At 61.5% G+C, this 56244-nt stretch carries 53 protein-coding genes (2 of these 53 only partly in view); 25 read left to right on the forward strand and 28 right to left on the reverse strand.

Going from position 1 to position 56244, the window contains the following annotated elements; all coding sequences use genetic code 11:
* From ada to BW992_RS17840, 3 genes are all read right to left on the reverse strand, one after another.
* A protein-coding gene (gene ada / locus BW992_RS17830) for a bifunctional DNA-binding transcriptional regulator/O6-methylguanine-DNA methyltransferase Ada (protein WP_072430592.1) crosses the window boundary here: on the reverse strand, positions 1-375 show its 5' end (the start). 699 nt of this gene lie to the left of the window's left edge; only the first 375 of its 1074 coding nucleotides appear in the window; it begins with the start codon at positions 373-375; the stop codon falls past the left edge of the window.
* Positions 376-463: 88 nt separating this feature from the next.
* Positions 464-1144, reverse strand: coding sequence for a DNA oxidative demethylase AlkB (alkB, locus tag BW992_RS17835; RefSeq protein WP_371128584.1), 681 nt, complete (start codon positions 1142-1144; stop codon positions 464-466).
* Positions 1131-1862 (reverse strand): 2OG-Fe(II) oxygenase, encoded by a 732-nt coding sequence (locus tag BW992_RS17840; RefSeq protein ID WP_076406843.1) that lies wholly within the window; start codon positions 1860-1862, stop codon positions 1131-1133. Before BW992_RS17840 ends, alkB begins: the two co-directional genes overlap by 14 nt.
* Positions 1863-1897: 35 nt before the next feature.
* Between BW992_RS17840 and BW992_RS17845 the strand changes: the two genes are divergently transcribed.
* The 3 genes from BW992_RS17845 (at position 1898) to BW992_RS17855 (ending at position 4697) form a co-directional block, all read left to right on the forward strand.
* Complete coding sequence (locus BW992_RS17845; RefSeq protein WP_076406844.1) at positions 1898-2911, forward strand: hypothetical protein; 1014 nt, start codon at positions 1898-1900, stop codon at positions 2909-2911.
* A 44-nt stretch (positions 2912-2955) separates the two neighbouring features.
* Complete coding sequence (locus BW992_RS17850; RefSeq protein WP_072430589.1) at positions 2956-3273, forward strand: hypothetical protein; 318 nt, start codon at positions 2956-2958, stop codon at positions 3271-3273.
* Between the two features lie 170 nt (positions 3274-3443).
* The gene (locus BW992_RS17855) at positions 3444-4697 is read left to right on the forward strand and encodes a hypothetical protein (RefSeq protein WP_076406845.1); all 1254 of its coding nucleotides are present in this window, start codon (positions 3444-3446) and stop codon (positions 4695-4697) included.
* Positions 4698-4788: 91 nt separating this feature from the next.
* On the opposite strand, the gene BW992_RS27090 is transcribed toward BW992_RS17855, so the two are convergent.
* Both BW992_RS27090 and BW992_RS17860 read right to left on the reverse strand, forming a co-directional pair.
* Positions 4789-4959, reverse strand: a complete 171-nt coding sequence (locus tag BW992_RS27090) for a hypothetical protein (RefSeq protein ID WP_092182102.1) — start codon at positions 4957-4959, stop codon at positions 4789-4791.
* Positions 4960-4991: 32 nt separating this feature from the next.
* Positions 4992-5294, reverse strand: coding sequence for a DUF1883 domain-containing protein (locus BW992_RS17860; protein WP_072399040.1), 303 nt, complete (start codon positions 5292-5294; stop codon positions 4992-4994).
* 202 nt (positions 5295-5496) lie between these two features.
* Between BW992_RS17860 and BW992_RS17865 the strand changes: the two genes are divergently transcribed.
* Positions 5497-5847, forward strand: a complete 351-nt coding sequence (locus tag BW992_RS17865; RefSeq protein WP_072399039.1) for a hypothetical protein — start codon at positions 5497-5499, stop codon at positions 5845-5847.
* A 34-nt stretch (positions 5848-5881) separates the two neighbouring features.
* On the opposite strand, the gene BW992_RS17870 is transcribed toward BW992_RS17865, so the two are convergent.
* Complete coding sequence (locus BW992_RS17870; RefSeq protein ID WP_072399038.1) at positions 5882-6094, reverse strand: hypothetical protein; 213 nt, start codon at positions 6092-6094, stop codon at positions 5882-5884.
* 233 nt (positions 6095-6327) lie between these two features.
* Here BW992_RS17870 and galU point away from each other — a divergent pair, with 233 nt between their 5' ends.
* The 4 genes from galU (at position 6328) to ahpF (ending at position 11358) form a co-directional block, all read left to right on the forward strand.
* On the forward strand, positions 6328-7167 hold the full coding sequence (gene galU, locus BW992_RS17875) for a UTP--glucose-1-phosphate uridylyltransferase GalU (protein WP_072399037.1): 840 nt from the start codon (positions 6328-6330) through the stop codon (positions 7165-7167).
* 354 nt (positions 7168-7521) lie between these two features.
* Complete coding sequence (gorA, locus tag BW992_RS17880; protein ID WP_072399036.1) at positions 7522-8877, forward strand: glutathione-disulfide reductase; 1356 nt, start codon at positions 7522-7524, stop codon at positions 8875-8877.
* 230 nt (positions 8878-9107) lie between these two features.
* The gene (ahpC, locus tag BW992_RS17885) at positions 9108-9671 is read left to right on the forward strand and encodes an alkyl hydroperoxide reductase subunit C (protein ID WP_053157484.1); all 564 of its coding nucleotides are present in this window, start codon (positions 9108-9110) and stop codon (positions 9669-9671) included.
* Positions 9672-9795: 124 nt separating this feature from the next.
* Complete coding sequence (gene ahpF / locus BW992_RS17890; protein ID WP_076406846.1) at positions 9796-11358, forward strand: alkyl hydroperoxide reductase subunit F; 1563 nt, start codon at positions 9796-9798, stop codon at positions 11356-11358.
* Between the two features lie 177 nt (positions 11359-11535).
* Here ahpF and gloA read toward each other — a convergent pair whose 3' ends face one another.
* The gene (gene gloA, locus BW992_RS17895) at positions 11536-12057 is read right to left on the reverse strand and encodes a lactoylglutathione lyase (protein WP_076406847.1); all 522 of its coding nucleotides are present in this window, start codon (positions 12055-12057) and stop codon (positions 11536-11538) included.
* Between the two features lie 181 nt (positions 12058-12238).
* Between gloA and BW992_RS17900 the strand changes: the two genes are divergently transcribed.
* Positions 12239-12772 (forward strand): DUF4946 domain-containing protein, encoded by a 534-nt coding sequence (locus BW992_RS17900; RefSeq protein WP_076406848.1) that lies wholly within the window; start codon positions 12239-12241, stop codon positions 12770-12772.
* 90 nt (positions 12773-12862) lie between these two features.
* Here the strand turns inward: BW992_RS17900 and BW992_RS17905 are convergent, their stop codons facing one another.
* The gene (locus BW992_RS17905; protein WP_072399032.1) at positions 12863-13231 is read right to left on the reverse strand and encodes a histone-like nucleoid-structuring protein, MvaT/MvaU family; all 369 of its coding nucleotides are present in this window, start codon (positions 13229-13231) and stop codon (positions 12863-12865) included.
* Between the two features lie 461 nt (positions 13232-13692).
* Positions 13693-14556, reverse strand: a complete 864-nt coding sequence (locus BW992_RS17910) for a LysR family transcriptional regulator (protein WP_076406849.1) — start codon at positions 14554-14556, stop codon at positions 13693-13695.
* A gap of 83 nt (positions 14557-14639) precedes the next feature.
* Here BW992_RS17910 and BW992_RS17915 point away from each other — a divergent pair, with 83 nt between their 5' ends.
* Both BW992_RS17915 and hppD read left to right on the forward strand, forming a co-directional pair.
* Complete coding sequence (locus BW992_RS17915; RefSeq protein ID WP_072399030.1) at positions 14640-15584, forward strand: DMT family transporter; 945 nt, start codon at positions 14640-14642, stop codon at positions 15582-15584.
* Between the two features lie 248 nt (positions 15585-15832).
* A complete protein-coding gene (gene hppD / locus BW992_RS17920) occupies positions 15833-16909 on the forward strand; it encodes a 4-hydroxyphenylpyruvate dioxygenase (RefSeq protein ID WP_072399029.1) in 1077 nt (358 codons plus the stop codon).
* Between the two features lie 89 nt (positions 16910-16998).
* On the opposite strand, the gene rarD is transcribed toward hppD, so the two are convergent.
* The 3 genes from rarD to BW992_RS17935 form a co-directional block, all read right to left on the reverse strand.
* Positions 16999-17883: an EamA family transporter RarD gene (rarD, locus tag BW992_RS17925; RefSeq protein WP_076406850.1), complete on the reverse strand. Its 885-nt coding sequence runs from the start codon at positions 17881-17883 to the stop codon at positions 16999-17001.
* A gap of 162 nt (positions 17884-18045) precedes the next feature.
* A complete protein-coding gene (locus BW992_RS17930; protein ID WP_072399027.1) occupies positions 18046-19059 on the reverse strand; it encodes an aldo/keto reductase in 1014 nt (337 codons plus the stop codon).
* 190 nt (positions 19060-19249) lie between these two features.
* Positions 19250-20560: an MFS transporter gene (locus tag BW992_RS17935; protein WP_072432293.1), complete on the reverse strand. Its 1311-nt coding sequence runs from the start codon at positions 20558-20560 to the stop codon at positions 19250-19252.
* A 160-nt stretch (positions 20561-20720) separates the two neighbouring features.
* Between BW992_RS17935 and BW992_RS17940 the strand changes: the two genes are divergently transcribed.
* The 6 genes from BW992_RS17940 (at position 20721) to BW992_RS17965 (ending at position 30059) form a co-directional block, all read left to right on the forward strand.
* Entirely contained in the window at positions 20721-21845 is a 1125-nt protein-coding gene (locus BW992_RS17940) for a sugar diacid recognition domain-containing protein (protein WP_076406851.1), read from the forward strand.
* 169 nt (positions 21846-22014) lie between these two features.
* The gene (locus BW992_RS17945; protein ID WP_076406852.1) at positions 22015-23151 is read left to right on the forward strand and encodes a glycerate kinase; all 1137 of its coding nucleotides are present in this window, start codon (positions 22015-22017) and stop codon (positions 23149-23151) included.
* A gap of 62 nt (positions 23152-23213) precedes the next feature.
* Complete coding sequence (locus BW992_RS17950) at positions 23214-24383, forward strand: pyridoxal phosphate-dependent aminotransferase (RefSeq protein WP_072399023.1); 1170 nt, start codon at positions 23214-23216, stop codon at positions 24381-24383.
* Between the two features lie 269 nt (positions 24384-24652).
* Positions 24653-25396 (forward strand): hypothetical protein, encoded by a 744-nt coding sequence (locus BW992_RS17955; RefSeq protein WP_148049153.1) that lies wholly within the window; start codon positions 24653-24655, stop codon positions 25394-25396.
* 117 nt (positions 25397-25513) lie between these two features.
* Positions 25514-27520 (forward strand): hypothetical protein, encoded by a 2007-nt coding sequence (locus tag BW992_RS17960; protein ID WP_076406853.1) that lies wholly within the window; start codon positions 25514-25516, stop codon positions 27518-27520.
* A gap of 316 nt (positions 27521-27836) precedes the next feature.
* Positions 27837-30059, forward strand: coding sequence for an autotransporter outer membrane beta-barrel domain-containing protein (locus tag BW992_RS17965; protein ID WP_231991062.1), 2223 nt, complete (start codon positions 27837-27839; stop codon positions 30057-30059).
* A 100-nt stretch (positions 30060-30159) separates the two neighbouring features.
* Here BW992_RS17965 and BW992_RS17970 read toward each other — a convergent pair whose 3' ends face one another.
* The 3 genes from BW992_RS17970 to BW992_RS17980 all read right to left on the reverse strand — a co-directional run bounded on the left by BW992_RS17970 (position 30160) and on the right by BW992_RS17980 (position 35044).
* The gene (locus BW992_RS17970) at positions 30160-30606 is read right to left on the reverse strand and encodes a hypothetical protein (RefSeq protein ID WP_072399020.1); all 447 of its coding nucleotides are present in this window, start codon (positions 30604-30606) and stop codon (positions 30160-30162) included.
* 134 nt (positions 30607-30740) lie between these two features.
* The gene (locus BW992_RS17975; protein WP_076406854.1) at positions 30741-33872 is read right to left on the reverse strand and encodes an efflux RND transporter permease subunit; all 3132 of its coding nucleotides are present in this window, start codon (positions 33870-33872) and stop codon (positions 30741-30743) included.
* Positions 33873-33886: 14 nt separating this feature from the next.
* Entirely contained in the window at positions 33887-35044 is a 1158-nt protein-coding gene (locus BW992_RS17980; RefSeq protein WP_076406855.1) for an efflux RND transporter periplasmic adaptor subunit, read from the reverse strand.
* A 265-nt stretch (positions 35045-35309) separates the two neighbouring features.
* On the opposite strand from BW992_RS17980, the gene BW992_RS17985 reads away from it, so the two are divergent.
* Both BW992_RS17985 and BW992_RS17990 read left to right on the forward strand, forming a co-directional pair.
* Positions 35310-36011: a response regulator transcription factor gene (locus BW992_RS17985; protein WP_072399017.1), complete on the forward strand. Its 702-nt coding sequence runs from the start codon at positions 35310-35312 to the stop codon at positions 36009-36011.
* 4 nt (positions 36012-36015) lie between these two features.
* Positions 36016-37320, forward strand: coding sequence for an ATP-binding protein (locus tag BW992_RS17990; protein WP_072399016.1), 1305 nt, complete (start codon positions 36016-36018; stop codon positions 37318-37320).
* A 57-nt stretch (positions 37321-37377) separates the two neighbouring features.
* Here the strand turns inward: BW992_RS17990 and BW992_RS17995 are convergent, their stop codons facing one another.
* A complete protein-coding gene (locus BW992_RS17995; protein WP_072399015.1) occupies positions 37378-38019 on the reverse strand; it encodes a DUF1345 domain-containing protein in 642 nt (213 codons plus the stop codon).
* Between the two features lie 12 nt (positions 38020-38031).
* Complete coding sequence (gene pncA / locus BW992_RS18000; protein ID WP_072399014.1) at positions 38032-38673, reverse strand: bifunctional nicotinamidase/pyrazinamidase; 642 nt, start codon at positions 38671-38673, stop codon at positions 38032-38034.
* A gap of 295 nt (positions 38674-38968) precedes the next feature.
* On the opposite strand from pncA, the gene BW992_RS18005 reads away from it, so the two are divergent.
* Positions 38969-41047, forward strand: coding sequence for a putative bifunctional diguanylate cyclase/phosphodiesterase (locus tag BW992_RS18005; RefSeq protein WP_083526399.1), 2079 nt, complete (start codon positions 38969-38971; stop codon positions 41045-41047).
* 7 nt (positions 41048-41054) lie between these two features.
* On the opposite strand, the gene BW992_RS18010 is transcribed toward BW992_RS18005, so the two are convergent.
* Complete coding sequence (locus BW992_RS18010; RefSeq protein WP_076406856.1) at positions 41055-42158, reverse strand: DNA alkylation repair protein; 1104 nt, start codon at positions 42156-42158, stop codon at positions 41055-41057.
* Between the two features lie 141 nt (positions 42159-42299).
* On the opposite strand from BW992_RS18010, the gene BW992_RS18015 reads away from it, so the two are divergent.
* On the forward strand, positions 42300-42608 hold the full coding sequence (locus tag BW992_RS18015; protein WP_072432301.1) for an RcnB family protein: 309 nt from the start codon (positions 42300-42302) through the stop codon (positions 42606-42608).
* A gap of 49 nt (positions 42609-42657) precedes the next feature.
* Here the strand turns inward: BW992_RS18015 and BW992_RS18020 are convergent, their stop codons facing one another.
* Entirely contained in the window at positions 42658-42981 is a 324-nt protein-coding gene (locus tag BW992_RS18020; RefSeq protein ID WP_072399011.1) for a protealysin inhibitor emfourin, read from the reverse strand.
* Positions 42981-44042 (reverse strand): M4 family metallopeptidase, encoded by a 1062-nt coding sequence (locus tag BW992_RS18025; protein WP_076406857.1) that lies wholly within the window; start codon positions 44040-44042, stop codon positions 42981-42983. Before BW992_RS18025 ends, BW992_RS18020 begins: the two co-directional genes overlap by 1 nt.
* Positions 44043-44196: 154 nt before the next feature.
* On the opposite strand from BW992_RS18025, the gene BW992_RS18030 reads away from it, so the two are divergent.
* A complete protein-coding gene (locus BW992_RS18030) occupies positions 44197-44538 on the forward strand; it encodes an FKBP-type peptidyl-prolyl cis-trans isomerase (RefSeq protein WP_072399009.1) in 342 nt (113 codons plus the stop codon).
* A 20-nt stretch (positions 44539-44558) separates the two neighbouring features.
* Here BW992_RS18030 and BW992_RS18035 read toward each other — a convergent pair whose 3' ends face one another.
* Positions 44559-45686 (reverse strand): cytochrome P450, encoded by a 1128-nt coding sequence (locus BW992_RS18035; protein ID WP_076406858.1) that lies wholly within the window; start codon positions 45684-45686, stop codon positions 44559-44561.
* An 82-nt stretch (positions 45687-45768) separates the two neighbouring features.
* Here BW992_RS18035 and BW992_RS18040 point away from each other — a divergent pair, with 82 nt between their 5' ends.
* The gene (locus BW992_RS18040; protein WP_076406859.1) at positions 45769-46518 is read left to right on the forward strand and encodes an ArsR/SmtB family transcription factor; all 750 of its coding nucleotides are present in this window, start codon (positions 45769-45771) and stop codon (positions 46516-46518) included.
* A 92-nt stretch (positions 46519-46610) separates the two neighbouring features.
* Here the strand turns inward: BW992_RS18040 and BW992_RS18045 are convergent, their stop codons facing one another.
* From BW992_RS18045 to BW992_RS18065, 5 genes are all read right to left on the reverse strand, one after another.
* Positions 46611-47630 (reverse strand): branched-chain amino acid aminotransferase, encoded by a 1020-nt coding sequence (locus BW992_RS18045; protein WP_072399006.1) that lies wholly within the window; start codon positions 47628-47630, stop codon positions 46611-46613.
* Between the two features lie 306 nt (positions 47631-47936).
* Entirely contained in the window at positions 47937-49322 is a 1386-nt protein-coding gene (gene lpdA, locus BW992_RS18050) for a dihydrolipoyl dehydrogenase (RefSeq protein ID WP_072432309.1), read from the reverse strand.
* Positions 49323-49333: 11 nt separating this feature from the next.
* Positions 49334-50608, reverse strand: a complete 1275-nt coding sequence (locus BW992_RS18055; RefSeq protein WP_076406860.1) for a dihydrolipoamide acetyltransferase family protein — start codon at positions 50606-50608, stop codon at positions 49334-49336.
* Complete coding sequence (locus BW992_RS18060) at positions 50609-51667, reverse strand: alpha-ketoacid dehydrogenase subunit beta (RefSeq protein ID WP_072399004.1); 1059 nt, start codon at positions 51665-51667, stop codon at positions 50609-50611.
* 1 nt (position 51668) lies between these two features.
* A complete protein-coding gene (locus BW992_RS18065) occupies positions 51669-52904 on the reverse strand; it encodes a 3-methyl-2-oxobutanoate dehydrogenase (2-methylpropanoyl-transferring) subunit alpha (protein ID WP_072399003.1) in 1236 nt (411 codons plus the stop codon).
* Between the two features lie 191 nt (positions 52905-53095).
* Here BW992_RS18065 and bkdR point away from each other — a divergent pair, with 191 nt between their 5' ends.
* The gene (gene bkdR / locus BW992_RS18070; protein ID WP_053157366.1) at positions 53096-53584 is read left to right on the forward strand and encodes a Bkd operon transcriptional regulator BkdR; all 489 of its coding nucleotides are present in this window, start codon (positions 53096-53098) and stop codon (positions 53582-53584) included.
* A 102-nt stretch (positions 53585-53686) separates the two neighbouring features.
* Here bkdR and BW992_RS18075 read toward each other — a convergent pair whose 3' ends face one another.
* The gene (locus BW992_RS18075; RefSeq protein WP_072399002.1) at positions 53687-54550 is read right to left on the reverse strand and encodes an MBL fold metallo-hydrolase; all 864 of its coding nucleotides are present in this window, start codon (positions 54548-54550) and stop codon (positions 53687-53689) included.
* A 137-nt stretch (positions 54551-54687) separates the two neighbouring features.
* Here BW992_RS18075 and BW992_RS18080 point away from each other — a divergent pair, with 137 nt between their 5' ends.
* Positions 54688-55488 carry a sulfite exporter TauE/SafE family protein gene (locus BW992_RS18080; RefSeq protein ID WP_072399001.1) on the forward strand — a complete coding sequence of 267 codons (801 nt, stop codon included), beginning with the start codon at positions 54688-54690 and terminating at the stop codon, positions 55486-55488.
* 41 nt (positions 55489-55529) lie between these two features.
* On the opposite strand, the gene BW992_RS18085 is transcribed toward BW992_RS18080, so the two are convergent.
* On the reverse strand, positions 55530-56244 hold the 3' portion of the coding sequence (locus BW992_RS18085) for an aldose 1-epimerase (RefSeq protein WP_072399000.1). 155 nt of this gene lie beyond the right edge of the window; the window shows 715 of its 870 coding nt (coding positions 156-870); its start codon lies beyond the right edge, outside the window — the gene reads right to left on this strand; its stop codon occupies positions 55530-55532.

The following is a 56244-nucleotide window of genomic DNA, read 5'->3' on the forward strand; positions in this document are numbered from 1 at the left end:
CTTGAAGACCCGATGAAAGTGAAAGGGGCTCAGGCCTGCGCCGTGTGCCAGTTCGTTCAGGCCAGGCAGTTCTTCGGCCTGCTCGATCTGTCGGCAGGCGGCCGCGACCCTGGCCGCTTGCTGGGCGGCAATCTGGGTCTGGTCCCTGGCCAGGCGCTTGCTGGGACGGTAACCGGCGGCCTGGGCCTGTTCCGGCGTGTCGAAGAATTCTACGTTACGTGGATTGGGCAGGCGCGACAGGCTGCTGGGGTGGCAATAGATGCCGGTGGTTTTCACGCCATAGACAAATTGCCCGTCGGCGCGCGGATCCCGGGCGAGCACGGCGGCCCAGCGTGGGTCCAGTTCAGGGGCGAGGGTATTGGAAGTGTCGTTCATGGTCGGTATGTCCATTGGCCCGTTTTGCCTACGGTAGCGAGCCTGTGATCGGGCGACACTCCGGGTCTTGCGGTTGAATTGCGCACCTTCATCCGGCGGTGCGGAACGTCAGGTTGATGCGCTGGGCGCCCAGGCGCGGATGCTCTCCAGCCTTGAGCGGCAATACGCCGTGGTAACGCAACCGGTCCACGCCACCCCAGACCACGATATCGCCATGGAACAGGGGGATGCGCAGGCTCCTGTCGCTGCGTTCGAACCCGCCGAACTGGAACATCGCCGGCAAGCCCAGGGACATCGAGACGATGGGGGCGGTCAGGGAGCGCTCGTTCTTGTCTTGATGCAACGACATCCGCGCGCCGGGCACGTAGCGGTTGATCAGGCAGGAGTCCGGCTCGAAATGTTCGAACCCTGCCTGCCGGGCGGCGGCCTGGGCCAGTTCGCGAAACGCCGCTGGCATGTCGGGCCAGGGGTGGCCGGTCTGTGGATCAGTGGCGCTGTAGCGGTAGCCGCTGCGGTCGGTGGTCCAGCCCAGGGCGCCACAACTGCTCAAGGCCACTGACATGGTAAAGCCGCCGGGCGTGACCATCTGCCGGAACGGCGCGGCCTGCAGGATCGCTTCCAGGGCCGGCAGCAAGCGGTCGAGCCAGGGCAGGGCAAAGCCACGCAGCACGAACGACTGCTCGCCGATCCGCTCGACCTGACCGGGTGTTGTCGGTGTCTGGCCGGCGAACAGGTCCAGCGTGATCGGGGTATCGTCATTGCGCATCATGAAAAATGATTCCCAAGGTGTGTCGCCTGCCGTCGTTCACGCGGCTGACGCCATGGCGCATGTTCACCCGATAATACCCGCGAACGCCCTTGATGGGCCGCTGATGCACGGCGAACACCACCGCATCGCCCTGTTTCAGATCGATGACCTGGGGGCGCGATTGCATGCGCGGGCGTTGTTCGGTCAGCACGAACTCGCCGCCGGTAAAGTCCTGGCCCGGTGCCGACAGCAGGATCGCCACCTGCAACGGGAACACCTGCTCGCCGTACAGGTCCTGGTGCAGGCAGTTGTAATCCTGCGGGCCGTATTGCAGCAACAGCGGGGTAGGTCGCAGCTGTCCGGCGGCATGGCAGCGCTGGATGAAATCGGCATGCCGGTCGGGGTATCGCGCTTCGATGCCCATGCAGGCATTCCAGCGGTTCGCCAGGGGCACCAGCCTCGGATACAACGCCTCACGCAGTTGCTGGACGAGGTCGGGCAACGGATAGCGGAAATACTGATATTCACCGCGTCCGAAACCGTGGCGGGCCATGATCACTTTTGAGCGAAAGCGCCCGGGTTCAGCATAGAGGCTGCTCAGCAATCGACATTGCGGGACGGATAACAGGTTGCGAATGATTGTGCTGCCGTCCTGGTCGAGACTGCGCTCAAGAGATGGCCAGTCAGCAATGCGCAGAGTGGGGGGCGGCGAGAAGTGGGGGATGGGGGAATCGAACATAATGATTAACCAGAGCGCAAAGGATTGTAAGTCTGGTGGACGATCTTAAGGCGGACACTCCGCAGCTTGCGGTTGAATCTGTGACCGCACCTGTCGTCTCTGACAGTATCCGGCGTGATTGCGCAGTGCTCAAATGTCCAGAGTCAGTGGTCATGATTCTTCATGACCTCCCCGTCCTGAGGCATAACATGATGAGCCGGAAAACCTTCATCCATCCACCAGGTATGCTCAGATTTACCTCTGACTTTCAATTGAAACTGTATGACCTGAGCATTGAAAATCCAACAGCGTCTCTGGAACGGCTTCGTGAGCCCACGATATTCTTGGGCAATAATCCCGCCTCGGTGGAAGAGGTGCGGGATGTGCCACCCTGGGGTACTTATTTGCCCGCAGAGAATATATATTCGGACGCTTACATTGAAATGCAGATAGAAACGGGCGATCTGCCGAAGACCGCACGGGTGAGCGTTCAATGGCGCGCAGTAGATGACCCTGGTGATAATGTTTCTACAACTCCTGTTGGAATCATCTGGCCTGAAAGGCTGCATATCGTTATTCCGAATGAAACGCTCCGTATCTTCGAGGGGCGTCAAGTCAACGTCAGCTATACGGTACATTTGGATAACGCAGACATCACATTCTTACCGTATCGCTTGGTGAATGTGACCAAGCGCCTTGTTTATTCTCATCCGGTTATCGAGGGCGTGACAGATGAAGGCCTGGATGTGTCTGCATATCCACATGGGCTGACAGTCAATCTTGCTGCTATAGAAAATGGCCAGCCTTATCAAAGGATCGGTTGTTCCTGGGGGATCTTTCGAATGGACGGCGATTTATTGATTCCTTTGTACGACCTACAGCAATCTATTCCGTACGAAGCCGGTACCAAGTATCAATACGCCATTCCGCCCGAGGCCTATACCGGGTTTCCCCATGATGCCTTTTGCATGTGTTTTTGCTCATTAAGGCTTGTTCCCTATCTATCCATATACGGATGGGGGCTCGGTGGGCGCACGTTTCCTCTTATCACAGGGAAGGGGTCTATGTAGGACTGATCGAAGGCTTGGTCAATTCTGTGAACTGTTTCTGGGTCATGCCGGTCGTTCTTCTGGCAGGCGTCACCTGGGGGCAGGGAGGTGTTCTCGAAGAAGCGGCGTACGATATCCTGATCGCCAATTATCGGCCTGAAGGCCATTTATCCGATATCTTGGGATGGCCTGATACGTGGTATCGGGCCAGGCGTGGCCATGTCGATGACAAGTATGGATATGTAAAAAATCTGGCTGGCACAACGGGGGTCGAACTTAAGAGTACCCATTACCCTGCCGTACAGCATGTTGCAGCCCGTGCAGATATGCCGGTAAACATTGACGTTGCCGCAGAGCAGGGGAGCAAAAGCGACGGTGCGTGACTAGATAGGACCCTCGTTTCATTCGGACTGATGGGTTCCGTTTCTCGTCAGCCGACCAGGCCGTTCGTCTTGTCCTCTGCTTACCTGTCAGTACTGACAGTAGCCAGCCCTCTTGCATCGGCGCTCTCATATCTCCACGCCCTGACGCGTCACTTATGAGGACCCCGATCATGCCCCCTTCATCGACACCCGCCGACCAGACCGTCCTTCTGGAGAAACCCGACCTGCCGCGCGCCACTCGCCCTGTGGTGGGGGGCGATTTCGGGGTGCCCAAGCATATCTATGACCAGGAGCCCGCAGGCTGCAAGGTCGCGGTGTTGCCTTATACAAACCAGACAGGCGGGGAGAACGTCTCGATCAACCTCAATGGCGAGACGAACATCGACAACCGGAACACGCTGGGCACCGACGACACGGTGGAGCTGTACATTCCCCATGGAAAACTACTAGCCAACGCAGTCAATCGACTGACCTACACCATAAGGCGCCTCAGCGGTGTCGTTGAAACCTCCGATCCTCCTGCGGAGATTCTGTATAACCAGATCCGCCCTGGTAACGAGGATCGCTCGCCCGGCGATGGTGCGCATTCCGAGCTGGAATTGATCCTGCCGGATGAAATCAAGAACGGCATAGGGCCGGGGTTCACCCGGGCGACGGTGTGCGTGAGTTACCCCTATTGCCGGGCGCACGACCGCATCCGGCTCAATTGCAACGGCAAGGATGTGATTCGTACCGTACTGGAAAGCGAGGCTCCTGCGCCGCCGGACCACGGCTCGGCAACGCCTACCACGATCTGCTTCGATGTCACCAGCGCCGACCTGGGCGAGGACCATCCCGAGTTCATGTTCTCCTTCACGGTCACCGACCAGTTGGGCAACTCGCCGGACCTTGACTCGCCCTTTTCGGCAGTACAGATCGTGGACGTGGACCAGGCCGGCCTTCGACTGCCGGTGCCGATCCCGCGGGAAATCGCCAGCGACGGAACCGACGATCCCAGCACCATCGACCTCGACAAGCTGGGCACCAACCCGCTGTTGTTGATCATCTTGACCGGTGACTCACGCTTCCTGCCGGGGGATACGATCGAGGCGACCTACGTCGCGAAGGTGGCAGGCCAGCCGAATGTCACCCACAGCGAGACGGGAACGGTCGAAACCGATGGTTTTGGGCAGAAACAGGCCTGTGTGCTGGAAATTCCCAACGACAAGGTTATTCCGGACAGCACGGTAGAAATGTCCTACAAACTGTTCAGGGGCACGACACTGATAGGTACCTCAAAAACGGCCCATGCGACCGTGATCGGGCAAGGTGCGCCGGAGATAGAGCCTGTGATCACTCGGATAGAGGATTCCAGGGGGGAGGAGATAGTGGAGGGAGGAATCACCGTCGATACCACGGTCAAACTCTTCGGAACTGCCCTTTAAGCAATCAACCCTGCAAACAGGGGCTGGACGGGCTGCCGTAACCGGGATCGACGGGTCCCCGTCATTGCCCTGCCACGAAAGCCCGAGCCCTTCACAATGCCTTACTGACCTTGACGTCAGTAATCTCATCGTTGGCCTGGCCGTGCTGCGCCTGCAGCACGGCCCGGGCTTCTTCTTCGGTTCCGGTTTCCAGTTGCGCGAATTCGAAACGGCGCTCGCCATTGAGCTTGTACTTGATGACGTATTTGGTCGTCTGGTCCACGGTTTTACCTGCAGTTGAAGTGTGGGCGATATTCAGCTCAGTTTGGAGTTGGAGCGCCGGATGATCTTGATCTTGTGGGTCAGGTTCGGCTTGCGCGTGACGCTGATGGCCCGGCGGCTGACGGTGTCGATGGTGATGTTCCAGAAACCGGTGCTCGGGGCGGTGATTTTCGCGGGGAATTTATCGAACGCGCCGCCATGGTAAGTGTGCCGCCCACCATTCTTGAAACTGCGGAAATTGGCGTCGCTCATCAGGCGGATGTTGCACATTTGGGAGCATTCGATGACAACGATGTCGTCTTCGTTGAGGTGCTCGCGCTGGTGGATGAATTTCATGGGCGCCTCCAGAAGGGCTTTTCTACACGATCAAAACGGCAGGGGGCTGCGATAGGCGGGCAGTTTACCAGCACCGGCGACCAATAACCGACCCACGCCGGGGCTTTGTTCGTATGATGCAGTGGCGTGGAACAAAAAAAGCGTCGTGCGCCGGAGAAAAACACCGTTTGCATTGTCGGAGGGTCTTTATCGGAGGATTGATATGAAGCGTTGCGTGTGGGTGTTGGCATTGGCCTTGGGTGGATGTGCATCGGTATCGGACATCAACCAGACGCCGCCCACCATGAGCTTCATCTCCGGCAAGAAGCCCCATGAGTACGCTCGCTGTGTTGCCGACAGGCTGGCCGACAGCCGCGGGGCACTGCAGATGGAGCCTCACAAGAACGGCGTGCGGTTGATCGTCCCAGGCAAACTGTCGTCTCTTCCGGCTGCGGTGTTCGACATCGAGGAGCGTTCCAGCGGCAGTGGCATCAAGCTGCACGAAAGCCTGTCCAATGTGCCGGTGCGCCCGGGTGATGTTCAGGACGCGGCCAACGCCTGCATTTCCGGTTGAGCCAGACGTTTTTTTCCATCAGCGGCTGATTCGGTCATTTCTTGCGGCGGCTGCGGGCTGGAGCCTGTTCACGTTCCTTGGCCGCCGGGGCAGGGCGTTCGTCCTGGAAAACCGCCGCCACTTCCACCGCCATCGTCTTGCTGGGCAAGGGGCCGGCGACCTGTTCGCCGTGGTAGTTGACTATCCACCATTGCCCGTCCTTGTCCTGGGTTACTGAATAACCGTTTGCGTTTCGTGGTGCCGACATCTGCTGGCCTCGTTGGCGGAATCGAGGGCGCATGATACGTCAAATGCACGCAAACGGTGCCCGGGACGCTTAATGGACACCGTTGAACCCCGGAAACGAAAGGCGATTGAACTATCCGCCGGTTTATTTCTCTATGATGGCATCGGTTAGCCAGTGCAGGCATTGTAAGGTGCCTACAGCCTGATTAGACTGCGCCGAATTTCGTCGTACACACCGCCTTTACAAGGATTCATATGATCAAGAAATGCTTGTTCCCAGCAGCCGGTTACGGTACTCGCTTCCTGCCAGCGACTAAAGCCATGCCCAAAGAAATGCTGCCGGTGGTGAACAAGCCACTGATCCAGTACGGTGTCGAAGAAGCCCTCGATGCGGGCCTGAATGAAATCTCCATCGTGACTGGCCGTGGCAAGCGTGCCCTGGAAGACCATTTCGACATCAGCTACGAGCTGGAAAACCAGATCAAGGGCACCGACAAGGAGAAATACCTGGTCGGCATCCGCAAGCTGCTGGACGAGTGTTCGTTCTCCTACACCCGCCAGACCGAAATGAAGGGCCTGGGCCACGCCATCCTGACCGGTCGTCCGCTGATCGGCGACGAACCCTTTGCCGTGGTGCTGGCGGACGACTTGTGCGTCAATCTGGAAGGCGACGGTGTCCTGACCCAGATGGTCAAGCTGTACAAGCAGTTCCGCTGCTCCATCGTGGCGATCCAGGAAGTCGATCCGCAGGAGACCAACAAGTACGGTGTGATCGCCGGCGAGATGATCCGCGACGACATCTACCGCGTCCACAGCATGGTTGAAAAGCCAAAGCCTGAAGATGCCCCGTCGAACCTGGCCATCATCGGTCGCTACATCCTGACCCCGGATATCTTCGACCTGATCGAACAGACCGAGCCAGGCAAGGGCGGCGAAATCCAGATCACCGACGCCCTGATGAAGCAGGCCCAGAACGGCTGCGTCATGGCCTACAAGTTCAAGGGCCGTCGTTTTGACTGTGGTGGCGCCGAAGGCTATATCGACGCGACCAACTTCTGCTTCGAGAACTTCTACAAGACCGGCAAGGCCTACTGATAGCCACCGTGCCTTGAAAAAACGCCCCGACTGGTTCGGGGCGTTTTTGTATGTGCAAAAAATATTCTGCTTTCCTCCACAAATTGGCGAGGGGATTTATCCCCGTTGGGCTGCACGGCAGGCCCACTGCTGACCACTCAATCGAGTTCACATGCCGAGTTTCGATGGGGGAGTGCCGCTGCACAGCCCGGCGGTGATAAATCTCCGCGCCACAAGAGCCGCGCTCGGCTTTGTCTTCCAACTCACACTGGTTTTTTCGTTTTTCGTGCCCATATCCTTTGGCAAAGTTACTCGATGTGGCTGCCCACTGTGGAAGCAGCGGGTATGCTGATGGCCTGCCAAAGGAGATTGAAGATGGCCTATGATTTTGACCTGTATGTGATTGGCGCCGGTTCCGGCGGTGTGCGGGCTGCGCGATTCGCTGCCGGGTTCGGGGCCAGGGTGGCCGTGGCGGAAAGCCGCTACCTGGGCGGTACCTGTGTGAACGTGGGCTGTGTGCCGAAGAAGCTGCTGGTCTACGGGGCCCATTACGCCGATGATTTCGAGCAGGCTTCGGCCTACGGCTGGACCGCCGGCGAGGCGAGTTTCGACTGGGCCACCCTGATCGCCAACAAGAATCAGGAAATCAACCGCCTCAACGGTATCTATCGCAACCTGCTGGTCAACAGCGGGGTGACCCTGCATGAAGGCCACGCGAAGGTCACCGGCCCCCACGAAGTCGAGATCAACGGCCAGCGCCACACCGCCGAGCATATCCTGATCGCCACGGGCGGTTGGCCGGTGATCCCGGACATTCCGGGGCGTGAGCACGCCATCAGCTCCAACGAGGCGTTTTTCCTCAAGGAACTGCCCAAGCGCATCATCGTCGTGGGCGGTGGCTATATCGCAGTGGAGTTCGCGGGTATTTTCCATGGCATGGGGGCGCAGACCTCCCTGCTGTATCGCGGTGAGCTGTTCCTGCGGGGCTTTGACGGCGCAGTGCGCAAGCATTTGGCCCAGGAACTGACCCAGCGCGGCCTGGACCTGCGGTTCAACGCCGATATCCAGCGCATCGACAAGCAGGCGGATGGCAGCCTTGAGGTCACGCTCAAGGACGGCAGCGTCCTGTCCACCGATTGCGTGTTCTATGCCACCGGCCGGCGACCGATGCTCGATAACCTCGGCCTGGAGAACACCGCGGTGACCCTGGATGAGAAAGGCTTTGTCCAGGTCAACGAAAGGTACGAGACCCAGGAACCGTCCATCCTGGCCATCGGCGACGTGATCGGCCGTGTGCAGCTCACGCCCGTGGCCCTGGCCGAAGGCATGGCGGTGGCGCGACGGCTGTTCAAGCCCGAGCAGTACAGGCTGGTGGATTACCGGATGATCCCCACGGCCGTGTTCAGCCTGCCCAACATCGGCACGGTTGGCCTGACCGAGGAGCAGGCGCGGGAAGAGGGGCATGAGGTGCAGGTTTTCGAAAGCCGCTTCCGACCGATGAAGCTGAGCCTCACCGACAGCCAGGAGCGCACGCTGATGAAGCTGGTGGTGGACGCCCGGACCGACAAGGTGCTGGGGTGCCACATGGTCGGGCCGGATGCCGGTGAAATCGTCCAGGGGTTGGCCATCGCCCTCAAGGCCGGGGCTACCAAGCGTGACTTCGACGAAACCATCGGCGTTCACCCGACCGCCGCCGAAGAGTTCGTCACCATGCGTACCCCCACCGCCTGAGCCACTGGCGAGGCCCGACGGCTGGAGGCTGCGTTTTCTTGACCTGCGTCACCCTGACGCAAGATAGGGAAGCGTGGCCTTCGGCAGCTTCTATGCTTGGGTTCTTCTATCTATAGAGATTCCTGATAGCCAAAACCAATTATTCGCATGAGCTTTGCCAATGAGCCAGCATGGGAATGAATGGGTAAGCTTCACTCCATCAACTTTTCAACCCTGACGGAGAAACATCGATGCCTATCATCAACAGCCAAGTCAAACCGTTCACCGCTACCGCTTACAAAAACGGCAACTTCGTTGAAGTCTCGGACGCCGACCTGAAAGGCAAGTGGTCTGTCGTGTTCTTCTACCCAGCCGACTTCACCTTCGTCTGCCCGACCGAACTGGAAGACCTGGCCGACAACTACGCCGAGTTCCAGAAGCTGGGCGTGGAGATCTACAGCGTGTCCACCGACACTCATTTCGCCCACGCTGCCTGGCACAACACTTCGCCAGCCATCGGCAAGATCCAGTACACCATGATCGGCGACCCGACCCACGTGATTTCCCGCAACTTCGACGTACTGATCGAAGAAGTCGGCCTGGCTGACCGTGGCACCTTCGTGATCAACCCTGAAGGTCAGATCAAGATCGTTGAAATCAACGACGGCGGTGTAGGTCGTGACGCTTCCGAGCTGCTGCGCAAGGTCAAGGCCGCTCAGTACGTCGCCGCTCACCCGGGCGAAGTCTGCCCAGCCAAGTGGAAAGAAGGCGAGGCCACCCTGGCTCCGTCCCTGGACCTGGTCGGCAAGATCTAAGACCGTGAGTTCCTTGAGGGCGGTCATCCGCACCTGAGTAAGCCGCACCGCCCACAAAAAACGCCCGGGCGAGATTCGCTCGGGCGTTGTTTTTTCTGAAATTCAAAAAATGGAAATCGCCCGTATGTTGGACGCCAATCTTAAAGCTCAGTTGAAGTCATATCTGGAACGGGTCACCCAACCGATCGAGATCGTTGCATCCCTCGACGACGGTGCGAAATCCCAGGAAATGCTCGCTTTACTCAAAGACGTTGCCAGTGTCTCCGACAAGATTACCTTGCTCGACAACGGTAACGATGCGCGCAAGCCTTCGTTTTCGTTGAATCGCCCGGGAGCCGATATCAGCCTGCGTTTTGCCGGCATCCCCATGGGCCATGAATTCACTTCGCTGGTGCTGGCCCTGCTGCAAGTCGGTGGCCACCCGTCGAAGGCCAGTGTCGAAGTCATTGAACAGATCCGCTCCCTCAAGGGTGAATTCAACTTCGAGACTTATTTCTCGCTGTCGTGCCAGAACTGCCCGGACGTGGTCCAGGCGCTGAACCTGATGGCGGTGCTGAACCCGAACATCCGCCATGTCGCCATCGACGGCGCGCTGTTCCAGGCCGAGGTCGACGAACGCCAGATCATGGCGGTGCCGAGCATCTACTTGAACGGCGTGAACTTCGGCCAGGGCCGCATGGGGTTGGAAGAAATTCTCGCCAAGATCGACACCAGCGGCATCGAACGCCAGGCCGAGAAGATCAGCGCCAAGGATGCCTTCGACGTGCTGGTGGTCGGCGGTGGCCCGGCCGGTGCTTCGGCGGCGATCTACGCGGCTCGCAAAGGCATCCGCACGGGGGTGGCGGCCGAGCGTTTCGGCGGCCAGGTGCTGGACACCATGGCCATCGAGAACTTCATTTCGGTCCAGGAAACCGAAGGGCCGAAACTGGCTGTCGCCCTGGAAGAGCACGTCAAGCAGTACGACGTGGACATCATGAACCTGCAACGTGCCGATGCGCTGGTGCCGGGTAGAGAGGGCGAGCTGCACGAAGTCAGGTTCGCCAGCGGTGCGCGCCTCAAGGCCAGGACCGTGATCCTCGCGACCGGCGCCCGCTGGCGCGAAATGAACGTACCGGGCGAGCAGCAATACCGCAACAAGGGCGTGGCGTACTGCCCGCATTGCGACGGTCCGCTGTTCAAGGGCAAGCGCGTGGCGGTGATCGGCGGAGGCAACTCCGGTGTCGAGGCCGCCATCGACCTGGCGGGCATCGTGGCCCATGTCACCTTGCTGGAGTTCGATGTGCAATTGCGTGCCGACGCCGTGTTGCAGCGCAAGTTGCACAGCCTGCCGAACGTGACGGTGATCACCAACGCCCAGACCACCGAAGTGACCGGTGACGGGCAGAAGGTCAACGGCTTGCGCTACAAGGATCGTCCAAGCGCAGAAGTACACGATGTGGCGCTGGAAGGCATCTTCGTGCAGATCGGCCTGTTGCCCAACACCGATTGGCTCAAGGGTACCGTCGAACTGTCCCCGCGTGGCGAGATCGTGGTCGATGCCCGTGGTGAAACCTCGATCCCAGGCGTGTTCGCCGCCGGTGACGTGACCACGGTGCCGTACAAGCAGATCGTGATCGCCGTAGGCGAGGGCGCCAAGGCTTCGCTGGGAGCCTTCGACCACCTGATCCGCACCTCCGCACCGGCCTGAGCGGCCGATCGCGGGCAAAAGGAAAACCCCATGAGCCTTGGCTCATGGGGTTTTTTATCGCCCATCATTCTGTGGGAGGGCGCTTGCTCGCGATGGCGGCGGGGCAGCTTGCCTCAATGCTGAATGTGCTGCCCTCATCGCGAGCAAGCTCGCTCCCACAAGAGGCATCAGTGCAGCTTACAGTGGCGCTGGCTGGATGATCTCGACCCAGTAGCCGTCCGGGTCCTTGATGAACGCCAGGCTTTTCATGCGGCCATCGTTCAGGCGCTTCTGGAAGTCACAGCCCAGTGCTTCGAAGCGTTCGCAGGCCGCGACGACATCCGGCACCGAGATGCAGATATGACCGAACCCGCGCGGGTCGGTGTTGCCGTCGTGGTAACTGAACGCCGGGTCGTTTTCGGTGCCGTGGTTATGGGTCAGTTCCAGGATGCCTGGTATCGACTTCATCCATTCGGTGCGTGCCGCGGCATCGGCCGGGATCTGGTGCTTGTCCACCAGGGCCAGGAAATACAGGCTGAATTCGGCTTCCGGGAAGTCGCGTTTTTCCACCAGGGTAAAACCCAGAACCCGAGTGTAGAAATCCAGCGATTTGGTAATGTCCTTGACCCGAAGCATGGTGTGGTTGAAGACGTAGTGGGTCGTGGCGGCATCGGGTTGGGCGGTGACGCCCGGGAAGTGTTCGAGTTCGTGCAGGCTCATGGGCCCTCCAAAAAGAAGTGAGGCAGACGGCGCCGCAGAGCGGATCGCGACGGTTCTGGGGCTGCGCTGAGTGGCTTGCAGCATGATACGCAAGGGACGCGGCAACGCCAAACCGCGAGTGGCTATTGCCTGGGTTTGCGGCCGGCTTCAGACTTGCCGATCCGTCCTTGAGTGCAACCTGATGATTCGACCGCTCCTTTCGCTGTTTGTCCTGTCGTTTGCCTTAGTTGCGAGTATCGAGGCCCAGGCGGCTGAACCGCAGGTCGCATGGCCCGAGGGCTGGGTCGTCGAGTCGTTGCCTTCCGACGCCGTCACGCCAACCCGTCAAGGGACTACACGCCAGCGAGCGACCAAAAACGATGCCGCGGGAAATGCATTGTTGGTCATGGAGCTGACTGCGACGCCTGTGGAACCCGATCATCAAGTCAACTTGCAGGGCGTGCTGCTGGAAATGCGCAAGTCAATCCAGAAGGATTTTTTCCAGGGCGGTTATCAAAGTGTCTGCAATAAGATTCATGCTTCGATGTTGGGCGAGGCAACAGCTTTGGAGACCACTTGCACAATCACGCAAAATGGCCGGCACGTGTTGTCCCAGACTCTGGTTGCAGCACTAAATGCCGGGCGGGCGTATGTACTGTCCTATGCCGGGCAGGCGCAGGTGTTTGCCGAAAGCCAGGAGGAAATACAGGCGGTACGAAATAGCCTGAAACTATAAGGTTATCCGCCTGATACTCTGGGTTTAATCCAGAAGTTTAAGTCCATAAAAAAGCCCTGTTGATCAGGGCTTTTCATTCAAGGCTGGATGTCAGGTACGTACCCAGGAGTCAACGGTCTCGGCGCCGTACTGCTCTTTCCAGGCTTTCAGGCCGCGGTGGTTGCCGCCCTTGGTTTCGATCAGTTCGCCGGTATGGGGGTTCTGATAGACCTTCACCACCCGTGCGCGGCGCGTTTTAGGCGTCTTGCCGGCCGCTGCCGCGCCTGCCTTGGCCGGGCCCGGATCGAGAATCGCGATGATGTCGCGCAGGCTCTTGCCGTAGGTTTTCATCAGTCCCTGGAGCTTTTCTTCGAATTCGATTTCTTTCTTGAGCCCGGCATCGTTCTTCAGCTTTTCCAGCTGTTTGAGCTGGTCCTGAAGGGCCTTTTCGGCTTTACGAAATTCAGCGAGTCTGGACAATTATCGTTACTCCAATCAAATATGTGGCTGATACCAACCGCAAACAAAGCTATAAGCCAAGCGCCTTGACGCGACTCGGTGATAAATGACTCCCTGCTATCCAGCACAGGTAGAAAAATTGTAGTAGTTAAACCGGGGAGTGTAAATCGTAACTTTTTCGTTATGTAACAATGGCAAACGTTTTCCTACTAGTTGGAGTCCCGGCAGGCACGCCGCGCCAGGGCTTTGAGCCAACTATGATGCACTAGATAATTCGACGCAAAGTTGCAGCTCCACTGTCCCTTAATTGCAAAGTGTTATCACACAGTGGCGCATGTCAGGCTCTGTACGAACAGTCTTGAGCCGAAGGCAGGCAAGGCGAAAACAGCCAAGCAAGCGCAGTTCATTGGAGTACATGAGTAATCCGAGGCTGTTTCAGCGCAGCATGAGCGAGTCTCAAGGATGTTCGTACAGAGCCTGATTCAGGTGGATCTGGCCAAGTCGATGAACGCCTGGGTGGCAGGCGAAACCTGGCGGCTGTCCAGCACTGCCAGGCCGATCCGGCGCGGGACCCGTGGCGCCAAGGGACGGACTACGAAGCCGCAGTGCTCGCCTTCCGGTAGCGAGCCTTCCGAGACCACGGTCACGGCTTCGCCCCGGCTCACCACATTCAACGTGCTGAGCACCTGCGAACAGCGATAGCGTACGTTTGGCGTGAGCCGCTCGGCGTTGAACAGGCGTGTGACCAGCTCCGAGGAACCGGCCTCGGTGAGCACGAAAGGGTCGTTGCACAGGTCCTTCAGGCCCAGGCTGGATCGGGCGGCGAGGGGATGGGTGGCGGGAAGCAGGGCCACCATCTGGTCCTCCATCAGGGCGACGGTATCGAAACGCTCCTCGGGCAGGACCACGAAGCCAATGTCGATCCGTCGTTCATCCAGCCATTGGATGACCTGGCGGTCCGGTCCTTCGTCGATATGAACTTCGATGCCCGGGTGCAACGCTCGATAGCGTTGCAGGATAGGGGGCAGCAACTTCATGGAGGAGGTCGGACCGAACGACCCGATGCGCAACGTGCCCCGGCGCATGCCCTGGGCGTCGGCGGCTTCCTGGCGCAAGGTGTTGGCCAGCCCGAGCATGGCCCGGGCCCGTGACAGCAGTTGCTGGCCGATGTCGGTGAGTTCCACCAAGGATTGATGGCGCCTGAACAATTCGACGCCCAGCTCCTGCTCCAGCGACTTGATAGCGTGGGATACCGCTGACTGGCTGACCCCCAGACGCATCGCTGCGGCGGTGAACCCTCGCAGTTCAGCGACCAGGGAGAATATTTCGAGCTGGGTAAGGGTCATGAGTATTTGCTCATTTTACGATGATCAGACATGAGTTCGAGAATACGCCATGGCGGCATTCGATTGAACTGATGTGGTGAACCATGAAGACCCTTGAACAAACTGCTCCAACCTCCTCGGACCTGCCGGTGTACCTGAACCTGTCCATGGTCACCATGATCTGGGGCGGGACCTTCGTGGCCGGCAGGATGTTGTCCAGCACCCTGGAGCCCCTGCTGGCCGCCAGTTTGCGCTTTTCGCTGGCCAGTATCGCGCTGTTGCTGTTTCTCTGCCTGGCCAGGGTCGCGCTGGTCAGACCCACGCTGAAACAGGCGTTGCAACTGGCCGTGCTGGGGTTCTTCGGCATCCTTTTCTACAACCTGTGCTTTTTCCAAGGGTTGCAATATGTCCAGGCGTCGCGCGCTTCGCTGATCGTGGCTTTGAACCCGGCGGTCATCGGCCTGGCGTCCTGGTGGTTGTTCAAGGAGCGGCTGGGCCCCTCGAAGGTCTGGGGAATCGTGTTATGCATCGGCGGGGCGGGACTGGTGATCGTCAGCCGCGATCCGTCCTCGCTGCAGAGCGCCGCACAAGGCTGGATGGGAGACCTGCTGATTTTCGGTTGCGTGTTGGGGTGGGGTATCTATTCGCTGTTTTCCAGGAACCTGAACGACAGCCTTGGTCCGTTGCAGACCGTCACCTGGTCGATTCTGCTGGGCACGGGGATGTTGTGGCTGGCTTGCGTGGCCGGGGGCGAAGCTCGGCTGGAGCCGCTGCGTGGCCTGGAAATGCGCCAGTGGCTGAGTCTGCTGTACCTCGGTGTGTTGGGCTCGGCCCTGGCCTATATTGCCTGGTACGAGGGTATTCGCCGGATCGGCGCCACCCGCTGCGGCGTATTCATTGCGCTCAACCCGCTCACCGCCGTGCTGCTGGGGGCCCTGTTGCTCGATGAACGACTCGGCGCGCTGATGGGCGTGGGCGCAGGATTGATCCTGACGGGCATTTTCCTGTGCAACAAGCCTCTTGCACGATCGGCGCAAAAGACGATTTGATACAGGAGGCGGACAAATCGGGTTACGCTGTGTAGAATCGGTTTACGCATATAAGAATAACGTCTTCTGGCAGCAGAAGCCTCGCCCGCAAGAGCCTTGGGTCGACAATGAAGATACTTGGGTTACAACTGATCTATGGCGATTTCCTCGCCCGCAGCGTTCGCGGTATTTCCTGCGCGCCACCCCGCGTCCTCAGCATCGCCAGCAACTAACGCTCCGTTAATTGACAAGCATGATGAGGCGCCGACATGGCAGATCTATACGAAAACCCAATGGGCCTGATGGGCTTCGAGTTCATCGAGTTCGCATCCCCGACTCCCAATACCCTGGAGCCGATCTTCGAGATCATGGGCTTCACCAAGGTGGCCACGCACCGTTCCAAGGATGTGCACCTGTATCGCCAGGGTGCGATCAACCTGATCCTCAACAACGAACCCCACAGCGTGGCGTCCTACTTCGCCGCCGAGCATGGCCCGTCGGTGTGCGGCATGGCGTTTCGCGTCAAGGATTCGCAGCTGGCCTACAAGCGAGCCCTGGAGCTCGGCGCCCAGCCGATCCACATCGAAACCGGCCCCATGGAGCTGAACCTGCCGGCGATCAAAGGCATCGGCGGTGCGCCGCTGTACCTGATCGATCGTTTTGGCGAGGGTAGCTCGATCTACGATATCGATTTTGTGTTCCTCGAAGGTGTCGACCGTCATCCGGTGGGTGCGGGCCTCAAAATCATCGATCACCTGACCCACAACGTTTATCGCGGCCGCATGGCCTACTGGGCCGGCTTCTACGAGAAGCTGTTCAACTTCCGTGAGATCCGTTATTTCGATATCAAGGGCGAATACACCGGCCTGACATCCAAGGCCATGACCGCTCCGGATGGCATGATCCGCATTCCGTTGAACGAGGAATCGTCCAAGGGCGCCGGGCAGATCGAAGAGTTCCTGATGCAGTTCAACGGCGAAGGCATCCAGCACGTGGCCTTCCTGACCGATGATCTGGTCAAGACCTGGGACAAGCTCAAGAGCATCGGCATGCGCTTCATGACGGCGCCGCCGGACACCTACTACGAAATGCTCGAAGGCCGCCTGCCGAACCACGGCGAGCCGGTGGGCGAGCTGCAATCGCGGGGGATCCTGCTGGACGGTTCCTCCAACCCGGACGACAAGCGCCTGCTGCTGCAGATTTTCTCGGAAACCCTGATGGGGCCGGTGTTCTTCGAGTTCATCCAGCGCAAGGGCGACGACGGCTTCGGCGAAGGCAACTTCAAGGCGCTGTTCGAGTCCATCGAGCGTGACCAGGTGCGTCGGGGTGTGCTGGCGACCGAGTAATACCTGAGCGCAAAAAAAGCCCGCCTGGCAGTGATGCCAGGCGGGCTTTTTATTGAGCGACGCAAACCCTTGTGGGAGCGGTGTGTACGTCAGTCCCGGCGCCGCTGCCGCATCAGGTGTTTGAATCCCTCGAACACCAGCACCGCCACGGCCATCCAGATGGGGATGTAGGTCAGCCATTCAGTGGCCTTGATGCTTTCGCCCAGTAGCAGCGCCACGCCCAGCAATAGCACCGGTTCGACATAGCTCAACAACCCGAACAGGCTGAACGGCAGCAACCGACTGGCGACGATGTAGCACACCAGCGCAGAAACACTGATCACGCCGAGCAGCGGAATCAGCAGCGACAGCCACGGGTATTGATTGAACACCTCGAAACCCTGTTCGCCGCTTTGCACGAACCAGAGGGCCAGCGGCAGCATCAGGGTCATGTCCAGCCAGAGCCCGCCCAGGTTGTGGGTCTTGGTGCGCTTGCGCAGGATGAAGTAGAGCGGATAGCCCAACACCACCAGCAAGGTTGCCCAGGAAAAACCACCCACTTGGTACAACTCATTGAACACGCCAAGGGTGGCGAAGAACACGGCGACTTTTTGCAGGTAAGAAAGGCGTTCGCCATAGACGATGCGGCCGGTCAGGACCATCGACAACGGCAGCAGGAAATACCCCAGCGATACGTCCAGGCTGTAGCCGTTGAGCGGCGCCCACATGAACAGCCACAATTGGGCGCCCATCAGTGCCGACGAGGCTATTGCCGCGATCAACAGGCGTGGCGTGGCAACCAGGCGGCGGATCAGCGCCGTGACCAGGTGCCACTCTCGTGCCACCAGCATGAACACGGTCATGCATGGCATCGTCAGCAGCATGCGCCAGCCGAAAATCTCCAGGCCGGTCAACGGTGAGAGCAACGAGGTGTAGTAGTACATGACGGCGAACAGCGCAGAGGCTGAGACCGATAGAGCGATGCCTTTGGACACTGAGGCCTCTTATTTTGATGGGCAGGAACACCGTTGTGGTGAGAAGGGTAGTTGCGGCGAGGGAGCTCGCTCCCGCAGGGCAGCGTAGCGAACCCTGGATTGCGGTCGCTGCGCAGCCCAGCGGGAGCAAGCTCCCTCGCCAGGTTCTTGTTCGATGAGTGCTTAGGACGTCAGCGGCACGCGTCCCGGCACGAAATGCCCCACATCGTTGAACCCTGGCGTGGAGGCATGCCCCGGCGTCACCAACGAATCGATGAAGGCTTCATCCTCCGCGGTGATTTTCACGGCTTGCGCCTTGGTATAGGAATCCCACTGCTCCTCGGTGCGCGGCCCGACGATGGCCGAGGTCACTGCGCGGTTGTTCAGCACCCAGGCGATGGCGAATTCGACGATCCCCACGCCCCGGCCCTGGGTGTATTGCAGGATCTGCTGGGCAATGCGCAGAGACTCCACCCGCCATTCGGTCTCCAGGATGCGCTTGTCCTGCCGGCCGGCGCGGCTGTTGGCATCCGGCGCCACGTCCGGTGCGTACTTGCCACTGAGCACGCCCCGGGCGAGAGGGCTGAAGGGCACCACGCCGAGACCGTAATGCTGCGCGGCGGTGATCTGCTCGGTCTCGGCCTGGCGATTGACGATGTTGTACAGCGGCTGGCTGATCACCGGGCGGTCGATGCCCAGGCTGTCGGCGATCCGGATCACTTCGGCGATGCGCCAGCCACGGTAGTTCGACAGGCCCCAGTAGCGGATCTTGCCCTGGCGAATCAAGTCGCCGATGGCCGACACCGTCACCTGCAGCGGCGTGTTGTGGTCTTCTCGGTGCAGGTAGTAGATATCCAGGTAATCGGTGCCCAGGCGAGTCAGGCTGGCCTCGATACCGTTGAAGATGTGCTTGCGGCTCAGGCCGCTGCGATTGGGCACGCCGTCCGCCGGGCCGAACCCGACCTTGGTGGCGAGCACCCATTCCTGGCGGCGGCTGGCAATCGCTTCGCCAACGATTTCTTCGGAGCGACCATTGGTGTAGACGTCCGCGGTGTCGATGAAATTGATGCCCTGGTCCCAGGCCTTGTCGATGATCCGCAGCGAATCCTCGGTGCTGGTCTGTTCGCCGAACATCATGGTGCCCAGGGTCAGGGTCGAGACTTGCAACCCGGAATGGCCAAGCGTGCGGTAGCTCATGACAAGATCCTTTCATCCATGGGAAAGGCCCAATCAAACCCCAGAACAGGCGCGCGGATCAAACAGATTTATCGGACCCCCCTGAATCCCTGTGGGAGCGAGCTTGCTCGCGATGGCGTCGGATCAGTCGATATTGATGTTGACTGTTCGACGCTATCGCGAGCAAGCTCGCTCCCACAGAGGATTGGCGTCAGGCGCGCAGGGTGCGGGTCATGCGCAACGCCAACAGGCTGCCGCAGACGATCACGCCAGCCAGCAGGTACAACGCCGCATCGGTCGATCCGGTGACGTCCTTGACCCAACCCACCAGGTACGGGCTGAGGAAGCCCGCCATCTGTCCCATGGAGTTGATCAATGCCAGCCCACCGGCGGCCGCGCCGGCGCTGAGCAGGGCGGTGGGCACCGGCCAGAACATCGGCAGGCCGGTGAGGGCTCCCATGGTGGCGATGGACAGGCCGACAATGGCGATGGCCGGTGTGCCGGCGAAATTGACCGCGATCAGCAGCCCGACCGCGCCCATGAGCATCGGCACTACCAGGTGCCAGCGACGTTCCTTGCGCAGGTCCGCCGAGCGACCGACCAGCAACATGAACACGGCTGCCAGCAGATAAGGGATCGCGCTCAGCCAGCCGATCACCAGGTTATCGCTGAAGCCCAGGTTCTTGATGATCGACGGCAGCCAGAAGTTGATCGCGTACACCCCGCTCTGGATACAGAAATAGACTAGGCCGAACGCCCAGATCGCCGGATTCTTGAACACGGCGAGCAAGGAGTCGCTGGCGGTCTTCGGCTGGCTCGCCAGGTCTTGCGCATGGTCGGCAGTGAGTACGGCGCGCTCCTCGGCGGTCAGCCAGCGTGCGTTGGCGAAGGTGTCGCTGAGCAGGAAAAATGCCAGCGCTCCCAGGATGACCGTCGGTACCCCTTGCAGCAGGAACATCCACTGCCAGCCTGCCAGGCCACCCTGGCCGGCGGCGAAGTGATTGAGGATCCAACCGGAAAACGGGCTGCCCAGCAGGCCGGACACCGGGATGGCCGACATGAACAGCGCCATGATGCGGCCTCGACGGAACGTCGGGAACCATTGCGAGAGGTACAGCACCACGCCCGGGAAGAAACCGGCTTCAGCCGCGCCGGTGAACAGTCGCAGGGTATAGAACTGGGTGGGGGTGGTGACGAAGAGCAAGCAGGTCGACAGTGTGCCCCAGGTAATCATCATCAGGGCGATCCAGCGCCGCGGGCCGAACCGGGTCAGGGCCAGGTTGCTCGGCACGCCGCACAGCACGTAGCCGATAAAGAAGATCCCGGCACCGAGGCCGTACACGGTTTCGCTGAATTTCAGTGCGTCGAGCATCTGCAGCTTGGCGAAGCCGACGTTGACCCGGTCAAGGTAATTGAACAGGTAGCAGATGAAGATGAAGGGAATCAAACGCAGGGTAATGCGTTTGTAGACGGTGTTCTTTTCGTCTGGAGTAGCCAGGACGGCTGCTGCGCTCTGGGACATGGCGAGTCTCTCTTTATTATGATTTTTGCGAGCCAAGGGGTAACGTTGACCGCCCCTTGAGTCTCGGCCAGCCCAAGGCCCCGTGTCTTTGTGCCTGAGCACAGGGTTTGAGTGCCGACCCTGTGCGCCTGACCAATCACCCTTGCAAGGAACACCGTGCATGTTCGAACTCGATCACGACCTGGCGCAGGATATCGTCGACCGGGCGATGGCGATCCTGCCGTACAACGTCAATGTCATGGACAACCAGGGCCTGATACTGGGCAGTGGCGAGCGCGAGCGCATCAACACCCGTCACGAGGGCGCGCAGCTGGTATTGGCCAATGGCCGGGTGGTGGAAATCGATGCCCACACGGCGGTGCATCTCAAGGGCGTACAGCCGGGGATCAACCTGCCGCTGATGCTCGACCAGCGGCTGATCGGTGTGCTGGGCATCACAGGCGAGCCGGAGCAGTTGCGCACCTACGCCGAACTGGTGCGCATGACCGCCGAGATGCTCCTGGGCCAGCGCAACCAGCAGGCCGAACAGCAGTGGCGTCGTCAGCGTTGCGATGACCTGTTGGCGTTGCTGCTGGGCGATAGCGGGGATTCGCCACGCTTGCTGGACGAGGCGCAGCAGATGGGCCTCAAGCCGCAATTGTCGCGGGTGCCTTATCTGTTCGAGCTGGGTCTTGAGCATGGGCCCGGGCAGACCGTCGAGGCCCTGAGTGCCTGGCTGATATCCCGCTATCCCGACAGTTGGTGCCTGACCTCGTCCAAATCGTCGTTGCTCTGGTGCCGGCCGGTCAGCGCGTCGGTGGAGAACGAGCGGCTGCTGGCCAAGCTGGACGGATTGGGCTGGAACATCCTGCGGGTGGCGGTGGGTGGCCAGGCCGAAGGGCTGGCGGGCCTGCGCCGCTGCTACCGACGGGTCGGGGACCTGCTGGCCTATGGACGGGATGTGTTGCCGCAGCATCGCTTGCTGGTTCTCAACCGCTATCGCCTGCCCGTCATGCTCTGGCGCCATCGCAGCGACGATGCCCTGGACGAGCTGCTCACCCCGCTGCGCAAGGTGATGGCCAGGGACAGCAACGGCCAACTGCTCGCCACCTTGCGCAGCTGGTGCGAGCACGACGGCCAGAGCCAGGCCTGCGCCGACGCCCTGGGCATTCATCGCAACAGCCTGCGTTACCGCATGGAGCGGATCGCCGAACTCAGCGGCGTGGACCCGTTGCGGCTGGACGGGATGCTGGCGTTGTACCTGGGCGTGCAACTGCTGCCGCAGAGCGACCTTCCACCGGCATAGGCCCGTGGTGGCAGGCCTGCTCGCGATAAGGCCATCAGCCTCGACCCCACCCCTCGCCAGGTCGATATTGTGGAATTGAACAATAATGCCGGGTGTCTTTTGTGCGGCGGACCGGCGTCACGGCTGCGGTCAGCTGGCAGCATGCTGGGCATCGGAACCGGAGAACACTATGAAAATAATCATCGCCCCCGACTCGTTCAAGGACAGCCTCAGCGCCCAGGGCGTCGCCGATGCCATTGCGCTCGGGCTGGCCCAGGTCTGGCCGGATGCCCAATTGGTCAAGTGCCCTATGGCCGATGGCGGCGAGGGGACGGTGGAGTCGGTACTGGCCGCCTGCAACGGCGAGTGGCGTCGTAGCCCGGTCCGTGGCCCCTTGGGCGCTGCCGTCGAGGCGCGTTGGGGGTGGTTGGCCGACAGCCGCACCGCGATCATCGAGATGGCCGAGGCCAGCGGCTTGCAACTCGTGCCGCCGGGGCAGCGCGATGCCTGCTCCAGCAGCACCTACGGCACCGGCCAATTGATCCGCGCGGCGCTGGATGAGGGGGCCGAACGGGTCATCCTGGCCATCGGCGGCAGCGCCACCAACGATGGCGGTGCCGGTGCGATGCAGGCGCTGGGGGTGGCATTGCTGGACCGACGAAGCCAACCTCTGGGCCCCGGAGGCCTGGCCTTGGCGAACCTCTCGCGCATCGACCTCGCCGGCCTGGACCCGCGCCTGGCCCGGGTCAGTTTCGAAATCGCCGCCGATGTCGATAACCCGTTATGCGGTCCGCAGGGGGCTTCCGCCATTTTCGGTCCGCAGAAGGGCGCCTCGGCCTCGCAGGTGCAGAGCCTGGACCGCGCACTGGGTCATTACGCTGACCATTGCGCCGAGGCATTGGGCCGCGATGTTCGCGACGAACCGGGCAGTGGCGCCGCTGGCGGCCTGGGATTCGCGGCCAAGGCATTCCTGCAGGCGCAGTTCCGGACCGGTGTGGACGTCGTGGCCCAGTTGACCGGGCTGGCCGCAGCGCTCGAAGGCGCCGACCTGGTCATCACCGGCGAAGGCCGTTTCGACGCCCAGACCCTGCGCGGCAAGACCCCGTTTGGCGTGGCCCGCATGGCCCGCCAGCATGGCGTGCCGGTGCTGGTCATCGCCGGCACGTTGGGGCAGGGGTACGAGGCGCTGTATGAACACGGCGTCGATGCCGCCTTTGCCCTGGTCGCAGGCCCTACGACCTTGCAGGACGCCTGCGCTGATGCCCCGCGGCTGTTGACTGAGCGAGCCCGGGATATCGCGCGCCTCTGGCGAATGGCGGGTCGATAGGGTGGCGCGGTTCCTGATTTGCGATAGGGTTGAACCGGACCGCGCAAATTCAGGAGAAGTGCATGCGTTATTCAGCCTTGACCCAACGGATCGCCGGCGACGGCGCCGCTGCCTGGGAAATCCATGATCGGGCGCTAGCCATGCAAGGGCAGGGCATGGAAGTGTTGTTGCTATCGGTGGGCGATCCGGACTTCGATACACCGCAAGCCATCGTCACCGCCGCCATTGACAGCCTGCGGGCCGGGGAGACGCACTATTCGGATGTGCGCGGGCTGCACGGGCTGCGTCAGAGCATTGCCCGTCGCCACCGTCAACGCTGCGGCCAGCCCGTGGAGGCGCAGCACGTCACGGTGCTGCCGGGAGCGCAATGCGGGGTCTACGCGGTCGCGCAGTGCCTGCTCGACCCTGGTGACGAGGTGATCGTCGCCGAACCGATGTATGTCACCTACGAAGCCGTCTTTGGCGCCTGCGGGGCGAAGGTAGTGCCCGCGCCGGTGCGTCCGGAAAACGGTTTCCGGGTCGAGCCGGCCGAGGTGGCCCGGCTGATCACGCCGCGAACCCGCGCGTTGCTGCTCAACAGCCCGAACAATCCATCCGGCGCCAGCCTGCCGTTGGCGACCTGGCAGGCGCTGGCGCAGGTGTGCATTGAACACGACCTGTGGCTGATCAGCGACGAGGTCTACAGCGACCTGCTGTACGAGGGCGAGCACATCAGTCCGGCCAGCCTGCCGGGCATGGCTGAGCGCACCGCGACCATCAACAGCCTGTCCAAATCCCACGCCATGACCGGTTGGCGCATCGGTTGGGTCATCGGGCCTGAGCCCTTGGCCGAGCATCTGGCGAACCTGTCCCTGTGCATGCTGTTCGGCCTGCCTGACTTCGTCCAGCGCGCCGCCCAGGTCGCGCTGGAGGCGGATCTGCCGCAAGTGATGCAGATGCGTGAAGAGTATCGGCGGCGCCGGGACCTGGTGTGCGCCATGCTCGATGACTGTCCGGGCCTCAGGCCGGTGCGGCCCGATGGTGGCATGTTCGTAATGGTCGATGTGCGCGGCACCGGGCTCGCTGCCCAGGCATTCGCCGAGCATCTGCTGGATGGATATGGCGTGTCGGTGCTACCCGGCGAGGCATTCGGGCGAAGTGCGACGGGGCATATTCGCGTTGGCCTGGTGGTGGATCAATCGAGGCTGGCCGATGCCTGTCGGCGTATTGCCTTGTGCGCGGCGCGGTTGTAGCACGTGCGCGAGGCCGAACGTTTGCCTTCAAGTCGAGGACTCATCGCCGCCCGGGCGTCTGCGTGAGGAATTAAACCTGGATAATCTTCCGACCAGCGGTATTTCACACTGTCAGATATGACAGTTGGCAGCTCCGCAGGCCCGGCGCCTAATGAATTCAACGGCCGGGCTAAAACGAAAGGTGTTTCGGACGCACCTTTTTCGGAGAGCGAAATTCAATGTCACAGTCCCCTGAATACATGACAGCGGTCGCGTTGCGGATAGATGGCGTGAGCGACTCGAGTCCGGCCCGGATACCCAGAGATGTGTTGATCAATGGCACGACGGGAAGAGTTACGAGGCCATTGGGTTTTCCTCAAATTCCTAATGAACAAATAACGTTGACTGTTTACTGGGAACAAACCAATTACCCCTCCCAAACGGTAATTTTCCAGAGAACTTACACTGAAAGTGAGGATCAGCCGGAATTCACCTTTCCTATTACGCCTCAACATATGAGTGTTGATGGGACGGCCATCATTCGGTATGTCTGGATGATGTTCAATCCTGATCCTTCACCCAGACGTACCCTGATCATCGATCACACGTTGGCGCCAACGCTCCAGGAGCCGCACTATCCCGATAAGAACCCGCTGAATGGGTTTATCAACTGTGACACGGTGCCGCCCATCTGGGAAAAGATCAGGATCCAGATCAAGCCCGAATCCATCTTCGAGGAATTCGATGTATGCGTGCTTGAATGGCAGGGTTTCGAAACCTTGAATGGTCAGCCTCCGGCGCTCACACCGGTCCATGAGTTTCGCAAGACGTTGAGCAGGGATGAGGCGTTGAATGGATTCATCATCGAGATTCCCTTCGATCCCTATATAAGGCCCATGAAGGATTACGATTCGGGTGCCGCCCAATATACGATTTTTAGAAACACCATAGCCATTGCCAAATCCGAACGGGGAGTGGTGAGGTTGGACCGTATGATTCCCGGACAGGACGAGCCATGCGGGGGATTTGCCTGACCAACATGAGGGTCGGGTGTCGCCGTCAGTCTTTGACAGGTTTTCGAAGACAGTAAGAGTTGTATCGAATTTTTGCTCGACGGGCTGACCTCATTCATTTCTCAAGGAGAAACAAAAATGACTGTCAAAAGTAATGTCGTGAACTTGGATGGTGAGGAACTGACGTTGAACGAAGTCGCTGAACGCTCGCGATCGGCACTGCGTACAACCGGGGCCGAGTCGGGTGTCTTGGTTGATCCTCCTAGCATCGATGGCCAGATTGTCGACGATCTTATTCCTTTATCGGTGCTGGATCCGGGGCCCATGATTTTTCGATTTCCAATCAGTAAGATTGTGAACCCCCATGATGGCGATGCATATATATTGCAGCACAGGGACAAGAGTGGAGTAGTCACTACAATCGCAAGCGACTCGTTCGGCGCCATAGGAAACCGTCCACTGGAGATTGAAATACCCGTGGCTACGACATCCCTTGTCGATGACGATCTGCTTCGTGGATCAACCGCCTACGAGTATCGATTCTCTATTGTCCAAGGAGGTACTGGTAATCCGGACCGATCACCGTGGTTCAAGGCCGAAGTTGACCGGACTGCACCAGAGCAGGACAAGGCTTCAGGGCAGAAATTTCAGCCGGACCCTCCCGACCTGTTGAATTTGCCCGCCAGCACTATCGATGATGACTGGCTTGACAATAATTCAGCGCTTGAACTCAGCATTCATATTGGTTACCCGTTCTATCGCCCGGATGACAATATCGATGTCTACGCGGAAACCAACTATGGCACCGGAACGCCGATACACTCACAGTTTTTGACCTCCGGGACGGTTTCCGTTCCCAAGGATAAACTGCCTAAAATCGATGGCACTTATTTCATCTGGTATGTGTTGACCGATATCGTGGGGAATGCCAGTGAGGACTCTTTCTCGACGCGTGTAGCCGTTGTACGTCTTCCGCCACCTGGACTTTTTGAATGCGTCATCCCCAAAGGGGTTCCGCCGGACGCAATCGATCTCAAAGATATTGAAACGCCCGTCTACATCAACGTTGATCGTGCAACGAATGGGCTGGACGACGACAGGGTTTCGATGATTATCGGCAAAACCGGTAGGGCTTTCGAGTTGGGTTCGCTGCCGTTAGGTACGGCGCCGATGCTCCAGTTCGTAGCGACCAAAAGCAGAATTCTGGCGCTTTGGGATAACGCTACGGCACCCGTGGATATCTTTGCCAGGTATAACTACCTGAGGGGAACGGATTCGCCGATTCCTTCCGCCGTATTCGACACCCAGCTAGATTTCACCTATCGGGGCCCGGTGAATCCAGATTTCCCCAGTCTGGAAAACAAAGACATGGACGTCGTGACAGTCGTAGACTTCGAGGGCAATGTCGACCGTATAACTTCGAAGAATCGCGACAAAATCGCGACCATCAGCACACCCATGATTTCCGGCCCTACGACCTGGACAGCGCTGGGTGATGAAAAAGCCAAGCTCTGGTATGACGGTAACGAGATCTACAGCGAGGACATACCTGCCGGGCCCGTTACAGGCATATTGTCTTATGATATGGACCCTAATAATGGATTTGATTTTAAAGTCGGCTCCATCACTGTCTACTGGACAATTGAAGAGGACGGCGGTCGTAATAGAATGAAATCACCGGACAAGACGATCACGGTCGATCCAGTTCTTGTCACAATGCCAGCGCCTACCGTTTATCTCTTTGATGGCACATTTGTGACATGCCTCTCTTTGAAGGAAGAATCTTTTTTTGAGCTGCCCGTGACTGTTCAAATCGACTCGGCTTATATGCCGGCCGGTACTGTCGTCACAGTAAAGTCCGTCGGGACCACTGATGCAACGGGAAACACAGAAGTCCCGGGCACACAATTCAGCGATACCTATAGAGTGACAGGTATGGAGCCCAATGGAGAGTTCGTTCTGGATGTCCAACCCTATCTGGAAAAATTAAAGCCGATCCAGCCTCCGAATGGCAGCAGTCAGCCCAACGGTTGGATAAAGATATGGTATGAGGTTCCAGGCGTCCCAGACCCTTCGACTGCACTGTTCAACGAAGTCAGGTTTCTCAATACCAGTTTCAACTACTGCGATGAGGCCGATGGCTAATTTTCGATACGGCGATGTCGGAGGGAGGAATTGCTCTTTCCTCCGACATTCGAATCTATTGAAGATAAATCCTAGATCGTCACCAGACTATTCCTACATACCGCCTTTGTATAGATCTGTAGTTTACCGGCCGTCTTGGGTGGAGGGCTTTCGTCCGCCCACTAGCTAGGTCTTCCGTCGGAAGGACTTGTGAGGGTAATTCTATATGTGGTCAATAAAATACAATGGGACACGGCCAAGGACGGCAATCTGGCTTGGCGGTTCATCGCTGTGTTTTTCTTTATTACTCCCTGAATCCGTGCTCGGCGGGACACTGGTGGGTGGCAGCCAGACCATTACCGACGGCTATGCCGTGGAGTCGTGGGGGCTCACACAAGAGGCCACATTGAACGTGAATGGGGCGCAGACCCTGGACATCCTTGCTTTTGAGTCCACGTTGAATGCCAATGGTGCCGCCACCTTGGACATTTCAGCTTCCGACGGCTCGACGGTGAACCTGATCAACTCGACGGTCACCGGCGGCGATGCGCTTGCGGGCCTCGAACTGGTCAACAGCACCGCTACCATCACTGGCAGCACCGTCACCAGCAACAATATAGGCCTACAGGCAGCTCACGTGGTCGGTACTCCCACCGGTTCGACGGTCACGGCGGTCAATAGTCGTTTCACCGGCGCGACCGGTGGGGCTCGTGCGACGGCCTTCAGTGCCCTGACGTTTTCAAACTCAGTGGTCGAAGGGACGAACGCCGACAGTTTTGGCCTGGCGCTGCTGGGCGGGTCGGCTTCCGCAAGCGATGGAACCCGCATCATCGGTGGTCAGAACGGCGCGGTACTGCGCCTTGAAGGGGGTGTGGCAGCAGGCAATCAGTTGACCCTCGATGGATCGAGCGTCGAGGGCAGGAACGGTTCGGCCATTGTCGTGGATTACGCGGGCGCCACCGCACCGGCTTCCCGGATCGATGTGCTCAACGGCTCGACGTTGACCGGCAGCAACGGCACCATTCTCGAAGTGAAGGAGGCAGGCGATGCGGTGATGAACGTCGGACTCAGCAACCTGACGGGTAATGTCCAGGTCGCTGGCGACAGCAGGGCCGCATTGAACCTCACCCAGGCTACCTTGACCGGGGATGTACGGGCCGAGGCGGGTGGCACTGCAACGGTGGCCCTGCAGCAGGGTTCGCAGATGACCGGCATCATGGATAACGTGGCCACGGCCAGTATCGATGAGCAATCGGGTTGGACCATGACGGGCGACAGCCAGGTCGGCGACCTGGTGCTCAATGGCGGCACCGTGCGGTTCGGCGCCGATAATGCGTTCTATCGATTGAACGTAGACACCTTGTCCGGCAGTGGCCTGTTTGCAATCGGTACTGACTTCTCGACCAACCAGACCGATTTCCTCAATGTCACGGGCACGGCCACGGGTAATCATCAACTCATGATCGCCAGCAGCGGCGTCGATCCGGCCAGCGGCCAACCCATCCAGGTGGTCCATACCGGCGGCGGGGACGCCTCGTTCTCCCTGGCCAATGCCGGTGGTGAGGTTGACCTGGGCGCCTACTCCTACGGCTTGAAGCAGAGCGATACGGGCAACGATTGGTTCCTGGATCCTACCGCCCGCACCGTCAGCCCTTCCACCCGGGCGGTCATGGCACTGTTCAACACTGCGCCGACCGTCTGGTACGGTGAAATGATGTCGTTGCGCAGCCGGATGGGGGAGTTGCGCTTCAACTCGCAGAAATCCGGTGCCTGGATCAGGGCCTATGGCAACAAATACAACGTTTCCGACAGTTATGGCGCGGGCTATCGCCAGGCCCAGCACGGCTTCACCCTGGGTGCCGACGCACCGTTGCCGATGGGCGATGGACAATGGCTGCTGGGGGTCATGGCCGGTCACAGCACTTCTGACCTGGACCTGCATCGTGGTACTTCCGGTACGATCAAAAGTTACTACGTCGGTACCTACCTGACCTGGATGGATGATGTCAGTGGCTACTACGTCGACAGCGTACTGAAACTCAACCGTTTCCAGAACGATGCCAAGGTCGGCATGAGCGATGGCAAGCGTTCCAAGGGTGATTACGACAACAATGGTCTCGGTGGTTCGGTGGAGGTCGGTCGTAACATCAAACTGGACGACGGTTACTTCATCGAGCCATTCACCCAATGGTCTGCCGTGGCTATCCAGGGCAAGGATTACCATCTGGACAATGGCCTTCAGGCCGAAGGTGATCGTACCTATTCGTTCCTTGGCAAGGCCGGTGTCACGGCGGGTCGGGACATGCAACTGGACAATGGCGCGACGGTACAACCTTATGTACGCGCGGCATTCGCCCACGAGTTTTCCAAGAACAATGAAGTGAAAGTCAATAACAACGTATTCAATAATGATCTTTCGGGGTCGCGGGTCGAGTTGGGCGCGGGCATTGCCGTGAACCTGTCGGAGCGCTGGCAGGCCCATGCGGAAGTCGAATACATGAATGGCAAGGGCATTGAAATGCCGATAGGTGGAACCGTCGGCGTGCAATTCAAGTGGTGATACGCAGCCGGCACTGTCCTGCCCATAAAAGGTAATGCGTGCAAAAAGAGCCCTGGTTAAAACAGCCAGGGCTCTTTTTTTGACTCTTTCCAGACCATGACTACCAACTGAGTGCCGTATCGAAGTTGCCGGTGCACAGGTAAGTGCCACCTCCTTGGGCTTTATCGATTTGCGCTTCGAACGATCCGCTGAAACACATGCCCGGCCCAACCTGGTAGGTGATCTTGCCTGAGCGTGCCCGTTGCAATGTCGGCGCATCCGGATCGTCATAGTTGTTGTAGAGCAGGTTGACGTGCGCATCATCGACCGTGATGACAGCGTCCGTTTCTTCCTTGATGTCTTTGGAAAAGATGATCGTGAAGGTTCTTGGCCGGTTGTTTTTCCATTCGGTTGCCACCACGATCCACACTTCACCCCGTTTAGGGGTGGTAGAACCTTTCAATGTGGTCATGACTGCGCTGAAGTTTGAATTGTCCTCCAGGTTGGCCGTGAAGTTGACTTCCGACCCGAGAGGGTCCAGGGCTGGTTTCGTACTTGCGTTGCTCATGGATATAAGCTCCGTAATGTTCGGCGGGAGATCCAGCGGGCATCCTGCGATGTCATTGGCATGGAATGTTCATCTAAGACCCATCTTTCCCGCCTGTATACTGTCAGACATGACAACTGTACAAAGCCGTATTTTTATGGTTGATCTTTCAGATTTTCAAAGTCTTCCAGAATCCCCTTGTTGCGCTGTCTCGCCAGCTTCATCACCCCCACGAAAAACACCGGCACGAACACCACCGCCAATGTCGCGGTGATCATCCCACCAATCACCCCGGTGCCGATGGCCTGCTGGCTCGCCGAACTGGCGCCGGTAGCGATGGCCAGGGGTACCACGCCGAGGATGAAGGCCAGGGAGGTCATGATGATCGGACGCAGGCGCAAGCGCGCGGCCTGGAGCGTGGCATCGACCAGGTCATGGCCTTCGTCGTAGAGGCTCTTGGCGAACTCGATGATCAGGATGGCGTTCTTGGCCGACAGGCCGATGATGGTGACCAGCCCCACCTTGAAGAACACATCGTTGGGCATCCCGCGCAACGACACCGCCAGCACCGCGCCAAGCACGCCCAGTGGCACCACCAACAGGACCGAGGTGGGGATCGACCAGCTCTCGTACAGGGCTGCCAGGCACAGGAACACTACCAGCAGCGACAGGCCCAGCAGGATCGGCGCCTGGCTGCCGGACAGGCGCTCCTGCAACGACAGCCCGGTCCATTCCTGGCCCAGTCCCGCCGGACCTCGGGCCACCAGGCGTTCGATTTCCGCCATGGCTTCGCCGGTGCTGTGGCCAGGCGCCGGTTCGCCGGAAATGCTGATGGCCGGGTAGCCGTTGTAGCGGGTCAGTTGCGTCGGGCCCTGGGTCCATCGGGCCTGGACAAAGGCCGACAGCGGCACCATTTTCCCGCTGTCGTTGCGCACATGGATCTTCAACAGATCGGCGACCTGGCTGCGTTGATCGCCTTCGGCCTGGACCACCACCCGCTGCATCCGCCCCTGGTTGGGGAAGTCGTTGATGTAGCTTGAGCCCACGGCAGTCGCCAGCACGTTGCCGACGTCGGCGAAAGACACCCCCAAGGCATTGGCTTGCTTACGGTCCACTTCCAATTGCACTTGCGGCGCTTCGGCCAGGGCACTCTCGCGCACGTTCATCAGCACCGGGCTTTTTTCAGCGGCGGCGAGCAATTCGCTGCGAGCCTGCATGAGGGTGGCGTGGCCGAGCCCACCGCGATCCTGCAAGCGGAACTCGAAACCGCTGGAAGTCCCCAGGCCATCCACTGGCGGCGGGAGAACAGCGAAGGCCACGGCATCCTTGATCCGGCCGAAGGCCTGGTTGGCGCGCTCGGCAATGGAGCTTGCCGAGTCGTCGCTGCCACGGTCCGACCAGTCCTTGAGGGTGGTGAACGCCAGCGCGGCATTCTGCCCGCTGCCGGAAAAGCTGAAGCCGAGGATCACCGTGCTGTCGCCCACCCCCGGCTCGCCGGCGTTGTGCGACTCGATCTGCTCGACCACCTGCACCGTGCGGTTCTTGCTCGCGCCGGGCGGCAGCTGGATATCGGTGATGGTATAGCCCTGGTCTTCCACCGGCAGGAAGGAGGAGGGCAAGCGACTGAACAGCAGGCCCAGGCTCACCAGCAATACGCCGTAGATCAGCAGATAGCGCCCGGTGCGTTTCAATGCATAGGCCACCCAACCTTGATAACGATCACTCAATTGATCGAAACGCCGATTGAACCAGCCGAAGAATCCGCCTTTGGCGTGGTGTTCGCCCTGGGCGATGGGTTTTAACAAGGTCGCGCAAAGCGCCGGGGTCAACGTCAAGGCGAGGAAGGCTGAAAACAGAATCGACGTGGCCATGGACAGCGAGAACTGCCGATAGATGACCCCTACCGAGCCTTGCATGAACGCCATCGGAATGAACACCGCCACCAGCACCAGGGTGATGCCGACGATCGCGCCGGTGATCTGCCGCATCGCCTTGCGCGTCGCCTCCCTGGGGGACAAGCCCTCGCTGACCATGATCCGCTCGACGTTCTCCACCACCACGATGGCGTCGTCCACCAGGATGCCGATGGCCAGCACCATGCCGAACATGGTCAGCACGTTGATGGAAAAACCCAGGGCAAGCATGGTGGCGAACGTCCCCATCAGGGCCACGGGCACCACCAGGGTCGGGATCAAGGTGTAGCGGATGTTCTGCAGGAACAGGAACATCACGGCGAACACCAGCAGCATGGCCTCGCCGAGGGTATAGACCACTTTGGTGATAGAGACTTTGACGAAAGGCGAGGTGTCGTAGGGGATCTTGTATTCCACGCCGGCCGGAAAATAGCGCGCCAGTTCGTCCATTTTTTCCCGTACCAGGGTCGCCGTGCTCAGGGCGTTGGCCCCGGGTGACAACTGCACGCTGACGGCGGTGGACGGCTTGCCGTTCAAGCGCGTGGAAAATTGATATTCCTGGCTGCCGACCTCGACCCGGGCCACATCGGCGATGCGCACGGTAGAGCCGTCGGGATTGGCCTTGAGCACGATGTCGGCGAATTCTTCAGGCGTCGACAGTTGGCCCTTGACCAGGACGGTCGCGGTGATTTCCTGGGTGGTACGGGTCGGCAGATCACCGATGCTGCCCGCCGACACCTGGGCATTCTGCGCCACGATGGCGGCGTTGACGTCGGCCGGCGTCAGGTTGAAGCCCAGCAGCTTCTGTGGGTCGATCCAGATCCGCATCGCCCGTTCGGCGCCGTACAACTGCGCCTTGCCGACACCGTCCAGGCGCTTGATCTCGTTCATCACGTTGCGCGCCAGGTAATCGCTGAGGGCCACATCGTCGAGCTTGCCGTCACTGGAGGTCAGGGTGATCAGCAACAGGAACCCGGCCGAGACCTTGTCCACCTGCAGGCCTTGCTGAGTGACCGCCTGAGGCAGGCGCGACTCCACGGCCTTGAGGCGATTCTGTACGTCGACCTGGGCCAGTTCGGGGTTGGTCCCGGGCTGGAACGTCGCGGTGATGGTGGCGCTGCCCAGGCTGCTCTGGGAACCGAAGTACAACAGGTTGTCGGCGCCGTTGAGCTCTTCTTCGATCAGGCTGACCACGCTTTCGTCCACGGTCTGCGCCGAGGCGCCCGGGTATACCGCATAGATCTCGATCTGCGGTGGCGCGACGTCCGGGTACTGCGCCACCGGCAGCTTCGGGATGGCCAGCGCACCGGCCAGCAGGATGAACAACGCCACCACCCAGGCGAACACCGGGCGGTCGATAAAGAACTGCGGCATAGGAAACGTCCTGCTTACTGCCCAGGGACCTGGGCAAGGGGAAGAGGGGAGTCGTCGATCCGGACTTTTTCACCGGGGCGGGCGTGTTGCAGGCCTTGCACCACGATGCGGTCGCCGGGCTTCAGGCCGTGGGTGACGATCCAGCGGTCGTTTTGTACGGCGCCCAGTTCCACCGGTTGCAGGCTGACCTGTTGTTGCGCGTCGAGCAGCAATACCTGGGCCACGCCGGCGCTGTCTCGCTGGATGGCCTGTTGCGGCACGCTGATGCCTTGCCGATCGAAGGCTTGCTCCAGGCGTACGCGCACGAAGCTGCCCGGCAACAGGTCGAGGTCAGGGTTGGGAAATTCGCTGCGCAGGGTGATCTGGCCGGTGCCCGGGTCGACGGCGATGTCGGTGAACAGCAGCTTGCCCGGCAACGGGTAGAGGCTGCCGTCGTCCTGGATCAACGTGGCCTTGGCCTGGTCCTGGCCGACCTGCTGCAACTGTCCGGAGCGCAAGGCCCGGCGCAGCTCGTTGAGCTCGCGGGTCGATTGCGTAAGGTCGGCGTGGATCGGGTTCAATTGCTGGATGAGGGCCAGCGGCGTGGTTTCGTTCTGGCCCACCAGCGCGCCCTCGGTCACCAGTGCCCGGCCGATGCGCCCGGCAATCGGCGCGGTGACCGTGGCATAGTCCAGGTTCAGCCTGGCCCGCTCCACGGCGGCCTTGTTGGCGGCGACATCGGCGGCAGTCTGGCGGACGGCCGCGCGGGCATTGTCGTAGTCCTGGCCGCTGATGGCATTGTCGGCGATCAACTGCGAATAACGTTGCTCTTGCAGGCGGGCCTGGAACGCGTTGGCCTCTGCCTTGCGCAACGCGGCTTCGGCGCTGTCCAGGTCGGCCTTGAACGGGGCCGGGTCGATGCGGAACAGCACATCGCCTTTCTTCACGTCGCTGCCTTCGCGATACACCCGTTGCAACACCACGCCGGGAACGCGTGCACGGACTTCGGCGGTTCGCGGCGCGGCGATGCGCCCGCTCAGTTCACTGCTGATGGACAGCGGCCGGGCCTGGATCGTTTCGATGGTTACGGTGGCCAGCGGCGCTTCGTCGGCCGGGGGCAAGGCGCTGTCGCAGGCGCTCAACAGCAGCGCCCCGAGCAACAGGCCCAGGGTGGCGAAGGTATTCGTTGACATGGTGCTTCCCCAATAATGAACGCTGCCATGCTACGGGGGGCGGCCGCAGGCAACGGTAAAGCTTTGTAGGGGGTGTGTGAAATTGTGTAAGGGTTTTGTTCGCGGGTGGGTGAGGGCGTATATCCTTGGCTGCTTGAGATTTTCCGCGCTTGTCCTATCGCCATCGCGAGCAAGCTCGCCCCCACAATGATCACGCGAACCCTGTGGGGGCGAGCTTGCCCGCGATGAGGCCTTGCCAGGCGCCCCAGCACTTTCTGGAAACACGATGCCCAACATCCTCCTGGTCGAAGACGACACCGCCCTCTGCGAACTGATCGCCAGTTACCTGGAGCGCAACGGCTATCAGGTCAGCGTGCTCAGCCGTGGCGATCATGTGCGTGAGCGGGCGCGGGTCGACCCGCCGGACCTGGTGATCCTCGACCTCATGCTGCCAGGGCTGGACGGCTTGCAGGTCTGCCGTCTGCTGCGGGCCGACTCGGCGACGTTGCCGATCCTGATGCTCACCGCCCGGGACGACAGTCACGACCAGGTGCTCGGCCTGGAGATGGGCGCCGACGACTACGTCACCAAGCCCTGCGAGCCACGGGTATTGCTGGCGCGGGTGCGCACCTTGCTGCGGCGCAGCAGCCTCACCGAACCCCAGACGGCCAACGACCGCATCCTGATGGGCAACCTGTGCATCGACTTGTCCGAGCGCACCGTGATCTGGCGCGGCCAGCCGGTGGAACTGTCCAGTGGCGAATACAACCTGCTGGTGGTGCTGGCACGGCATTCGGGGGAAGTGCTGAGCCGCGACCAGATCCTGCAACGCCTGCGGGGCATCGAGTTCAACGGCACCGACCGTTCGGTGGACGTGGCGATATCCAAGCTGCGCCGCAAGTTCGACGACAACGCCGGCGAGGCGCGCAAGATCAAGACCGTGTGGGGCAAGGGTTACCTGTTCAGCCGTTCCGAGTGGGAATGCTGAGCCCATGTGGAAACTGCTGATCCGTCTTTACCTGGTGACCATCGTCTCCTACAGCGCGGCGATCTACCTGATGCCCGAACTGGTGATCCGCCTGTTCCACGAGCGCTTCCTGACCTATAACCTCGACTATTCACGTGGCCTGCAAACCCTGATGGTCAAGCAGTTCCATGCAGCGCCCGTGGCGCAGTGGCCGGCGCTGGCGGCGCAGATGGACAAGGAATTCGACCCGCTGCGCATCGAGCTGGCGTCCATCGACGACAGCGGTTTCAGCCCCGACGAGCAGGCGCGCCTCAAGCGCGGTGAGAACGTGGTGCGCCTCGGCGAATGGGGCTGGCGGACCCTGGCGGTGTCGCCCCTGGACGGGCAGGTGGCGGTCAAGATGGTCGTGCCGCCGGATCCGGCCGATGTCAGCTGGTTGTACTGGAGCATCAACGTGTTGATCGGCGCGACGCTGCTCGCCTGCCTGTTGCTCTGGCTGCGCCCCCACTGGCGCGATCTGGAGCGCCTCAAGCGCACCGCCGAACGTTTCGGCAAGGGGCATTTGAGCGAACGAACCCTCATCGCCTCCAGCTCCAACATCGGCAGCCTGGCCCATGTGTTCGATACCATGGCCGGCGACATCGAGAACCTGCTCAACCAGCAGCGCGACTTGCTCAACGCCGTCTCCCACGAACTGCGCACACCCTTGACCCGGCTCGACTTCGGCCTGGCCCTGGCACTGTCCGATGACCTGCCACCGGCCAGCCGCGAACGCCTGCAAGGGTTGGTGGCGCACATTCGCGAGCTGGACGAACTGGTGCTGGAGTTGCTGTCCTACAGTCGCCTGCAGAACCCCGAGCGCCTGCCCGAGCGGGTCGAGGTGCCGCTGGACGAGTTCATCGACAGCATCCTGGGCAGTGTCGATGAAGACCTGGCAGCGCCGGACGTGGTGATCGACGTGCTGTTGCACGGCACCCTGGAGCGTTTCGTGCTGGATCCGCGCCTGACCGCCCGGGCGCTGCAGAATCTGTTGCGCAACGCCATGCGCTATTGCGAAAAGCGCATCCAGGTCGGGGTGCTGGTCAGCGACCAGGGCTGCGAGATCTGGGTGGACGACGATGGCATCGGCATTCCCGACGACGAGCGCGAGCGGGTGTTCGAGCCGTTCTACCGCCTGGATCGCAGCCGTGACCGTGCCACCGGCGGCTTCGGCCTCGGCCTGGCCATCAGTCGCCGCGCCCTGGAGGCCCAGGGCGGCACGTTGACGGTCGAGCCCTCGCCCCTGGGCGGCGCGCGGTTCAGGCTGTGGCTGGCGACGCCCCAGTCATAGGCTACGGTTTCCCGTGGCGAGGGGATTTATCCCCGCAGGAGCGCGAAGCGGTCCCTTTCACCCGAACAACCCCGCCGCGATATTGATCGAGAACCCCAGGATCGCGGTGTTGAACACGAAGCCGATCAACGATTGTGCCAGCACGATCTTGCGCAACTGCCGGGTGGCGACGCCCACGTCCGAGGTCTGCACCGCCACGCCGATGGTGAACGAGAAATAAAGGAAGTCCCAATAGTTGGGCGTGGTCAGGCCTTCGGCGAAGCGCAAGGCCGGCTCCTTGCCGTCCCAGGTGTAATACAGTCGTGCATAGTGGACACTGAAGATCACGCCGATCAGCAACCATGAACCCAGCACCGTGAGTGCGGTGAAGCCATAGTGCAGCAGCTTGCCGGATGCCTGCAGGTCACGGCTGCCGGCCAGTTCCAGGGTGATGGTCGCCAGGCTGGCCAGTGCCGCGATGCAGACCATCAGCAGGACCAGCCCGGCGTTCTCGTCTTCGATTTCGGCGATGCGCCGGACATCGGGTGCCTTGGCCTTCACGGTCAGCCAGAACATCAATGCCAGGTACGTCCAGACCCCGACATTCCAGCCGATCAGGATCCTGCCGATGACCGAGTCGGCGGGCGCCAGCACACCCGCCGTCAGCCCCAACAGTGCGGCGGCGCAGAGACGTGGGTGGGTACGGGGCAGGAAGGACATGGACACCAGAGCCTAGCCTGTCAGGACGCTGGACTGGATCAGCTCTACGTTCGCTTCCTGCATCCGCCGGATTGCCGATTCCATCGAGCCCTCGGTGTCGATACCCCGGCAGGCGTCGAGCAGCACGAAGGCATTGAACCCCGCCGCCCGGGCATCCAGGGCCGAGAACATCACGCAGAAATCCAGGGCCAGGCCCACCAGGTATACGGTGTCGATGCCGCGTTCCTTGAGGTAGCCGGTCAGGCCGGTGGGAGTCTGGCGGTCAGCTTCCATGAAGGCCGAATAACTGTCGATGCCCGGGTTGCACCCCTTGCGAATGATCAGCTGTGCGTGGGGCAGGTCCAGTGCCGGGTGCAGCTCGGCGCCCTGGGTACCCTGGATGCAGTGGTCGGGCCAGAGCTTCTGCTCGCCGTAGGGCAGTTCGATCAGGTCGAAAGGTTGTCTGCCCGGATGACTGGAGGCAAACGAGGCATGCCCGGCAGGGTGCCAGTCCTGCGCGAGAATGACCTGCCTGAATGAGCGGCCCAGCCGGTTGATCAACGGCACGATTTCATCGCCCCCTGGAACGGCCAGTTGGCCACCTGGGATGAAATCGTTCTGTACGTCGATCACCAGCAGCGCGGTGTTCGTGGTTCGGGTGTCGTGCACTGGCATGGCTGCAATCTCCTTATAAGGCCTCCCCAGCTTAGCCAAACAGGCTTTGGATCAGTGTGTTTTTTTGCAAGACCAATGAGTCGGCACCTGACCCGATCGGCAACGTGCATATCGGCAGGCACTTCTTGTATGCGAGTCAGCCAGCGCTCGCCATCAGGGGCTGGGGCGCGAAGTGTCTTTCGTCGCAAATAATGGCTTTTTGATATTTGTGGCGATGCGTCTGCGGCGCGCTTGTGTACAATCGCAACCTAAACCGGGCATGGAGGCAGTTCGGCTTCAGTACGAGAAAACATCCATGCTTATCGGCAGTTATTCCCCCGCCCTTGTTTTGATTTCCCTCCTGGTCGCTGTCCTGGCATCTTATACCGCGCTGGACCTGGCCGGCCGTATCGCCACCACCCAGGGGCGCGCCGCCCGGTTGTGGATGACCGGTGGCGCGCTGGCGATGGGGGTGGGTGTCTGGTCCATGCATTTCATCGGCATGCTGGCGTTCACCCTGCCCATAGAGCTTGGCTACGACGTCTCGATCACCGCGCTGTCGTTGCTGATCGCCATCCTTTCCTGCGGTTTCGCCCTGTGGCTGGTCAGCCAGCCCCGGCTGCCTGCCTGGCAGTTGGCTTTCGGCGCGCTGTTCATGGGGGCCGGCATCAGTGCCATGCACTACACCGGCATGGCAGCGCTGCAGATGCAGCCGGGGATCGACTACGACCCGACGCTGTTCGGCGCCTCGCTGGTGATCGCGGTGGGGGCTTCGGCGGCTGCCTTGTGGATCGCCTTTCGCCTGCGCCAGAACACGCCGCACGTACGACTGGCACGTGCCGGCGCGGCGGTGATCATGGGTATTGCCATTGTCGGCATGCACTACACCGGCATGGCCGGGGCACGGTTCAGCGAGGGCAGTTTCTGCGGCGCCCTTGGCGGATTGAGCGGCAAGGGCCTGGACAACCTGGTGCTGATCACGACCCTGGCGGTGCTGTCCATTGCCTTGCTGACATCGATACTCGACGCTCGCCTGGAAGCCCGCACCGCGGAGCTGGCGCAATCCTTGACCCTGGCCAACCGGGAATTGACCCAGCTGGCCTTGCACGACCCCCTGACCGGGTTGCCCAACCGCGTGTTGCTGGCCGACCGCATCGGCCAGGCGATGTACCGGGTGCGGGAGCAGGGCGGTTGCTTTGCCTTGATGTTCATCGACCTGGACGGCTTCAAGCCGGTCAACGACGCTTTCGGTCATCACATGGGTGACCTGTTGTTGCGCGAGGTGGCCCTGCGCCTGCGCGAAGACCTGCGCAGCCAGGACACCCTGGCGCGAATTGGCGGTGACGAATTCGTGTTGCTGGTGCAATTGGCCGAAGCGGATGACGCCTTGCGGCTGGCGGCGCGCCAGGTGGGGTTGATCGGTCGTACGTTCCGGGTCGCCGAGCATGAGCTGCAGATTTCCGCCAGCGTCGGCATTGCGCTGTATCCGGGCAACGGCCATAGCGCCGAAGAGTTGCTGATGAATGCCGATGCGGCGATGTATCACGCCAAAGGCACTGGCAAGAACGGCTACAGTTTTTTCGACGCGTCGATGAACAGCAATGCCCGCCGCCAGCTGCAACTGCTTCAGGATCTGCGTATCGCCGTCGAACAGCGGCAGTTCAGCCTGCATTACCAGCCCAAGTTCGACGCCGCCAACGGTCGTCCGGTCGGTGCCGAGGCCTTGTTGCGCTGGGTTCATCCGACCCAGGGCCTGTTGATGCCCGATACCTTCATCGACCTGGCGGAAAAGACCGGCCTGATCATCGCCATCGGCGAATGGGTGCTCAACGAGGCCTGTCGCCAGATGCGCGAATGGTACGTGCTCGGCTATACCGACTGGCGCATCGCGGTGAACCTGTCGGCGTTGCAGTTCTGCCACGCGGGCCTGGTGCAAAGCGTGGCCACGGCGCTGGCGACGCACTGCCTGCCGGCCAACAGCCTGACCCTGGAAATCACTGAAACCACGGCCATGAGCGACGCGGATGCGAGCATGACGGTGTTGCAACAGCTATCGGACATGGGCGTGGACTTGTCCATCGACGACTTCGGTACCGGCTATTCGAGCCTGATGTACCTCAAGCGCCTTCCGGCCAATGAATTGAAGATCGATCGCGGTTTCGTGCGTGACCTGGAGCATGACAGCGACGATGCGGCCATCGTCTCGGCCATTGTCGCCCTCGGCCAGGCCCTGGGCCTGCGCATTGTCGCCGAAGGTGTGGAGACCGATGTGCAGCAGAGCTTCCTGACCCGGTTGGGCTGCGATTCGTTGCAAGGCTACCTGCTGGGCCATCCGTTGCCGGCGGAGCGTTTCCTGCAGAATATCCGCCAGGCGCCACGGATGGTGGCGGTCTGACTGGGCGTCACCCAAGGATATCGAACGCCGTGCTGCCCAATCGCTCGCCATTGACCAGCAGGTGCACCGCATGCCGGCCCGCGTAGTGCCGGCGAGTGGTCAGCTCGCGGATGAATTGGGAGCGACTCAGGGCGACGCAGCCGTGGGCCGGCAGATCGAAGGTCTTTAGCTTGAAGACCTTGGCCGAGGTGCCGCCCGAGGCTTTCACATAATCGATGGCATAGTCGATCACCAGGCGCTGGGGCTTTTCCAGGGTGGAATGCACCTTGAAGGACAGCGTGATCTGGTCTCCGAGGCGAATCACCCCAGGCGTCACCTTCAATTCCGAAACCTGGACCTGGGCCTTGCCGCCGACCCCGATGACGGCCAGCGCCCTGGGATCGCCCTGCTTGATCAGGCTGCGCAGCGCATGTCGGGCGATCCAGGCGGTATGGCGGTCTTGCAGCGGCCAGCCTTCGATCCGGTCGAGCACCCAGTCGGGATGCTGCTTGGTCACATCGTTGAGATGATTGGCCACGGACTTGCGCACATAGAGGCTGCTATCGGCCTTGAGGGTCTCCAGGATAGCGGCGGTGAGCTCGGGGTTGGCCTGGATCGGCTCCAGGTGAAACGACCACGGCAGCCGCGGACGGCTGCCTTCGCTGGCCAGGCGTCGTACGTGCTCGTTGGGATCCAGCGCCCAGGTGTGCATGACCTTGAGGCAGCGTTCCAGATCATCGCGCAGGAAGTGCCGCACCGCGAATTCCGAAGAGCCGAACCGGGTGAAATACTTGAGCGCGTCCAGGGACAGGTCGAAGGCGTGCCGGCCATGGCAGGCGACATAGTGCGGCAGGAACATGCTGACGAACATGCTGTTCAGGCGCGGGGCCAGGTCCCGCAGCACGTCCAGCGAGGCTTCATAGCTCAGGGGCAGCACCGCATGCAGGCATTCGCTGACCCGGGCCATGCGTTGCATCACCGACAACTCGGCCAGCCCGTCGTTGGCCATGCGCAGGAAGGCCTTGGCATCGAATGCCGGGTACACCGCGCTCATTTGGCTGGCGATGTGTTCCAGGCGCGCGGCGTTGAAGATTTCCTTGAGGGCAGGGGAGGCAGTGGTCGGGGTCGTCATGGTGAGGGCCGATGTCCAAGGGGTGGTCACTATATCCCGTGGCGAGGGCGCAAGCTTCCCTCGCCACGGCTACAGCCAATGGAATGATTCGTCGCTGGCGAAGTCCCAGCTTCAGTCCCTCGCAAAACTGGAGTTTTTTCTATGCGTAAACCAACCCTGACCGCCAGCCTGCTCCTGATCGCCGGCCTCGCCGCCCTCGGGCCTGCCGCCCAGGCAGTCGAGAAGACCGGCGATGCCCTGGAGCATTCGCCAAGCAATGGTCGCAGGCTGGTGGAGAACGACCGCGTGCCGGCGGACTACCAGCGCGCCGACAGGGCCGTGAAGGATTGGAAACAGAAGCAGCTCGAGCAGCCGACAAGCGAGCAGCAATGGGTGCATATCGACGACAAATACCTGCTGATCGAAACCGTCTCGGGCGCCATCGTCAAGATCGTTCCGGCCACGCGTTAGGCTTTGTACGAAGAGTGCCCTGGGCAACTCTTCGTACAACCCCGGGTCCTCAGATGACTTCGCCCTTGTCCCACAACTGGATCAATTCGCCGGGTGCCCGGTCCTCGGGCACCTGCAGCACCATTTCGTCTTCCTGGTCGTTGGTGCGGTAGCGCACCTCGATCTGGAAGAAACGCTGGTCGCCGCGCCCGGGCGTGGAAGAGGTCAGCGGCAGGCAGCCCTCCAGGACCGAGCAGATGCGCGTTCGCTGGTCGAGGTCGCATTGGGCGAACTCGATCTCCCGGGGCCGGGTCAGGGCATGGATGGCCGCCACGCCGCCCTGGCGTGACAGCCGCACCACGGCCTTGTCGTCGAGGTCTGGAAGGTTCTTCATCAGCTCTCCTCAGTCAGGTCGACGCCCACCTGGGCCCAGCCATCCTGCACCGCTTGCACTTCCCGCTCGCCAAACCGCTGGCGGGCGTGCTCGACGGTCAGGCGGGCGAAAGCACTGAAGGACGCGTCGTTGGCCAGTTTTCGGTCGCACAAGGTGTCATACCAGATTCGGCCGGCCTTTTCCCAGGCAAATCCGCCCAGCGCGGTGGCCACCAGATAAAAGGCGCGGTTGGGAATGCCGGAATTGATGTGCACGCCGCCATTGTCCTCGCGGGTGATGACGAACTGACGCATATGCGCCGGCTGCGGGTCCTTGCCCAGCAACGGATCGTCGTAGGCCGTGCCGGGGTTGGACATGCTGCGCAGGCCGTCGCCGTTGATCCTGTCGGTGAGCAGGTCGGCGCCGATGAGCCAGTCTGCCTGGTCGGCGGTCTGTTCGAGCACGAACTGCTTGACCAGCACGCCGAACACGTCGGAGACGGATTCGTTCAGGGCGCCGGACTGGTTGGCATAGATCAGGCCCGCTTCGCTTTCGGTGACGCCGTGGGCCAGCTCGTGGGCCACCACATCGAGGGAGCGGGTGAAGCGTTGGAAGATTTCCCCGTCGCCGTCGCCGAACACCATCTGCGCGCCGTTCCAGAAGGCGTTTTCGTAGCCCTGGCCGTAATGCACGGTGCCCACCAGGGCGAAGCCCTTGTTGTCGATGGAGTCACGGCCCAGGACTTTCCAGAAGAAATCGTAGGTGGCGCCCAGGGCATCGTAGGCTTCGTCCACGGCCGGGTCGCCGCCGGCCGGTTGGCCTTCGAGGCGCACGGGCTGTCCGGGCAGTTCCATGCTGTTCTGTGCGTCGTGCACGCTGCGCTGAGGATGGCCGGGCTTGCCCGGCCTTGCCAGTGCGGCAGCGACGGGTGGGGTGTGGGGCGGGCCGGGATTGTGCCGCAGGCTGCGCACATGGGTCAGGGTGCCCAGGGCGCTGGAGCGCTGCTGTTCGGAGCCGTGGGCGATGATGCGGTTGAGGATATAGGGCGGAATGAAGCCATGAAGAGGGCGAGAGTCGATCATCAGAACATCCTTATCTGAAATGCAGGGTCGATACCCATGTGAACCAGGGCGGCCGCTGCGGTTCCCTCCCGCAGCGAAGCCGCTGGCCATAAAAGTTTGCCAGGCACGTGGATTTCTGCGAAAAACCGCGCCTCGAACCCAACGGAAAATGGCCATGAGCGAAGAATTGCAAATCATCGACCTGGAGCAGGGCGACGGTAAAAGCGTAGTCAAAGGGGCGCTGATCACCACTCAATACCGCGGCACGCTGGAAGACGGCACCGAATTCGATTCGTCCTACAGCCGTGGCAAACCCTTCCAGTGCGTCATTGGCACCGGTCGTGTCATCAAGGGCTGGGACCAGGGCTTGATGGGCATGAAGGTCGGTGGCAAGCGCAAGCTGCTGGTGCCGGCCCACCTGGCCTATGGCGAGCGGTCCATGGGTGCCCACATCAAGCCCAACAGCAACCTCATCTTTGAAATCGAACTGCTGGAAGTACTGACCCGCGACGATTGAACGCCTTTTGGGGGCGCCTTTCACGGGCGGTCGCTGAACACTGGGATGCGACCGTTGACCGAAGGGCGGTAGCGCCAGTCCAGCCGGTCCGGCTGGGGGGCTCGCTCGAGGATCGTCGCCAGGGAGGCCGCGGCGATATCCATCGCCAGGGTTTGCCCCGGGCATTCATGGCGCCCGGCACCGAAGCTGAAGCTGCGGCGATTGAGGCGGTCCGTCAGCAAGAGGTCCGGCTGTGGGTTGAGGGCCGGATCGCGATTGGCCGAGGCGAGCAACACCACGATCGCCTCCCCCGGTTCCAGGGACACGCCGAGGATGTCGCAGCGGGCGACAACGAAGCGACGGGTGTTCTGTACGGGAGGGTCGAAGCGCTGGACTTCGGCCAGTAACGGGCCGATTAGCGTCGGCTCCTCCCTGATCCTGTGCAGCAACGCCGGATCGCGTATCAGCGCCAGCAGGGCATTGCCGATCAGGCCGGCGGTGGCTTCGTGGGTTTGTGCGAGCAGCCCGATCAGGTTGGCGACCAGGTCGTTCGGCGCGACGCCTGCGAAGCCTTGGCAGATGCCTGTGAGCCAGGCGCTGGCCGAATCGTTGGCCTCGATTCGCTTGCGAAACAGAACCTGCAATTGACCGGTGGCGCGGTGCGCGGCGTGCAGTTGCGCAGCGTCGCTCAGGGGCGACAAGCACGCGACGAAATCCCTCGTCAGTGCACTGAGCAGTCGGCTGTCCGCCGGGCTGAAGCCCAACAGCGCCGCCACCACGGCGACCGGTCCGATGAACTGTGCGTGATGCAGGCCCGCGGCCCCATCCTCGATAAAACCGGCCCTGACCCATGCCCTGACCTGCTGTCGATCGATGTCCTGCAAACCCGGGGCGATGGCCGACCTGGGGCAGCGCTGGCGTTCGCCTTCGTTCATGCGCATCAGGTGCCCGAATACCTGGCCGGCGGGCCTGCCGGCGATGGCCTTTGGCACAGGTTCCTGGGGCGGGCGAACATGGCAATCGGCGTGACGCAGCACGGCGCATACGGCTTCGGCGCTGCTGGCGATCCACGACTGCACCTGCTGATCGAAGGTCAGCCCGCCTTTGGCGCGCAGGCTTGCGTAATAAGGATAGGGGTCGGGATGAGTCGCGGCGGTGATGGGGTCCATGAAGCGCTGCCTCGTTGAGGATGAAGAAAGAGTTGCTACTATCTCCAGTCGATGCATGGCTTGATTCGTCCAGGAGCGAAATATGAATGCGCAGCACCACGATCTCGGTGTTTCCCAGGTGGCGGCGGCGATTGCCGAACCGGCACGCACCCGCATGCTCTGTTCGTTGATGGACGGTCACGCCCGGACCAGCACGGAGCTGGCGAGCATTGCCGAGGTCAGTGCTTCCACCGCCAGCGCCCATCTGGCGAAACTCAAGGAGCTGGCCCTGGTGCGCTTGCATGTCCAGGGGCGTCATCGCTACTACAGCCTTGCGGACAAACGCGTGGCCCAGGCCCTTGAAGCGCTGATGGTGATCGGTCAGAACGCCGCGCCGGCCTTCGTCCCACGAACCCCGGACCGCCTGCAATTCGCCCGTACCTGCTACGACCACATGGCTGGCACGTTGGCGGTGCGGCTGCATGACCGCATGCTCGAAGCCGGATGGCTGGTGGACGTGGAAGGGCAGGCTTATCGGCTGAGCGAGTCGGGTGAAGCGTTGTTCCAGGCGCTGGGCATCGATGCCCAGGCCCTTGCCACCCAGCGACGGCGATTCGCCTGCCCTTGCCTGGACTGGAGCATGCGTAGGCCTCACCTGGGAGGTGCCTTGGGGGCGGCGTTGTTGCAAATGGCGCTCAAGCGCCAGTGGCTGAGCCAGGATCTGGACAGCCGGGCGTTGGGGTTGACCGCCATTGGGCGCAAGGAGATGGCGAGGCGGTTCGGTATCAATGCGCACCTGGAGGTGGGTGAGAGCAGCGAGAACAGGCTCGCCCCTACGCTGGGTCTGCGCTGATCGACAGGCAATGAAAAGCCCACTCGTGCTGATGCAGGAGTGGGCTTTGAGGAGTCGCTTACACAGCCTGGTGCGTTACCGATGGCCTGGGATCAGACCTTGACGATCCAGCCTGCCGGCGCTTCGATGTCGCCGGTCTGCACGCCGGTCAGCTCTTTGTAGAGCTTCTGAGTGATCGGACCGACCTCGGTTTCGCTGTGGAAGACGTGCAGCTTGTCCTTGTAGCTGATGCCGCCGATCGGAGTGATCACCGCTGCGGTACCGCAGGCACCGGCCTCCTTGAAGTCCGAGAGCTTGTCGATGAACACGTCGCCTTCGACCACTTCCAGGCCCAGGCGCGATTTGGCCAGCTCGATCAGCGACAGACGGGTGATTCCCGGCAGCACGGACGGCGAGTTGGGGGTGACGAACTTGTTGTCGTGGGTGATACCGAAGAAGTTGGCCGAGCCGACTTCTTCGATTTTGGAGTGGGTCAGCGGGTCCAGGTAGATGCAGTCGGCGAAGCTCGCCTTCTTGGCCTGCGAGCCGGGCATCAGGCTGGCCGCGTAGTTGCCACCGACCTTGGCCGCGCCGGTGCCTTGTGGCGCGGCACGGTCGAAGCTGGAGATGAGGAAGTTGTGTGGCGTCAGGCCGCCCTTGAAATAGGCGCCCACCGGAATGCAGAAGACCGAGAAGATGAACTCGGGCGCGGTACGCACGCCGATATTGTCACCCACGCCGATCACGAAGGGACGCAGGTACAGCGCGCCACCGGTGCCGTAGGGCGGGATGAAGCGCTCGTTGGCGCGGACCACCTGCTTGCAGGCTTCGATGAACTGCTCGGTGTCCACGTGGGGCATCAGCAGGCGGGCGCAACTGCGCTGCATGCGGGCGGCGTTCTGGTCAGGACGGAACAGGTTGATCGAGCCGTCCTTGCAGCGGTAGGCCTTCAGGCCCTCGAAGCATTGCTGACCGTAGTGCAGGGCGGTGGAGCCCTCGCTGATGTGCAGCACATTGTCGTCGGTCAGGGTGCCGGCGTCCCAGGCGCCATTGCGCCAGTGCGACAGGTAGCGTTTGTCGGTCTTGATGTAGTCAAAGCCCAGTTTGTCCCAATTGATGCTCTCGTTACCCATGACACCCTCTATATCTTGACGACCGTCGAAACGGTTAAAGGCTTCTGACGTTTTTTGGATGGGCACAACAATACTTCATTCCGGGGCTGTTTCGCAGCCCGTAACACCAATCCCCGGGGTGAAAACCTGTCCCCGGATTAAACAAAACCCTGTGGCGAAGGGATTAATCTCCGCTCAGGTGCGAAGCAGCCCTAAATCCAACAAGCCGGTGTGTCGGGCACACCGATATCGCTGTCTTGGGACTGCTTAGCAGTCCAGCGAGGGTAAATCCCCTCGCCACAAGCTCATTGACCTGCAACTGATCGGCTACAGATGCAACGCATGCCCCAACGCCCGCAGCGCGGCTTCCTGCACCGCTTCGCCCAGGGTCGGATGGGCGTGGATGGTGCCGGCGATATCTTCCAGTCGTGCGCCCATTTCAAGGGACTGGCCGAATGCGGTGGACAGCTCCGAGACGCCGACGCCCACCGCCTGCCAGCCGACGACCAGGTGGTTGTCCCGCCGAGCCACGACCCGGACAAAGCCGCTTTTCGATTCCAGGGTCATGGCCCGGCCGTTGGCGGCGAACGGGAAGCTCGACACCAGGCAGTCCAGGCCGTCGGCCTTGGCTTCGTCCGGGGTCTTGCCCACGACCACCACTTCCGGATCGGTGAAGCACACCGCGGGAATGGCTGCCGGATTGAACTCCCGAGCCTTGCCGGCGATGAGTTCGGCAACCATTTCGCCCTGGGCCATGGCCCGGTGGGCAAGCATCGGTTCGCCGCTCAGGTCGCCGATGGCCCAGACGTTGCGCATGCTGGTCTGGCAGCGGTGGTCGACTTTCACGGCGGCGCCGTTCATCGTCAGGTTCAACGCTTCGAGGTTCCAGCCTTGGGTGTTGGGTTTGCGTCCGACCGCCACCAGCACCCGGTCCGTCTGCAGGTCCAGCGTGCCGCCTTCGGGGTCGCGCACTTGCAGGGCGCTGGCCTGGGCATCGAAACCTTCGACGCTGTGCTTGAGGTACAGCTTCACGCCCAGCTGCTTGAGCGCTTCGTGCACCGGTTGGGTCAGTTCCCCGTCATAGGCGGGCAGGATCCGCTCCCGGGCTTCAACGACGCTGACCTCGGCGCCCAGCTTGCGGTAGGCGATGCCCAGTTCCAGGCCGATGTAACCGCCTCCGACCACGACCAGGTGCCGGGGTATCGAGGTCGGTGCAAGGGCTTCGGTGGAGGAGACGATCGGCCCGCCAATGGGCAGCATCGGCAGGTCGACGCTTTTCGAGCCGGTGGCCAGCACCAGGTGTTCGCACTGGATACGGGTGTCGCCGACTTCGACGGTCTTGCCATCGACCACTTTCGCCCAGCCATGGATGACCTGGACCTTGTGTTTCTTCAGCAATGCCGCGACGCCGGTGGTCAGGCGGTCGACGATGCCGTCCTTCCATTCCACGCTCTTGCCGATGTCCAGGGAGGGCGGCGATACGCTGATGCCCAGGGCCGATCCCTGGCTGTGGTGACATGTCTGGTGGAACTGCTCGGCGACATGGATCAACGCCTTGGACGGAATGCAGCCGATGTTCAGGCAGGTTCCGCCCAACGCCTGGCCTTCCACCAGGATGGTCGGGATGCCCAACTGGCCGGCGCGGATGGCCGTCACGTAGCCGCCGGGACCGCCGCCGATGATCAGCAGCGTGGTGTTCAGAGTCTGTTGCATGCCTGCTCCCATTATTGATCCACGAACAGCGTTGCCGGTTGTTCGAGCAGGCCACGCAAGGCCTGGATGAATTGCGCCGCGTCCATGCCATCGACCACCCGGTGGTCGAAGGAGCTGGAGAGGTTCATCATCTTGCGGATCACGATCTGGCCCTTGATCACTACGGGCCGCTCGACGATTTTGTTGACGCCGACGATTGCCACTTCCGGCAGGTTCAGCACCGGGGTGCTGACGATCCCGCCGAGGGCTCCGAGGCTGGTCAGGGTGATGGTGGAACCGGACAACTCATCGCGGCTGGCCTTGCCGTTGCGGGCGGCCGTGGCCAGGCGCGCGATTTCCGTCGCGCTGTCCCACAGGCTGCGGGATTCGGCATGGCGCATCACCGGTACCATCAGGCCCACGTCGCTCTGGGTGGCGACCCCTACATGCACCGCACCGAAGCGCTGGATGACCTGGGCTTCGTCATCGTAGCGGGCGTTCATCTGCGGGAAATCCCGCAGGGCCACCACCAGGGCCCGCACCAGGAACGGCAGCAGGGTCAGCTTGCCGCGGCTGGCGCCGTGTTTTTCGTTCAGGTGGATGCGCAACTCTTCCAGGGCGGTGACGTCGATTTCCTCGACATAGCTGAAATGCGCGGCGCGCTGGGTTGCTTCCTGCATGCGCTGGGCGATCTTGCGGCGCATGCCGATCACCGGGATCTGCTGTTCGTCGTGGCGTTCGGCGTAGCTCGAACCGCCCTTGGCCGGGGGTGTCGAGCCCTGGGCCAGGTAGGCTTCCAGGTCTTCGTGCAGGATACGCCCGGCGGGGCCGCTGCCCTGCACCAGGCGCAACTGGATACCCAGGTCCAGGGCATGTTTGCGCACGGCCGGAGACGCCAGCGGCCGTTCGGCGGGCTCACGGGCCACAGGGGCCTGGGGCGCCGGGCGCGGTGCTGCGGCAAGTTTTTCCAGCGACGGTTCAGGTGCCGCCACCGGGGCAGGTTTCGCCGCCTGGGGCTGTGCCGGCGCAGCGACTGGCGCTGCCGACTCCTTGAGGTTGCCAGCGCCTTCCACTTCGATGCGGATCAGCTCGCTGCCCACCGCCATCACTTCACCCGGTTCACCGCCCAGGGCGATGACCCGGCCATGGACGGGCGAGGGGATGTCCACCATGGCCTTGTCCGTCATGACATCGGCCAGCACCTGGTCTTCGACCACCATGTCGCCGACCTTGACGTGCCACACCGACAATTCCACTTCCGCGATGCCTTCGCCGATGTCCGGCATCTTGATAACGTGCGTGCCCATTCAGACCTCCATGACCCGTTTCAATGCCGCGCCCACTCGGGACGGCCCTGGGAAATACGCCCACTCCTGCGCATGGGGATAGGGGGTGTCCCAGCCGGTGACGCGCTCGATGGGCGCTTCCAGGGAGTGGAAGCAGTGTTCCTGGACCAACGACACCAGCTCGGCGCCGAAGCCGCAGGTGCGGGTGGCTTCATGGACGATTACGCAGCGTCCGGTCTTTTTCACGGACTTGACGATGGTCTCCAGATCCAGCGGCCAGAGGCTGCGCAGGTCGATGACTTCGGCATCGATGCCGGTCTCTTCGGCCGCCACTTGGGAAACGTAGACCGTGGTGCCGTAGGTGAGCACAGTCACGTCCTTGCCCGGACGGGTGATGGCGGCCACGTCCAGCGGCACGGTGTAGTAACCGTCCGGAACCTGGGCCGAGGGGTGTTTCGACCACGGGGTTACCGGGCGGTCGTGGTGGCCGTCGAACGGACCGTTATACAGGCGCTTGGGTTCGAGGAAGATCACCGGGTCATCGTTTTCGATGGAGGCGATCAGCAGGCCCTTGGCGTCGTAGGGGTTGGACGGCATCACGGTGCGCAGGCCGCAGACCTGGGTGAACATCGCCTCGATGCTCTGGCTGTGGGTCTGGCCGCCGTAGATGCCGCCGCCGCAGGGCATGCGCAGGGTCATGGGCGCAGTGAACTCACCCGCCGAGCGATAGCGCAGGCGCGCCGCCTCGGAAATGATCTGGTCCGAGGCCGGGTAGACGTAGTCGGCGAACTGGATCTCGGCCACCGGCCGCAGCCCGTAGGCGCCCATGCCCACCGCCACGCCGACGATACCGCTTTCGGAAATCGGCGCATCGAACACCCGGGAGGTGCCGTACTTGCTCTGCAGGCCTTCGGTGCAGCGGAACACGCCGCCGAAGTAACCCACGTCCTGGCCGAACACCACGACGTTGTCGTCGCGTTCGAGCATCACGTCCATGGCCGAGCGCAGGGCCTGGATCATGGTCATGGTGGTAGTGGTCATGGCGGTGTCCAACGCAATATTGTTGTTGTGATCGTTCATGTCAGATCCCCAACTGCTGACGCTGGCGCTTCAAGTGCTCCGGCATCTCTTTGTAGACGTCCTCGAACATGGTGGCAGCGCTTGGAATCTGCCCGCCGGCAAGGGTGCCGTACTGCTCGGCTTCCTTCTGCGCGGCGATCACTTCGGCTTCCAGTTCGGCGGTAACCGCCGCATGTTCCTCTTCGGACCACTGGCCGATCTTCACCATGTGCTGCTTGAGGCGGGCAATCGGATCGCCCAGCGGGAAGTGGCTCCAGTCGTCGGCGGGGCGGTACTTGGAGGGATCGTCGGAAGTGGAGTGCGGGCCGGCGCGGTAGGTGACCCATTCGATCAGCGCCGGGCCGAGGTTGCGCCGGGCGCGTTCGGCGGCCCAGCGGGAGGCGGCATAGACAGCCATGAAATCGTTGCCATCGACCCGCAGCGAGGCGATGCCGCAGCCGACGCCGCGTCCGGCGAATGTGGTGGCTTCACCCCCGGCGATGGCCTGGAAAGTGGAAATCGCCCACTGGTTGTTCACCACGTTGAGGATCACCGGGGCCCGATAGACATGGGCGAAGGTGAGGGCGGTATGAAAGTCCGACTCGGCGGTGGCGCCGTCGCCGATCCAGGCCGATGCGATCTTGGTATCGCCCTTGATCGCCGAGGCCATGCCCCAGCCCACGCCCTGGATGAACTGGGTGGCGAGGTTACCGGAAATGGTGAAGAAACCGGCGTCCTTGACCGAGTACATGATCGGCAGCTGCCGGCCCTTGAGCGGATCGCGCTCGTTGGACAGCAACTGGCAGATCAGGTCCACCAGAGGGACCTCCCGGGCCATCAGGATGCTTTGCTGGCGGTAGGTGGGGAAGCACATGTCGTCGATGTTCAGCGCCAGGGCCTGGGCACTGCCGATGGCTTCCTCGCCGAGGCTCTGCATGTAGAACGACATTTTTTTCTGGCGCTGGGCGACCACCATGCGGTTGTCGTAGATCCGCGTCTTGAGCATGGCACGCATGCCCTTGCGCAGGATCTCGAGGGGGATGTCTTCGGCCCATGGACCGTGGGCATTGCCCTGGTCGTCGAGTACGCGGATCAGGCTGCGGGCCAGGTCGGCGGTATCGGAGGGCTCAACGTCGATGGACGGTTTGCGCACCGTGCCGGCATCGCTCAGGTGCAGGTAGGAGAAGTCGGTCTTGCAGCCGGGACGGCCCGTGGGTTCGGGGACGTGCAGGCGTAGCGGTTCATACGCTGGGTTCATGGCTTTCTACGCTCGATCTTGTGAATTTCTTGTAGTGGGCGCGCTAGCTGACAGCTCTCCTGGATAAGGAAAATTGTCCTACAACAATCATAGGCTCGACGCAGAAGAATATTTTTCTCTGTTGGCTTGCTGTTCAGGTTATTTGCAGATAAAAAATCTGCACAACGATAAAAATCAGGAATATCTGTCTCATGCGTAAACTGGATCGCACCGACATCGGCATCCTGAACAGCCTTCAGGAAAACGCCCGTATCACCAACGCCGACCTGGCCCGTTCGGTCAACCTTTCACCGACGCCGTGCTTCAATCGGGTCCGGGCCATGGAGGAGCTGGGGGTCATCCGCGAGCAGGTCACGCTGCTGGATGCCGACCTGCTGGGCCTGCATGTCAACGTGTTCATCCATGTCAGTCTGGAGAAGCAGGTGGAGGAGGCGTTGCAGCATTTCGAGGAGGCCATTTCCGACCGGCCCGAGGTGATGGAATGCTACCTGATGGCGGGCGACCCGGATTACCTCATCCGCGTACTGGTGCCGACGATCCAGGCCCTGGAGCGGTTCATGATGGACTTCCTGACGAAGGTCCCGGGGGTGGCGAATATCCGCTCCAGTTTTGCCCTCAAGCAGGTGCGCTACAAGACGGCGCTGCCGTTGCCGGCCAATGGCTTGACCTTGGGAACCTGAAAGTCGAAGGATCGCTGCCTTCGGCAGTTCCTGCTGGGGAGGTTTTGCTTGTCTGATGGATCATTGTTGCTGACCCACTGCCATCGCGTTCAGTACAAGCTTCTAAAGCTGATTGAGCGGAATCTTCAGGTACGTCACGCCATTGTCCTCGGCCGGCGGCAGGTTGCCGGCCCGCACGTTCACCTGGATCGCCGGCAATAGCAGCGTCGGCATGCCCAGCGTTGCATCCCGCTGGGTACGCATGGCGACGAACGTGGCCTCGTCGATGCCGTCGTGGACGTGAATATTGTGCTGGCGCTGCTCACCCACGGTGCTCATGCAGTGCGGTTCGCGGGTGTCCGGAGGGTAGTCGTGGCATACGTACAGCCGCACGCTGGCGGGGAAGGCCAGCAGTTTGCGAATCGAGGCATAGAGGTGGTGGGCGTTGCCTCCGGGAAAGTCGCAACGGGCGGTGCCCACGTCCGGCATGAACAGCGTGTCGCCCACCAGGATCGCATCGCCGTCGATCAGGTAGGCCATGTCCGCCGGCGTATGGCCGGGCACGTGCAGGGCCGTGGCCTTGAGATTGCCAATGAAAAACCCTTCGTCGGCGGCGAACAGGTGATCGAACTGGGAGCCGTCGACGGCAAACTGCGGTTCAAGGTTGAACAGCTTCTTGAAGACCTGCTGGACCTCGCCGATGGCCTGGCCGATGGCGATCTTCCCTCCCAGCACCTTGCGCAGGTAAGGCGCGGCGGACAAGTGATCGGCGTGGGCGTGGGTCTCCAGCAGCCATTGCACCGTCAACCGGTGTTCGCGCACGAAAGCGATCACCCGCTCGGCCTGAACGGTGCCGCTGCGGCCCGAGGCCGGGTCATAGTCCAGCACCGGGTCCACCACCGCGCATTGCCCTCCCTCGTGTTCATAGACGACGTAGGTATAGGTCTTCGAGGCGGGGTCGAGAAAGCTCTGGATCTGCGCGGGCATGACAGCGAACCTGTACGGGAAGAAGCGGTTGCAACGCTTGAGGTTTACAACATATGGTCCGCAGCTTAGTGAGGGCCGAGGCGTCCTGCAAATGCGATCGCACCTGACAACAGGTGTGCGTGGCTTGAGAGAGTTTTATGGTTCTGGCAGGTTTTTCTGGCGTGATCATGGGGGTGATCCTCGGACTGACGGGGGCCGGTGGTGGCATCCTGGCGGTGCCGGCACTGGTGCTCGGGTTGGGCTGGAGCATGACCCAGGCCGCGCCGGTGGCGTTGCTGGCGGTGGGCAGCGCGGCGGCGGTGGGGGCCATCGACGGGCTGCGCCATGGCCTGGTGCGTTACCGGGCGGCGATGCTGATCGCCTTGCTTGGCGCGGTGTTTTCGCCGCTGGGGATCCATATGGCCCACCGGCTGCCGGAAAAAGTCCTGATGATCCTGTTCGGCCTGCTGATGGTGCTGGTGGCTGCGCGCATGTTGCGTGGAGAAACCGCGCAACCGGGGCCCAGCGATCACGGCGCGGCCAGTTGGGGCCAGAAGAACTGCATGCTCGATCGCCAGACCGGGCGCCTGGCCTGGACGCCTCGCTGCACCGTTACGCTGTCGGCTTTGGGGGCGGTGACGGGCCTGGTATCGGGGTTGCTGGGCGTGGGCGGTGGTTTCCTGATCGTACCGGCGTTCAAGCAACTGACCGACGTGCAGATGCGCGGCATCGTCGCGACGTCCTTGATGGTCATCAGCCTGATTTCACTGATTGGCGTGGTGGGGGCGTTTCATGCCGGGGTGAGCATCGACCGGGTCGGCGCGGTGTTCATCGCGGCAAGCATCGTCGGGATGATGCTGGGGCGGCGCCTGGCGGCGAGGGTCCCGGCCCGGGTGCTGCAGGTGGGGTTCGCCGGGGTTTGCCTGGGGGTGGCGGTGTTCATGTGGGTACGGGCGTAGCGGTCACGCACCAGATCCTCGGCCCCAATCGGGGAATGGGGTTATAGCAACCTGCACTGCATCGAGAACTGCATCGCCATCGATTGCCCCTGCTCCAGCAGGCGCAACCCGGGACGTCCGGGCAGGTGATGGGCGTTGACCGGATGGCTGACCGGTTCGAAGCAAAAGAAGTCCAGGCCCACCGGGCAGTAGAGCAGGAAGTAATCGCTGCCGCTGGCCCGGCACTCCAGCGTGTAGCCCAGGTCTGGCTGCTGGATCAGGCAATGCCCGTCCCAGCCACCGAAGCCATTGTCCACCAGGGTGTCCGGCAGCAAGCGGGCCTCGCCAAAATCCCAGTGTGCGGGGAGGTCGATCAGTTCCGTCGGCAGTTTCGTGGCGTCGCACAGCCAGGCTTGGGTTGCGCGGGTTTTCAGGCGGGTGGCGGCGGTGCGCGGGAAGTACGGGTGCAGGCCCAGTCCATGCCACGCCGGCTGTTTCGCTGTGTGGGTGACCAGCATCGCGATCTGCAACTGGCCGCCGTTCAGGCCGATGCGCAGACTGGCCCGGTAACCGAACGGATGTCGGGAGTCGAGTTGCAGCAGGGCTTCGTGGGCGCTGTGTTCGATCACCTGCCACGGTTGCTGCCAAGCACTGCCATGGATCGGAAACGGGTCGTTGGGGCTGTTGGCATCCAGGGCGAGCCAGCCGCCGGGGCAATCGAAGCCGCCCTTGGCGATCCGGTTCGACCAGGGGATCAGTGGGAAGCCCCCCAGTTTG

This window comes from Pseudomonas sp. 7SR1 (genome assembly GCF_900156465.1).
In the GTDB taxonomy this organism is placed as follows: domain Bacteria; phylum Pseudomonadota; class Gammaproteobacteria; order Pseudomonadales; family Pseudomonadaceae; genus Aquipseudomonas.

What these genes read in the sequence shown, in the direction of transcription:
- BW992_RS18045 (WP_072399006.1), bottom strand. Translation starts at nt 47,630, where the DNA reads ATGGGTAACGAGAGCATCAATTGGGACAAACTGGGCTTTGACTACATC.
- bkdR (WP_053157366.1), top strand. Translation starts at nt 53,096, where the DNA reads ATGCGTAAACTGGATCGCACCGACATCGGCATCCTGAACAGCCTTCAG.
- BW992_RS17840 (WP_076406843.1), bottom strand. Translation starts at nt 1,862, where the DNA reads ATGTTCGATTCCCCCATCCCCCACTTCTCGCCGCCCCCCACTCTGCGC.
- BW992_RS17980 (WP_076406855.1), bottom strand. Translation starts at nt 35,044, where the DNA reads ATGTCAACGAATACCTTCGCCACCCTGGGCCTGTTGCTCGGGGCGCTG.
- BW992_RS17870 (WP_072399038.1), bottom strand. Translation starts at nt 6,094, where the DNA reads ATGTCGGCACCACGAAACGCAAACGGTTATTCAGTAACCCAGGACAAG.
- galU (WP_072399037.1), top strand. Translation starts at nt 6,328, where the DNA reads ATGATCAAGAAATGCTTGTTCCCAGCAGCCGGTTACGGTACTCGCTTC.
- BW992_RS17860 (WP_072399040.1), bottom strand. Translation starts at nt 5,294, where the DNA reads ATGAAATTCATCCACCAGCGCGAGCACCTCAACGAAGACGACATCGTT.
- BW992_RS18065 (WP_072399003.1), bottom strand. Translation starts at nt 52,904, where the DNA reads ATGAACCCAGCGTATGAACCGCTACGCCTGCACGTCCCCGAACCCACG.
- BW992_RS18040 (WP_076406859.1), top strand. Translation starts at nt 45,769, where the DNA reads ATGAATGCGCAGCACCACGATCTCGGTGTTTCCCAGGTGGCGGCGGCG.
- BW992_RS17900 (WP_076406848.1), top strand. Translation starts at nt 12,239, where the DNA reads ATGATTCGACCGCTCCTTTCGCTGTTTGTCCTGTCGTTTGCCTTAGTT.
- BW992_RS17995 (WP_072399015.1), bottom strand. Translation starts at nt 38,019, where the DNA reads ATGTCCTTCCTGCCCCGTACCCACCCACGTCTCTGCGCCGCCGCACTG.
- lpdA (WP_072432309.1), bottom strand. Translation starts at nt 49,322, where the DNA reads ATGCAACAGACTCTGAACACCACGCTGCTGATCATCGGCGGCGGTCCC.
- BW992_RS17960 (WP_076406853.1), top strand. Translation starts at nt 25,514, where the DNA reads ATGACTGTCAAAAGTAATGTCGTGAACTTGGATGGTGAGGAACTGACG.
- BW992_RS17975 (WP_076406854.1), bottom strand. Translation starts at nt 33,872, where the DNA reads ATGCCGCAGTTCTTTATCGACCGCCCGGTGTTCGCCTGGGTGGTGGCG.
- gorA (WP_072399036.1), top strand. Translation starts at nt 7,522, where the DNA reads ATGGCCTATGATTTTGACCTGTATGTGATTGGCGCCGGTTCCGGCGGT.
- BW992_RS18015 (WP_072432301.1), top strand. Translation starts at nt 42,300, where the DNA reads ATGCGTAAACCAACCCTGACCGCCAGCCTGCTCCTGATCGCCGGCCTC.
- BW992_RS17915 (WP_072399030.1), top strand. Translation starts at nt 14,640, where the DNA reads ATGAAGACCCTTGAACAAACTGCTCCAACCTCCTCGGACCTGCCGGTG.
- BW992_RS17945 (WP_076406852.1), top strand. Translation starts at nt 22,015, where the DNA reads ATGAAAATAATCATCGCCCCCGACTCGTTCAAGGACAGCCTCAGCGCC.
- BW992_RS18020 (WP_072399011.1), bottom strand. Translation starts at nt 42,981, where the DNA reads ATGAAGAACCTTCCAGACCTCGACGACAAGGCCGTGGTGCGGCTGTCA.
- BW992_RS17940 (WP_076406851.1), top strand. Translation starts at nt 20,721, where the DNA reads ATGTTCGAACTCGATCACGACCTGGCGCAGGATATCGTCGACCGGGCG.
- BW992_RS18005 (WP_083526399.1), top strand. Translation starts at nt 38,969, where the DNA reads ATGCTTATCGGCAGTTATTCCCCCGCCCTTGTTTTGATTTCCCTCCTG.
- BW992_RS17865 (WP_072399039.1), top strand. Translation starts at nt 5,497, where the DNA reads ATGAAGCGTTGCGTGTGGGTGTTGGCATTGGCCTTGGGTGGATGTGCA.
- BW992_RS17855 (WP_076406845.1), top strand. Translation starts at nt 3,444, where the DNA reads ATGCCCCCTTCATCGACACCCGCCGACCAGACCGTCCTTCTGGAGAAA.
- BW992_RS18035 (WP_076406858.1), bottom strand. Translation starts at nt 45,686, where the DNA reads ATGGACCCCATCACCGCCGCGACTCATCCCGACCCCTATCCTTATTAC.
- BW992_RS17850 (WP_072430589.1), top strand. Translation starts at nt 2,956, where the DNA reads ATGCCGGTCGTTCTTCTGGCAGGCGTCACCTGGGGGCAGGGAGGTGTT.
- BW992_RS17985 (WP_072399017.1), top strand. Translation starts at nt 35,310, where the DNA reads ATGCCCAACATCCTCCTGGTCGAAGACGACACCGCCCTCTGCGAACTG.
- BW992_RS17970 (WP_072399020.1), bottom strand. Translation starts at nt 30,606, where the DNA reads ATGAGCAACGCAAGTACGAAACCAGCCCTGGACCCTCTCGGGTCGGAA.
- alkB (WP_371128584.1), bottom strand. Translation starts at nt 1,144, where the DNA reads ATGATGCGCAATGACGATACCCCGATCACGCTGGACCTGTTCGCCGGC.
- BW992_RS18025 (WP_076406857.1), bottom strand. Translation starts at nt 44,042, where the DNA reads ATGATCGACTCTCGCCCTCTTCATGGCTTCATTCCGCCCTATATCCTC.
- BW992_RS17930 (WP_072399027.1), bottom strand. Translation starts at nt 19,059, where the DNA reads ATGAGCTACCGCACGCTTGGCCATTCCGGGTTGCAAGTCTCGACCCTG.
- BW992_RS18010 (WP_076406856.1), bottom strand. Translation starts at nt 42,158, where the DNA reads ATGACGACCCCGACCACTGCCTCCCCTGCCCTCAAGGAAATCTTCAAC.
- BW992_RS18030 (WP_072399009.1), top strand. Translation starts at nt 44,197, where the DNA reads ATGAGCGAAGAATTGCAAATCATCGACCTGGAGCAGGGCGACGGTAAA.
- BW992_RS18080 (WP_072399001.1), top strand. Translation starts at nt 54,688, where the DNA reads ATGGTTCTGGCAGGTTTTTCTGGCGTGATCATGGGGGTGATCCTCGGA.
- BW992_RS17935 (WP_072432293.1), bottom strand. Translation starts at nt 20,560, where the DNA reads ATGTCCCAGAGCGCAGCAGCCGTCCTGGCTACTCCAGACGAAAAGAAC.
- BW992_RS17990 (WP_072399016.1), top strand. Translation starts at nt 36,016, where the DNA reads ATGTGGAAACTGCTGATCCGTCTTTACCTGGTGACCATCGTCTCCTAC.
- BW992_RS17910 (WP_076406849.1), bottom strand. Translation starts at nt 14,556, where the DNA reads ATGACCCTTACCCAGCTCGAAATATTCTCCCTGGTCGCTGAACTGCGA.
- ahpF (WP_076406846.1), top strand. Translation starts at nt 9,796, where the DNA reads ATGTTGGACGCCAATCTTAAAGCTCAGTTGAAGTCATATCTGGAACGG.
- pncA (WP_072399014.1), bottom strand. Translation starts at nt 38,673, where the DNA reads ATGCCAGTGCACGACACCCGAACCACGAACACCGCGCTGCTGGTGATC.
- BW992_RS18075 (WP_072399002.1), bottom strand. Translation starts at nt 54,550, where the DNA reads ATGCCCGCGCAGATCCAGAGCTTTCTCGACCCCGCCTCGAAGACCTAT.
- BW992_RS18060 (WP_072399004.1), bottom strand. Translation starts at nt 51,667, where the DNA reads ATGAACGATCACAACAACAATATTGCGTTGGACACCGCCATGACCACT.
- BW992_RS17950 (WP_072399023.1), top strand. Translation starts at nt 23,214, where the DNA reads ATGCGTTATTCAGCCTTGACCCAACGGATCGCCGGCGACGGCGCCGCT.
- gloA (WP_076406847.1), bottom strand. Translation starts at nt 12,057, where the DNA reads ATGAGCCTGCACGAACTCGAACACTTCCCGGGCGTCACCGCCCAACCC.
- BW992_RS18055 (WP_076406860.1), bottom strand. Translation starts at nt 50,608, where the DNA reads ATGGGCACGCACGTTATCAAGATGCCGGACATCGGCGAAGGCATCGCG.
- hppD (WP_072399029.1), top strand. Translation starts at nt 15,833, where the DNA reads ATGGCAGATCTATACGAAAACCCAATGGGCCTGATGGGCTTCGAGTTC.
- ahpC (WP_053157484.1), top strand. Translation starts at nt 9,108, where the DNA reads ATGCCTATCATCAACAGCCAAGTCAAACCGTTCACCGCTACCGCTTAC.